The sequence below is a fragment of the Frateuria sp. Soil773 genome, from assembly GCF_001428405.1.
Lineage (GTDB): Bacteria > Pseudomonadota > Gammaproteobacteria > Xanthomonadales > Rhodanobacteraceae > LMSL01.
Genome location: NZ_LMSL01000034.1, coordinates 622 through 55805 on the forward strand (window position 1 = coordinate 622; position 55184 = coordinate 55805).

Genomic DNA, 55184 nt, shown 5'->3' on the forward strand with positions numbered 1-55184 from the left:
TGCTCTCTGCCTTGCTATCGCGTGGCACCTGCACGGCACCCAGCGTCCATTGCCGCTACTGCGTGAAGATGCCCGGAACCTTCCTAAGCTTTTGAGGAGATTGAGGTTCTTTCTTGCTGAATGTCCCTGCTCGGAGCTTGACGACGGGCATTTTTTGTGTCCGGGGAACGCCGCCCGGATGCGGCGCCGTTCCTTGCCGCGCAGGCCGCGCTGCGCCGATACTGCCGGCCTCCCTCCCGGCTGGAGCGCATCCATGCATTACCACGGCAGTTGTCATTGCGGACGCATCGCCTTCGACGTCGAAGGCGAATTCGATGAAGCGATGGAGTGCAACTGCTCGCACTGCAGCCGCAAGGGCTACCTGCTGTGGTTCGTGCCGCGCGACAGGCTGAGCCTGGTCACGCCGGAGGCGGACATGGCGACCTACCTGTTCAACAGGCACGTCATCCAGCACAAGTTTTGCCCGAACTGCGGCTGCGCCCCGTTCGGCTTCGGCACCGGGCCCGACGGCGCGGCAATGGCGGCGATCAACGTACGCTGCCTGGAAGGTATCGAGCTGGCCGGCCTCAAGCGCAAGCAGGTCGACGGCCGAAGCTACTGAGAGCCTGTTCACGATCTTTCCCGTGGAGTCATCCCGGCGAACCCCGAAAAAGGGGGGCAAGGGCTGGGATCCGGTGCTTATGGAGATGTGCGGTATCGGGTCATTGGATGACTCGCTGCGCTCGCTCCTTCGGGGCCAGTCTTCGACTGCTCGACGCTCGCAAGGCTCGCTTTGTCCCGTCCGACCGGCCCTGCAACCGTTGAGAGCCGCAGGAATCCAGTGACTTGATGCTCCAGAGCTCCGAAGGCGCTCGATCCCGGCTCTTGCCCCCTTTTTCGGGATTCGCCGGGATGACGCGGGATGGGGAGCCAGAGATCGTGAACGGGGTTCGGGCCCGTCGCCGGCGGCGGGCACGCGGGACTGTCGCGGCAGCGTCCGCCGCGCGCGGTGCGCAGACCATCCGGATCCAGCGGGCCCGCTAGCGAACCGGCTTGGCGAGCCGCAGCAGGTCGGTGGCGTAGCCGCTGGCCTCGTACAGGGCGCGCGCGCGTTCGTTGCCGGGGAACACCGACAGCGTCACCAGCGCGCAGCGATGCTCGCGCGCCCAGTCCTCGGCGTGCGCCAGCAGGGCCTTGCCGATGCCGCGCCCCTCGTGCGCCGGCGCCACCGCCAGGTCCGAGATGTGGCAGTTGGTGCGTCCGGTGAAATAGTCCTGGACCTTCTGCAGGTGTACGAAACCCACCGGCGCGCCGTCCTGCGCGTCCTCCGCCACGAACAGGAAGCTGTTCGCAGGCTGGTCGTCCAGGTGGTGCGCCAGGTCGCTGCGGATGCCTTCGATGCATTCGTGCCGCCGCCGCCAGGGCGGCAGGGCGAAATCGACGAAGCGGGGAACCAGGCCGAGGATGAACGCATCGTCGTCTTCGGCCAGCCGGATCAGGATCGCGTTGTCGCTCATGGAGTGGCGGATGGGGAGCGGAGTCAGTCGGAACGTTGGTTCTACACCCGGCGGGCGATGCCGCGGAAGTACCGCCGGTCTCCCTATTCATGCGGCCGTGTGCCTCGCGGCCGCGCGCAGGCGGGTCAGGGCCGGGCGTCGGCCGCGGGTGCGGCGGCGCCGGGAATGCCGACGCGTATCGCCGCGGAGAAGTCGCCGTCCGGCCCCACCTGGCGCGCCCGTTCGGTGATGCGGCCGCGCTGGCGCCATTGCTCGACGCTGAGGCTGCGGTCCAGCACGCCGGCCTTGTAGAGGTATTCCGGCAGGTAGCCGGTGAGCAGCAGGCGGATGTCGCGCGGCAGACCCGGCTGGATCAGCTTCGCCATGCGGTAGACCAGGGTGGTGCAGTTGGAGGTGATCGTGTTGTAGAACGCCGGCGTGTCCACCAGCCCGTTGGCGGCATGCACGTAGGAGAGGAACAGCGCGCGCATCGCCGGCTTATCCATGCGCAGCGGGTAGAGGTAGTCGTCCTCGCCGCGCACGTTGGTGCGCACGCGGATGATGTCGTCCTCGTCGGCGGCGACCAGGATGGTCTCGAACTGCTTGAAGAACCCGCCGATCGCCGAGAACTGCTCGCCGCGCTCCTTGCGGATCTCCACCGAGAACACCACGTGGCGGCCGTCGTCGAAGCCGAACGAGATCATCGCGTGCGCGATCGCCTTGCTGCCCCAGTAGGAGAGCACCGCATCCGCCGAGACCAGCCGGTCCAGGTCGTACTGGCGCGTTTCCCAGCGGACGTCGTAGTCGGTGTCGCTGCGCCAGGTGAAGTCGCGCACGTGGTTGAGGGTGACCCGGCTGCCGTCGACCGTGCCGCTGAGCAATTGCGACACGTCGTCCGCCCAGACACGCTGGTTGGACGGCGCGATGGTGGACCACCACAGCAGCAGCACGGCGTAGAGCAGCACGTAGGCGGCCAGCGGCAGCCAACTGCGCCGGCCGACGGCCAGCACGGCCAGGGCGACCACGGCCAGGCCCCACAGCACGCTGCCGAGCGTACGCCAGACGGCGCCGCCCGGCAGCTGATACCACAGCGCCAGCGCGCCCCAGGCGCCCGAGACGAAGGCGACGAGCCCGGCCAGCACGACGAGCGCCGCCCTGCCGATCATCCTGCGTGTCCTGGTCATCTCGCTCCTGCCATGGGCCCGGTCGTGCAAGCGTGCCGCGTCGGCGGCGGGATGACAACGCCGGAAACCGGCATCGTCGCGGCCGGCCGCCATGGCTACAATCCCTTCTATCGCCGCCCGGCCCGAGGGAACAAGCCGCCCATGCGAAACGGAACGCAGGTCTGGATCGTGCGATGCGCCGTCCTGGCCGCGCTCCTGTGCCTCAACGCGTGCGCGATGGTGGGGGTGAGCCGGGTCAAGTCGAACGAGGCGATCAACGAGCGCCGCGCCGACGTGATCGGCGGCGGGCGGTTGAGCGACAGCACGGTGCAGGCGCTCAACGTGGTGGCGCTGACCGCGTCGAGCTGCGAGAAGGCGTTCGCCGACTGCACGCAGACCGTGGCCGGTTCGCCGGGCCTCGACGACGAACAGCGGCTCTCGGCGCTCGCCGAGCTGTGGCTGGGAAGGGCGGCCAAGGCCGGGCGCCCGAAGGCCGGCGCGTCGATGGACGACGTCGCGCTCGACGCCTACCTGCAGGCCGCGCGCTACGCCTATGCCTATCTGTTCTACACCGCGCGCGCGCCGGCCGACCGCGCCTTCGAGCTGCGCCAGGTGCAGGTGATCGGCTTCTACAACTTCGCCGTGCAGCACACGGTGACCCGTTTCTTCGAGGAGCTGCCGCACCTGGACCCGCGCTGGACCCGGACCACGCTGGCCGGCTGGACCGTGCTGAGGCCGCAGTCCGACGTGCACCTGGCCGGCGGCGCGCAGGTGCCGTCGGAACTCATCCCCGCCGCGAGCCTGCGCTTCAACGGGCTGCGCAACGTCTACCGGCGCGACGGCTTCGGCTCGGACTTCGTCGCCGTGGCGCCGCCGGACACGCCGGCCAAGGACGTGCCCTGGCGCGATCCCGACTACATGTCGCTGACCGGCGCGCTGGTCTTCGGCGGCGACACGCTGGAGCAGGTGCTGGCGACGAAGGAAGTGCGCCTGCTGGCGAAGGATCCCTACCGCGACGATACGGTCACCGTCGGCGGCCGGGTGGTGCCGCTGGGCGCCAATTTCACCGCCGCCTACGGCGTGTGGCTGGCCCGCTCGGGCTTCGCCAGCCAGTCGATCCGTTCCCTGCTGGGCCGCGAAGGCGGCATCAAGACGCCGCGCGTGCTGCTGATGCAGCCGTACGATCCCGACCGCATGGTGGTGGTGATGCTGCACGGCCTCGCCAGCAGCCCGGAAGCCTGGATCAACGTGGCCAACGAGGTGATGGGCGACGAGGAACTGCGCCGCAACTACCAGGTGTGGGAGGTCTACTACCCGACCAACGCGCCGGTCGCGGTCAATCTCCTCAACATCCGCAAGGCGCTGGACGCGACCCTGAAGCACTTCGATCCCTCCGGCCAGGCCCGCGCGTCGCGGAACATGGTGCTGGTCGGGCACAGCATGGGCGGCGTCATCGCGCGCCTGCTGGTGTCGTCCAGCGGCGACAAGCTGTGGGACATCGTCCCGCTGCGCGCCGACCTGTCGCCCGCCAAGCGCGCCCGTGTGCGGCAGCGGCTGGCGCCCTACCTGCAATTCACCCCGATGCCGCAGGTGACCCGCGCCGTGTTCCTCGCCTCGCCGCATCGCGGCACGCCGTACGCGCAGCACCGGCTGGCGCGCTGGATCGGTGAACTGATCCGCCTGCCGGTCACCGTGCTGAAGGAAGTGGCGAGCCTGTCAGAACTGCTGAAGGACGACTCCGGCAAGCAAGGCCCCGCGCTGCACGTATCCAACAGCATCGGCAACCTCAGCGACACCGACCCCTTCATCACCGCGACGGCCAAGCTGCCGATCTCCCCGCGCGTGCACTACCACACCATCGTCGGCGTCTATAAACCCAAGGGCCCGCTACCGACCACCAGCGACGGCGTAGTCCCCTACAGCAGCGCCCACCTCGACGGCGCCGACTCCGAACTGGCGATCCCTTCCTGGCACAGCGTGCAGGAAACCCCCGCGGCGATCCTGGAGCTGCGGCGGATCCTGCGGGTGCAGTTGGAGGCGGTGAAGGGCGAAAATCCGTAGGCCGGGCTTGGGGGGTGTGCCGAAATCCAACCTGGGTTTAAGTGGATACGTTTAGGCACACGCGGAAAGCGAAGGGCCTTGCACGTTTATGGATTGGCTGCTTTCGGCGGCGGATTCAATGCCTTGAGTTAAGCTGCGCCGCGTGGCGGCGTCGGCTTGAATTGTTAGGCCTTAGTCTCGCGACGACAACTTCAAAATCATAATAAGATCCGAGGAACGTCTTGTTCCAATATACCGACCTTTCTACCTGCGAGACCGGGCTTCGTTTTTACGTCAACGCGCTCTAATGTTGCTAGTTGCAATGGGGCGGGTGCGTACGGAACCTCAATACTTTGAAGTCCAACTTTGGTATCAAACGTAACGTCGTCGGCGCGCTTGTAAAGAAGAATCAAAAGACCATCTTCGCGTGATCCAATAACGTCGACGTGCAGGTTATTTGCGCCAACACGCAGAAAGCACGAGCGCTCCAGATTGTGGGCTTGTTCAACTGAAAGATATGAGTTCGTCTTCTTTGACTTTCCGCTCTCTGTGATCGAGACGCGTGATATTGCGTGGGGATAGCAAGCGGGCAGGAAGATTCCAGGTCCGTAGTAATTGTGAGGAGCGTGTTGGGCAATCGGTGCAGCTGCGCCATTTGCCGAGAGTAACGGAATGTCCACCGTCCTAACAAGATGCGTATCTTTGTGCTCAGAGTCAAAGCGAAGCGCGACAATACAGAACTCAACCTTGGACTCCAGCAGAAGGTCAATGTCGGCCAAGATAATGTCAAGTTTGTCACGCTTCTGAGGGTTTACGTACTTGAGCTCTATCTTTCTTCCAAAGATTCGAATGTCGCCGGAGCCTGACCTGGTTGACGGTATTTCTGTGTTATTTGGGGAGATATCGGCATAGAGGTGAGAGCAGATCACCTGCCTGTAATTGTCTTCGTCACGAGTTGATCGAGTCCATTTGGAACGTTCAAGTGCTTGGACTAGTATTTCGTGAAGCTCTGATCGATACATGCGAATGTGCCCTGAGACTTAACTACTGAATATACGGACAAGCCCGTCCAGTTATTCACCCTTGGTCGCTGAAAAGGATTCACGCGCAAACCATTGTTCTTGTCGGAGTTTATCTTTGCTGCGTCCGGCTAACAATCGAACGCAAAGCCGGGCAGATGGAGCCGCCCTTTGAGCGGCGGCTTCGGGTCGGAAACGGATAATCAGGAAGGTGGTCAGTTGGACGGTGTGGCGCTCGCCGGCCCCATCCTGGGCGCGCAAGCGTGATACGGCTTCGCAGAGGCGTCGCGTCTTTTTTGATGCCTCATTGCCTACGGGGAGTCGCCGTGGTGTAGCTCGCCCGCGCGGGCTGGTGGGCCGTCGGCCAGGCGCGCGGCACCACGCACGACAACGCTCCGGCGGGTTTGCGGCAACCCTCGGCGACCAACCTCGCGCATCTGTGCCGCATCCTGGAACGGATCGGCCGCGGCGAAGGTTGAGCGCCAGCTCACACATACACCGTCCCGGCAAGCGCGGCATTGACGCCGGCGAAACCGCGTTCCATCACGTCCGCGAAAGCCGCCGCGGGTTTCCGCTTCTCGCGGAAGGCGCGTAGCGCTTCGCCGTAGGCGATCACCAGGGTGTCCATCAGCATGGCGGCGGCGAGGCGGGCGTGGGGGTCGTGGGGCGGCTTGCCTGCGGCGTCGGCGAGCATGCCGGCCAGGTCGTCGGCGAGCGTGCCTTGCAGCTTGCGCGCATGCGTGACGAGGGCCGGGCTGTCGGCGACGGTGCGCCAGAACCGGATGGGGCGCTGGTTGATCCGGAAGATGGGGTGCCGGTCTTCCAGCAGGGCGCGCATCAGGGTCTGGAAGGCGCGGATGGGTGGCTGCCCGCCGCGTGCGGCGAGCGCCTGGCGGACCAGTTCGCGGCTTTCTTCCTCGCGGTCGAAGACCAGGTCTTCCTTGCGCGGGAAGTAGTTGAACACGGTCTTGCGGGCGACGCCCGTCTCGCGCGCGATCTCGTCGATCGAGACATTCTCGAAGCCGCGTTCGACGAACAGGCGCGTGGCGACGTCCGAGATCACCTGGCGTGTCGCTGCCTTCTTGCGGTCGCGGTGCCCGGGCTGGTTTGACATGTCGCGATCCATCCTGCAAAACTTGCACTGAGTGTAACAATTTTCCTTAACGTTCGGTGTGGCCCACTTCCTGCGCACCTGAGGACACTGCCTTGATGCATGACGTCGTGATCGCCGGCGCGGGGCCGGTCGGCCTGTTCCTGGCCTGCGAGCTGCGCCTCGCGGGTCTCTCGGTGCTGGTGCTGGAACGGGCCGGGGATCCGCATTCTCCGCTGAAGCGGCTTCCCTTCGGGCGGCGCGGCCTGTGGGCGCCCAGCACCGATGCCTTCTACCGCCGCGGCATGCTGGACGATATCGCGCTGCCGCAACCGTCGAGCATCGGCTTCGGCAGCGGTGCGTCGCCGACCGCGCAGGGTGCGCAGCGGCCGCGCCATCCGGCCGGGCACTTCGCCGGCATCCAGTTCGACTACGAGAACATCGACACTGCGAAGTGGCCGTACCGCCTGCCGGGCTCGCCGATCGCCAACGTGTCGACCGACATGGAGCGCATCGAATCCGCGCTGGCCGCACGCGCGGGCGCGATGGGCGTCGAGGTGCGGCGTGGCCTCGATGTCGAGGGCTTCGATGCGTCGGACGAGGACGTGACCGTCCGCGCCGGTGGCGGGAGTTTCCACGCGCGCTGGCTGGTCGGTTGCGACGGCGCCCGCAGCACCGTGCGCAAGGCCGGCGGCTTCGGGTTCGCCGGCACCGATCCGGAGTTCACCGGCTATTCCGTGCTGGTCAACATCGCCGATCCGGAGAAGCTTCGGCCGGGCCGCAACTACACGCCGGCGGGCATGTACATGCAGGGTCAGCCGGGCTACCTCGCGATGGCCGATTTCGACGGCGGCGCGTGCCATCGAACGCCGCTCACGCGCGAGCACGTGCAGGCGGTGTTGCGGCGTATCGCCGGCGTCGACGTCACGGTGACGGCGCTCAAGGCCGGCACCACCTGGACGGATCGCGCCTACCAGGCCACGACGTACCGCAAGGGCCGCGTGCTGCTCGCCGGCGATGCCGCGCACATCCATTCGCCGCTGGGCGGACAGGGGCTCAACCTCGGTTTCGGCGACGCGATGAACCTGGGCTGGAAGCTCGCCGCGACGATCCGCGGCGACGCGCCGGCCGGCCTGCTCGACAGCTACGAGAGCGAACGTCACCCGGTGGGCGCGCAGGTGCTCGACTGGTCGCGCGCCCAGGTGGCGCTGATGCGGCCGAGCAGGCATGCACGCGCGCTCGAAGCCATCGTCCGCGACCTCATCGACACACGCGATGGCGCGACTTATTTCGCCGAGCGCGTATGGGGCGTTTCCGTGCGCTACGACCTGGGCAGCGAGCATCCGCTGGTGGGCCGCAGCGCACCCGACTTCGAACTGGCCGACGGGACGAAGCTCGGTGAATTCCTCAGGACGGGCCAAGGCCTGCTGCTGGATTTCGATGCCCGTGCACCGCTGCGGGCGGTGGCGAGGCGCTGGGGCGGCCGGGTTGCCTATGTCGCAAGCGGGGCGAAGGACACGCTGGGCCTGGGCGCCGTGCTGGTGCGGCCCGATGGCGTGGTTGCCTGGGTCGCCGAGGCCGCTCCCGATCCCGACGAAGCGGCCCGGGCCATGACGCGATGGTTCGGAGAGCCTGCGGAGACACGCCAGTAACCAGGCCGCGTCATGCGCGCGATCTTTCGTGTCCGCGATATCCGCTGCCAAGCGGTCGTTGCGCTCGCGACGACGGACGGCCTCCAGGATCGAAAGCCGGCATCGAATGGATCAAGCCGGCCGAACGGCAAGGGCGGCACTGCGCAAACGCGTGCGCCGTGGGCAAGGGTGGCTGCTTCAGCCACCGATCACCGGCAGCGCGATGAAGCTCGCCTTGTCCGGCGCGTGATAGACCCGCTGCGTCGCCTTCGCGTAATCCGCCGGCCTGGCCCAGAAGATGTTGGGCACGAAGGTCTGCGGGTTGCGGTCGTAGAGGGGGAACCAGCTCGATTGCACCTGCACCATGATGCGGTGGCCGGGCAGGAAGACGTGGTTGGCGGCGGGCAGGGCGAAGCGGTAGGCGAGGGGCTGGTTGGCGGCGATCGGTTTCGCTTCGGCGAAGCCTTCGCGGTAGCGGCCGCGCAGGATGTCCATCGACACGGCGAGCTGGTAGCCGCCCATCTCGGGCTGTTCGGCGACCTGGTCGGGGTAGACGTCGATCAGCTTGACCACCCAGTCGCTGTCGGTGCCGCTGGTGGAGGCGACCAGGTTCACCTCGGGCGCGCCGGCGATGGTCAGCGGTGCGGTAAGCGGCTCGGAGACGTAGCTGAGCACGTCGGTGCGGCCGGAGGCTTCGCGCTGGTCGTCGACCAGCCATTGCGACCAGGTCTGGCCGGCGTCGTAGCCGATCGGCTGGATCGGGCGGGCGCGGAACGGCACCGGGTGGGCGGGGTCGGAGACGTATTCGTCGTATGCCGCGCCAGTGGCAGGCGCGGCGAAACCGAGCTTCTGGCCGGGCTCCAGGTAGAGCTTGCGGCTCCCCGCGGCGCAGCCGCTGTCGCAGGCGAGCGGCCAGCGGTCGAGCCGCTGCCACTGGTTGCTGCCGGTCTGGAACGCGGTGACCGGGGCGAGGCCGGCGTCCGGCGCGCCGTCCTTGAGGTATTGCGCAAGGTAGGGGCGCAGGATCTTCTCGCGGAAATACTTCGCGGTGTCGCTGCCGAAGCGGATCGCGCCGAGCGAGCTGCCTTCGCCGATCTGCTGGCCGTGATGCCACGGGCCCATCACCAGCTTCACCATGCCGCCGCCGGTGTCCTTGGGCTTGATCGCACGGTACACGGCGAGCGCGCCGTAGATGTCTTCCTGGTCCCACAGGCTGTGCACCAGCATCACCGGCACCTTCAGCGGCTGCGCGGCGAGCAGCCTGTCCACCGCCTGGCCGCTCCAGAAGCTGTCGTAGGCCGGATGGGCGAGCACCTTGTTCCAGAAGCCGAGCTGCTCCATACCGTACTGCCGGCCCAGCTCGCCGGCGGAGCCGAAGTGCATGAAAAGGTCGTACTCGTCGTGGAAGCTGGTCCACCACTTGATGCCGTTGTCGCGGCTGGCGGTCTGCTCGTAGATGTAGCTCATGTTCTGCTGGCGGAAGGCACCGTGGTGGAACCAGTCGTCGCCCATCCAGCCGTCGACCATCGGGTTCATCGGCACCGACACCTTCAGCGCCGGGTGCGGGTTCACCAACGCCATCAGCGGCTCGAAGCCGTCGTAGGAGATGCCCAGCGTGCCGACCTTGCCGTTCGACTCTGGGATGTTCTTCACCAGCCAGTCGATGGTGTCGTAGGTGTCGGTGGCGTCGTCCACCGGGGTGGGATTGAGCGGCCCATGCACCGGGCGGTTCATCACGTAGTCGCCCTCGGAACCGTACTTGCCGCGCACGTCCTGCACCACGCGGATATAGCCGTCCTCGACGATCACGTCGGCGGGGTTGTCGTAGCCCTGCAGCATCGGGCCGAGGTGGCCGCTCATCGTGTGCGCGGTCAACGCCTTGGCGTCGTAGGGGGTGCGGGTGAGCAGGATGCCGGCGTGCCTGGCGCCCTTCGGCACCAGGATGACGGTGTGCAGCTTCACGCCGTCGCGCATCGGGATCATCACGTCGCGCTGCACGTAGTCGAAGCTGGCGGTGGCCGGCACGAACTTCGCCGGGGTTTCGCTGGGGTAGTCCGGATACTTCGCCTGCGGCGTGTCCGCGGCCTGCCCGGCGGCGGAGAAGGCGAACAGCAAGGCGAACCAGGCAGGCTTCCATCCTGCCGCAAGGCGGTATGGCGACATGGCGATCCCCAGGTGGACTAGGCCCGCCCAGCCTACCCGAATCGTGCCGGGTCGCGCGCGGGCGAGGCCGCCGCGCGGACCGGGGTGCGCCAGCCGGGCGTGCCATGCCTCTCCCGTGCGGCGTGGCCGGCGCGGAGGCAGCCGGCCACGCGCCGGGGATGGATCAGGAAGCGGTGCTGGCGGCGGTGCCGGCGTAGTCCACCGTCAGCGAAGCGCGGCGGTTGTCGTTGCCGCGGTCATGGCTGGCACCCTTGACGACCTGGCGGTTGCTGTCCTCGCCGTAGCTGACGGCGCGCACCTTGTCCTCGGGCAGGCCGCTGCTCACCAGGAAGTCGCGCACGGCCTTGGCCCGTTCCGCGCCCAGCCTGCGGTTGTAGCCGCGCGAGCCGGCCGGGTCGGTGAAGCCTTCCACCGTCACCAGCACGTCGGGGTGGTACTTGCCGATCGTCTCGGCGAAGTCCTGCAGCGCAGGCTTGTCCTGCTCGTTCAGGGTGGCGCTGTTGAAGGCGAAATGCGCCACGGTGTCGACGCTGACGCGGCCCTGCATGCTGGTGATCTGCGCGTCGTACTTGGAGAACTGCGACTGCATCTGCTGCTTGATCGCGTCGATCTGCTGCTGCTGGTCCTGCTGCTTCTGCTGAAGATCCTGGATGGCGGCGGTGAAGTCGGTTTTCTTCACGTACTGCGAACAGCCGGCCAGGCCCAGCGCCATGATGCCCGCCGTCAGTACGGCAACCCGAGTGGCTCGAATTCTCATCGCAATCTCCGATGTTCTTGCTCGCGTTCGCGGTGACAGCAGGTGCAAGCATGGTGGGAAGGGGATCGTCCATGTGCTGTCCCTTGAAACCTAACCCATGCGGATGGCCGAGCGGGCGCGATGCGGGTCCGGCCGTGAGGCTATGTTCAGTTTGTTGCTGCTAATGCGCGCGCAAGTGAAAGAGTGTGAGGGGCGTTTAGATCGACGCTGGCGCGAAACCCGTGCCGGGCTGCGGCAACGCGGAATCCGGCCGGTCGGGTTACTCGATCCTGAATGCGCGAACGACGATGCCATCGCGACCGAACACGATCCGATGTTCGTCCAGCCGGAATACCGGTGTGCAGTTGTCGCTGTCGAGAAGCGCGGTGTGCATGGGAAGGCCGACATCGGCAGGGCTGACGCCGTAGTACTTGTCGAGGAGGAGAGCAGTTTCGACTTCGGTGACCTTGAAGCCTCGATGGGGCGTACAGGATTCCTTGCCGAAGGCGATGCGGTCTGTCGTGATGGTCATGACTTTGCCGATCAGGTTCTTGGCCTCGGGTAGGCCGCCTGAGATGTCGCCGTAGCCGACGATGTCGGTGATTTGCCAGCGCCCCCGGAAGTCGGCCGACGTAGGCGGCGTTTGTGCGCCGCATGCGAACGAGATCGATAATGCCAGCACGGCGATGCCCGGAATTCGCATCATGGCGATCCTTGCAGGAAGGGGCGGTCGTTGTAATAGTGCATGACGACACCTTCATTGACGTGCAGAGCACGATAACCCGCAGCACTCAGGCGCATGTTTTCGTTTGCCATGACTGTCCTTGTCTCGAATCGTGGGCGAATGCCAAATCTAGCTGCGAGGTCGAGCCAGGAAAATGTCGCCCGTCACATGGCCTCGTAAGCCTGGGTTCGATAGGGGCATGGTCGTGCCGGACGAGCCTGGAACAAGAAAAAAGCCCGGCATCGCCGGGCTTTTGCTTGTTGCTGCCGCTGGAACCGGAAAGCTCAGCCAATCTCCGGCAGGCTGGCCACGCCGGACTCGATGCCGGCCTGGTGCACCAGGCAGCGCGGCAGGATGCGCGCGAAGTAGAACTTCGCGGTGTCGCGCTTGGCCTTCTTGAAATCGCCCGACTGCGTGCCGGCGTTGGCGGCGGCCACGCTGCGCGCCCACAGGTAGGCGAGCGTGACGTAGCCGGAGTAGTAGAGGTAGTCGGTGGCGGCGGCGCCGAGTTCGTCGGCGTTCTCCTTGACCCGCGCGGCGAGCGCAAGGGTGAGTTCGCCCCAGTTCTTGGTGGCGATCACCAGCGGCGCGATGAACTCGCGAAGCGCCTCGTCGTTGGCGTGCTGCTGGCAGAACGCGCCGATCTCCTCCAGGAAGTGCTTGAAGCCCACGCCCTGCAACTGGAGGATCTTGCGGCCGAGCAGGTCGGCGGCCTGGATGCCGGTGGTGCCTTCGTAGAGGGTGATGATGCGCGCGTCGCGGACGAACTGCTCCATGCCGTTCTCGGCGATGTAGCCGTGGCCGCCGTAGACCTGCAAGGCTTCCTTGGTGCATTCCTGCGCCCACTCGGTGACCATGCCCTTGGCGATCGGGATCAGGAACGCGACCAGCTCGCCGGCCTTCCTGCGCGCCGCCTCGTCGGTGGCGCGGGCCTCGATGTCGGTCTGCAACGCGGCGTACAGCAGCAGCGCGCGCGAGCCTTCGACGAAGGCGCGCTGGGTCAGCAGCATGCGGCGCACGTCCGGGTGCACTTCCAGCGGGTCGGCCGGGCTGTTCGGGAATTTCGGGCCGGTGAGCGCGCGCCCCTGGAGGCGCTCGCGCGCGTAGTTGAGGCTGTTCTGCAGCGCGCGCTCGGACAGCGCCAGGCCCTGCACGCCGACGGAGAGGCGCGCGGCATTCATCATGGTGAACATCGCCGCCAGGCCCTTGTGCGGCTGGCCGATCAGCACGCCCTCGGCGCCGTCGAAGTTCATCACGCAGGTGGCCGAGCCGCGGATGCCCATCTTGTGCTCGATGGCGCCGGCGGCGACGCTGTTGCGCTCGCCGGGCGAGCCGTCCGCGTTCACCTTGAACTTGGGCACGATGAACATCGAGATGCCGCGGCTGCCGGGCGGCGCGTCGGGCAGGCGGGCCAGCACCAGGTGCACGATGTTCTCGGTGAGGTCGTGCTCGCCGGCGCTGATGAAGATCTTGGTGCCGGTGATCCGGTAGCTGCCGTCGGCGCCCGGCTCGGCGCGGGTCTTCAGCAGGCCGAGGTCGGAGCCGGCCTGCGGCTCGGTGAGGCACATGGTGCCGGTCCAGCGGCCTTCGACGATGGGCTTGAGGTAGGTGTCCTTCTGCGCGTCGGTGCCGTGGATCTCCAGCGCGTGGCAGGCGCCCTCGGACAGCAGCGGGTACAGGCTCCAGGCCAGGTTGCCGCTCTGGAACAGCTCGGTGGTGGCGGTGCCCAGCACGCCCGGCAGGGCCTGGCCGCCGAAGTGCTCGGCGGCGGTGAGGCCGGCCCAGCCGCCCTCGGAGAACTGCCTGAAGGCTTCCTTGAAGCCTTTCGGCGTGGTCACCGCCTGGGTGGCCTTGTCGTAGTGGCAGCCTTCCTCGTCGCCGGCGGCGTTGGTCGGCGCCAGCACCTGCTCGCTGAGCTTGCCGGCTTCTTCCAGCACGGCGTCCAGCAGGTCGCGGGTATGGCCCTCGCCGCCTTCGAGCGCGGTGAGGATCGCCTCGGCGCCGAACAGGTCGAAGAGAACGAAGCGCTGGTCGTCGAGCGGGGCCTTGTACAGGGTCATGACGGGTCCTTGGTGCGGGAAAGGGGCGGAAACGGCGCGTTCAGCGCCAGGTATGGGCGATGCCGGGCACCGGCGAGAGCCAGTCGTTGCCGTGGAAGGCGAAGTCGCGCGGTGCGTCTTCCTGCTCGGGCTTGGCGCTGGCGGTGCCGCCGATGCTGTAGGCGACCGCGCCGGCGCTGCCCTTGGCGGCCGCGGCCTTGAGCGTCCCGGCCATGGCCGCGGTGGGCAGCACGGACAGGTCGACCACGTCGCCGGCGAACGCCGGGATGTCGCGCTCGAACTTGCCGTGCAGGCGCACCGGGACGCCGTCGGCGAACTTCAGCTCGCCCTCGATGGCGTGGAAATCCATCTCGCCGTAGCTGTTGTTCTGGATGCGCAGGGTGAGCTTCCAGGTGCCGTCCGGCTGCACCACCAGTTGCTGGATGCTGACGGCCGGCGGGAACACGCTCTTGCGCGGCGGGCCGCAGGCCACCAGGCCCAGCAGCAGCGACAGCGGGACGATCCAGCGCAGGAAACGCATCATCGTGCATGCTCCAAACGATCGTTCGAATCTCAGATTCTAACCATGTTTGGAGGCCGTGGTGGGCCGGCCGCGGGCCACCGCGGACCGCCCGGCCCCGGGGCCGGTTGAAACGCCACCCCGGAGCTCTCAACGGCCGCAGGAACGACGGTGGATCGCGAACGGGCTTTCAGGGCGAGGCGGTGTCCTTGCCCAATGCGCCGGTGGCCTTCGCCAGCGCGAGCACGCGGTCGGTGAAGTCCTCGTAGCCTTCGCCGTCGGCTTCCTGGTCGCCGCCGGCGTCGATCTGGCGCACGGCCACCAGGCCGGCCTTGGGCACCACCACCACGAACTGGCCTCCGTCGCCGTTGCCTTCGTAGGCCGCGACGGGGCCCTGGTCGAGCTTGAACAGGCGGTAGGGGCCGATGCCTCGCCTGATCAACTGGTCGGCCATGATCGAACGCGCGTCGGGGCCGAGCGCCCTGGCGATGCCGGCCTGCATCGCCGCGGTGCCGTCGAAGTGGGCTCCCGCCAGGCCGGCCTGCAGCTTCTGCACCGTGGCTTCGGGGACGCCGCGCTTGCGCAGCAGGGCGAAGCTGGCCGGGTCGGTGTCGAAGTGCAGCCATTGCCGCTGCCGCCACCACAGCAGGCCGCATTCGCCTTCCATGCTGCTCGGCGCCAGCATCGCATCGACGAAGCCGGGCGACAGCAACTGGCGGCCGTGCCAGCGGCCGCGGTCGGCGACCAGTTGGCCCAGCCTGGCGAGGTCGGCGGCGGTGAGCGGCAGGCCGGACATGGCGTACGGGTGCCCGGCCTTGTCCTTCTCCCACGGGCCGGGATGGATGCCCATCGCCTTGAACAGGCCGTCGCGGAAGAACGCGTCCATCGGCTGGCCGGAAGCCTTTTCGACGATGCCGGCCAGCAGGTTCACCGCCTTGTTGTTGTAGGCGGGAGCGGTGCCCGGCTGGCTGCTCAGCTCGGCGGCCAGCGCGAGCTGGATGGCGTCGGGCGCGGGGTAGATCTCCACGTCGGTGCGCATCGCGTTCTGCAGCCCGGACGTATGGTCGAGCAGCATGCGGAGGGTGATGTCCTTCTTCCGGCCCTGGCGCCATTCCGGGTAGAAGTCGGCCACCGGCTGGTCGATCGACTTGATCCTGCCCTGGTCCAGCAACTGGCCGATGCCCAGCGCCACCACCGACTTGGTCACCGACATCAGCTCGATCGGGCCGGGCGCCTTGCCGTTCTTGTAGTAGTGGCCGAGCTCGCGGCCGTCGCGCACCACCAGCACGGCATCGCTGTGGGTCTCCCGGCCGCGGTCCAGCAGTTGCTGCAAGGCCGCCTGGGCGGCACGCGGCAGTTCGGCGCCGCGGGCGGGCAGCACGGCCAGCAGGGACAGCGCGAGGATGGCGGCGGCAGGCAGTGGCTTCATGGACGGTATCCGGGCGGCAGGAGTTGCATCGACTGTCGCGCGGCATCCGGCGTGCGGCATGTGCCATTCGTTCCCGCGGCCGCGGCTTGGTGGGCCGGGTATCGCGCCGGTGTCCGGATGTGCGATCCAGCGCAGGAAAAGCCATGCGCCCGCGGATATAGTGGCGGGCGATCCGGGTTCGATTCGGTAGCCCGGGCAGGGAGGGACGAGCTGCATGGGCGGTCATGCCAGAAAGAGCAGGCGGATGGTCTGGGCCGCGGTGTCCATGGCCTGCGGGGCGTGGGGCCTCTTTCTCTATGAGCCGCCGATTTCCTATCTCGGCTTCTGCTCGATGACGTGCTTTGCCTGGTACTGGGCCTATGCGGCGCTTCCCGTGCTGCCGGACCGCGCCCGCATCGGCGACGTCTACGAGGGTTTTCGCGCCATGCCGCCGGGCAGGCCTTCGCATGCGAGCCTCGTGGGCCTGCTTGGCATCGTGCTGATGATCGCCGCGGTGGCGTTCCGCTTCCGCTAGGTGCGGGGGAAACGGGCGTCCCGTCCGCGGCCCCGGCGGGCGAGGTTTCGCGGTGTCGCCCAAACGGGCATGATCGGTCTTTTCCGCCCAGGGTTTTCACCGCATGCCACGACGCTACGTTGCGCGCCGCTCGCCGATCCACGGCAACGGCGTGTTCGCCACCGCCACGATCAGGAAGGGCGAGGAGATCATCGAGTACAAGGGCACCTTGATGACCGACGCCGAGGCCGACGAGATGTACGGCGACGGCGGCGAGACCGGCCATACCTTCCTGTTCACGCTCAACGACGAGTACATTATCGACGCCAACCGCAAGGGCAACACCGCGCGCTGGATCAACCACAGTTGCGAGCCGAACTGCCGCGCGGTGGTCGAGGAGAGCGCCAGCGGCGACCCGCGCAAGGACAAGGTGCTGATCGAGGCGATCCGCAGCATCAAGCCGGGCGAGGAGCTGACCTACGACTACGGCATCGTGCTGGAGGTGCCGCACACCGCGCGGCTGAAAAAGCTGTGGAAGTGCCTGTGCGGCTCGCCCAGGTGCACCGGCACCTTGCTCAAGCCCAAGCGCTGAGCCGGTCTCACGGGGGTCTCACGGGGCGGATACGCCGCGTGTATGCCGACGGCATCATGCTTCGATCCTCACCCCGGAGGACGCCATGCCAAGCGATAGACTCCTCGGCCGCGCGGTGGCGGTGCTCGCCACCGACGGCTTCGAACATGCCGAACTGACCGAACCCTGCCGCCTGCTGAAGGAGGCGGGCGCCGACGTGCAGGTGATCGCGCCGGGCGAGGCGGAACGGATCAAGGGCTGGAAGAACGGCGACTGGGCCGCTGCGGTGCCGGTCGACATGCAACTGGCCGACGCCGACGAAGCCGATTTCGACGCCCTGCTGTTGCCGGGCGGCGTGATGAATCCCGACAAGCTGCGCCTGCAACCGCAGGCGATCGAGCTGGTCGCCGCCTTCGGCCGGGCCGGCAAGCCGATCGCCGCGATCTGCCATGGACCGTGGACGCTGATCGACGCCGGCCAGGTCAAGGGGCGCCGGCTCACCTCGTGGCCCTCGCTGCGCAAGGACCTGGAGAACGCCGGCGCCCGCTGGGAAGACCGCGAGGTGGTACGTGACGGCAACCTGATCACCAGCCGCAAGCCCGACGACATCCCGGCATTCTCCCAGGCCCTGATCGACGCGCTCGCGGCGTGATGCTGTTCGTCATCCCAGTGGAGGCTGGGACCCAGTGCTTTCTTGAGCCAAGGCCGCCTTCTTATGGCCGAATCCCGCTCGTCATCCCAGCGGAAGCTGGGATCCAGCGCCTTCTCGAGCAAAGGCGCTGGATTCCTACCTACGCAGGAATGATGGGCGGATAGCGCCCGCCTTTAGCCGAATCTTGCTCGTCATCCCAGCGAAGGCTGGGATCCAGTGCCTCTCGAGCAAAGGCGCTGGATGACCAGCCCTTCGGCTGTTGAAAGCGCCTCCTGCTTGCGCAGGAATGACGGACAACCCAGGTGACGGACAACCCGAATGGCGAAGAAACAGCGGATCGTCCAGGCCATCCCCGGCCGATGGATTCAGCGCTGCACGGAAACGGGGCTGGCGGAGCCCTGGCCGATCCAGCGCGCCGTATCCAGTTGCTGGTCGATCGTGCGGGCCAGTTCCTCGATGCGCGGGCGCACCGCGTCCGCCTCCTGGCCGCTGCAGCCGAGATAGAAGTACACCGATTTGGTCCGGGCGCCGGCCAGGGCGATCCGGATGCTCGGCATGTCGGTCGCCACCTGGTCGCAGCCGTTGCCGTGCGCGACGTAGTTGTCGCGCATCGACTCCAGGCCGGCCTGCCGCACGGCGGCGAGGATGGCGGCGTAGCGGCCGGCGTCGACCCGCGCGCTGGCCGACTTCGCCTGCACGTGCATCTGCCCTTCGAAGCTCACCCGGCCATCGGGCGACACCGTCACCGCATAGGCCGGGCAACTGCCGAAGCAGGTCGTGCGCTGCAGGGTGACGCTCGGCTGCGCGGCGTCGCCGGCGCGGGTGGCGGTGCAGGCCGCCATCGGCAGCGCGCAGCACAGGATCAGTCGGCGCATCGGGGACATGGGCGGTTCTCCTTCGCGGAAACGGGTCCAGCATAGCGGGCGGCGGCGGACGCGGCGGTCAATCGTCTTCCGCGTGCGGCTTCCACGCCTCGCTCAACTGCTTCTGGGTGGGCGCGGGCACCGGCTCGTAATGGCTGAGGTCGAGGCTGTAGCGACCGCGGCCGCCGGTCATCGCCTTCAGCTCGGTGGGGTAGTCGGTGAGTTCGGCCAGCGGCGCCTGCGCACGGATCAGCAGCTCGCCGCCGCGCTGGCTGTCGGTGCCCATGATGCGCGCGCGCTTGCCGGCCAGGCCGCCGGTGACGTCACCCACGTTGCTCTCGGGAATCGATACCTCGACGTCCACGATGGGTTCGAGCACGATCGGCCGCGCCTTGCCGACCGCATCCAGGAACGCCTTCCTGCCGGCGCTGACGAAGGCCACCTCCTTCGAATCGACCGGATGGTACTTGCCGTCGTAGACGGTGACGCGCAGGTCCTGCAGCGGGTAGCCGGCGATCGCGCCGCGCTCCATCGCCTGGCGCACCCCTTTCTCGATCGCCGGCAGGAAGGTGCCGGGAATCACGCCGCCCTTCACCGCATCGACGAACTCGAAGCCGGCGCCGCGCTCCAGCGGCTCCACCCGCAGGAACACCTCGCCGAACTGGCCGGCGCCGCCGGTCTGCTTCTTGTGCCGGTGGTGGCCCTCGGCCTTGCCGGCGATCGTCTCGCGGTAGGCGATGCGCGGCGGGTGGGTGACCACCTCCACGCCGTAGCGTTCCTTCATCCGCTCCAGCATCACCTTCAGGTGCAGCTCGGACAGGCCGCGCACCACCGTCTCGTTGAGCTCCTTGTGGTGCTCCACGCGGAAGCACGGGTCTTCCTCGGCCAGGCGGGCGAGGGCCTGCGACAGCTTCTGTTCCTGGCCCTTGTGCATCGGTTCCAGCGCCAGGCCGAACATCGGCTGCGGGAACGCCAGCGGCGCGAGGTGGATGCGATCCTCCTCGTGGGCATCGTGCAGCACCGCGTCGAAGTGGATCTCCTCCACCTTCGCCACCGCGGCGATGTCGCCGGGGACCGCCGCGTCGATCTCCACGTGCGCCTTGCCGTTGAGGCGGAACAGGTGGCCGACCTTGAACGGCTTGCGGCCGTCGTCGATCAACAACTGCGTGTCGCGGCGCACGGTGCCCTGCCACACGCGGAACACGCCGAGCTTGCCGACGAACGGGTCGTTGACGATCTTGAACACGTCGGCGATCACGTGGCGCGCAGGATCGGCGCCGACCGCCACCGGCTCGCCGTCGTCGCCGAGGAACGGCGGCGGGTTGCCCTCGGCGGGGTTGGGCAGCAGGCGCGCGGCCAGGTCGAGCAGTTCGCGCACGCCGGCGCCGGTGCGCGCGCTGACGAAGCAGACCGGCACCAGGTGGCCTTCGCGCAGGCATTGCTCGAAGGCGTCGTGCAATTGCCGCGGGGTGAGCGAGCCTTCGCCCGCGTCGAGGTAGGTATCCATGACGGATTCGTTCACCTCCACCACCTGGTCGAGGATGCGCTGGTGCGCCTCGGCCAGCGAGGAGAAATCGGTGGCGCCGTCGTCGTGGAAGAAGCAGTCCAGCACCCGGCTGCCGCCGTCGGCCGGCAGGTTCACCGGCAGGCATTCGCTGCCGAACTCCTCGCGCAGGGCCTCGACCAGGGCGGGTAGCCCGGCCGGATCGGCGTCGATCCGGTTGACCACCAGCAGGCGCGCCAGCCCGCGCCTGCGCGCGTGTTCCATCAGGCGCCGGGTGCCGTGCTCGATGCCGTTGGCGGCGTTGACCACCACGGCGACGGTTTCCACCGCGGCCAGCGCGGACAGGGTCGGGCCGCGGAAGTCGGCGTAGCCGGCGGTGTCGATCAGGTTGATGCGGCAGCCGTCGTGGTCGAGCGCGGCGATGCAGGTGTCGATGGAGTGGCCGCGCGCCTTCTCCTGCGCGTCGGTGTCCGATTGCGTGGTGCCGCGTTCCACCGAGCCCTGCGTCTGGATGGCGCCGGCGGCGTGCAGCAGGGCTTCGAACAGCGTGGTCTTGCCGGCGCCGGCGTGGCCGGCGAGCGCGATGTTGCGGATGCTTTCCGTGTTGTACGACACGATGCGACCCTCCCAGGCAGGGCGCGGATCGTGCCGGCATGGACCACGGCGCCGCACGAAGCCGCGCATGGCGACCGATGGCGGGCCGTCATGGTCGTCCTTCGCGTCGGGACGCGCGGGCGGTCATGGCGGGGTGCGGCGGGTGCCGCCCGCATAGCCTTGAGCCATCGGGCGGCACGGTCAAGCTGCAGTGCGAGGGAACCTGGGCGGGGCGCGCGGGTCTGCATGCACAGGTTCAAGCGGCGGGCGTCATGCTGGCGGCCGGCTCCATGTACCGCCTTCCACGCAGCGGCCGAGGTATCCCCATCGTTTCCCCCGTGCAGGTCGAACACCATCGCTGGGACCGGTCCGGCGCCGACGCCCACGCGCAACGCGGGCTGGCGCCGCTGGACCCGGCCACCCGCGCGCTGCTGCACGAGCTGCGCTGGCGCCGGCCGGCGCGCGATCCGTGGCGCATGCGCTGGGCAACGGTGCTCGTGCTGCTGCTGCACGGCCTGTTCGTCGCCGTGCTGTGGCTGGCGATGCGCCCGTCGCCGCCGCGCGAGGCGGCCACGCGCCAGGGCGCCGCGCTGCAGGTACGGCTGATCGAGGCGCCCAGACGCACTGCGGCCCCAGCGCCGCCCGTGCCGGAGCCATCGGCGCCGCCGGCGAACCCCCGTCCGCGCCCGGCACCTTCGCGCGAGCCGGTATCCGCGCAGGCGATGGTCGCCAGCGTGCCGGGACCGGCGCCTGCGCCGGAAGCGGCGCCGCGCCCGCGCCTGTACGACCGCGACGGCCAGCCGCTGCTGCCGGCGGCCGCGGCGAGCGCGCCCGGCGTGCCCGGCTACGTGCAGCGCCGGCCGCAGGGCGACATGCAGGTGATGCGGCACGACCATCCGGTCACCTATACCGCGACCCGCTTCGAGCAGTACTTCCCGCCGCCCAACGAGACCGCCGGCCAGGCGGTGGTGCGCCACGTGGTGGAGAAGGTATCCAAGCCGTTCGCGGTGCGCCTGCCGCGCGGCGTGCACCTGCGCTGCACCCTGCTCACGGGATGCGCGGACCCGCCGGCCGCGCCGCCGAAGAAGGACGGCGACGAGCGCCTGAGCATGGCGCCCGCCGCGCCGCTGGCGAAGGAACTGGCACCCGCCGGCGGGCCGGACCTGGCCGAGTGCATCGCGATCTACCGCGAGGGCAAGCCCCTGCCGCACGGCTGCCCGGTGGACACGCCGAACCGCGCGGTGGACGCCGAATGCACCGAGCGCACCGCCAAGTCGGCCGCAGCGCATTGCGCCGGCCGCGCCACGCCCGGGCCGTCCGCCGTGCCGGCCGGCGGCGGCTGACGGCACGGCGCCGCCGCGGCCAGCTACACTCGCGCGCATGCCCATGCCTCCCGTGGACAAATCCCCCGGATCCCGCGCCAATGCGCCTGCCGTGGTCGTGCTGCCGTCGCCGCGCGAGGCCGCGCAGCGCGCGCTGGTCTACCGCCGGCGCCGGCGCGAGCAGCCGCGCGAGCGGCTGCTGCGCGTGGGCGCCATCGCCGGCGCGCTGCTGGTGCACCTGGTGTTCCTGTTCGGGGCCGTGCTGGGCTCGGCCTACGAGCTGGAGCAGCCGCCGGAGCGGCCGGCCGAGGCGCTGCAGGTGCGCCTGATCGACAAGCCCGAGCCGCCGCCCCCGCCGCCGGTGCGCGGCACGCCGCCGAAGCGGGTCGGACCGACCCATCGCGGCAGCGTGGCGTCGGCGCCGCGGCGCGCGGTGGCGCGGGCCGCCGCCAGCGTCGGCGCCGAACTGGCGCCGGTGCCCACGCCGGACAAGCCGGTGATCGCCCCGACCCTGCAGCCGGCCACCATCAAGGTTGCCGCGGTGGCCGCCCCGCCGCCCCCGGTAAGCCTGCCGAAGCCGAAACCGACGCCGGAGATGGCGCCGATCCCGCTCGCCGGCGAACCGCCGCAGATCGTGCTGGAGACCCCGCCGGCGGCCAAGCCGGTGCCGCCGCGCTTCCAGCCGGAACCGGCGCGCAAGCCGCAGCTCGAAGGCACCCGGCCGCTGCCCACGCCGCCCTCGCTGGCGATGCCCGCGGTGCCGGCGCAGGCGGTTCCCGCGATCGCGCCGCCCAGCATCGCGCTGGACACCACGCCGCCGGTGTCCGCTGCGCCGCCCAGCGCGACCCCGTTGGCGCGGCCGGAACCGCCCACGGTGCCGGCGCCCGCGCAGATGGAGGCGATCCCGCTGCCGGCCCAGCCGGCGCCGCAGGTCGACCTGCAACCGCAGCCGAGCGTGCCGGCGCCCAGCGTGCCGCGCGTGCAGCCGCAGGTGCAGGCGCCGGTGATCCAGGTGGCCGAACCGCAACTGGCGGCGGTGCCGCTGGCGCCCCGGGACGAGGCGCCGCGCCAGGCCGCGCCGCAGGCGCCGTCGTTCGACACCAGCGCGATCAAGGCGCCGGCGCCCAGCCGGCCGGAACTGGCGCGCCCGCAACTGAGCGAAGCGGCCCGGCCGTCGGCCGCCGCCGCGGAGCCGTCCGCCAGCGAGGCGGCCGAAGCCGCGGCCACGCCCGACGAGTCGAATGCCGCCCAGCCGCGCGACAGCGGCCGCGCCGACGACGTCAGCCGCGCGCCGGACGCCACGCCGCAGGGCAGCGACACGGCGACGCCCGGCCAGGCCGAGGGCAGCGTCGCCAGCACCGAGGCCGCCAACGGCAAGCCGTCCCAGACCGCGCCCGGCAAGGGCAAAGACAGGGGCGCGCAGGGCGAGGGCCGGCAGGGCACGCCGCAGCCGGGCGCCGCGCGGGGCGAGACGCAGGGGCGGCTGGGCAGCTACGTGCAGCTCAAGCCGCGCGGCGACGCCGAGATCATGGAGCACCGCGCGCCGAACATCGGCTACAAGCCCACCCGTTTCGAGGGCGACTGGACGCCGGAAGGCGAGAGCACGATCGACACCGCCCTGCGCCGCGCGGTGGAGAAGACCACGGTTTCGCATACCTTCCACCTGCCGCGCGGCGTGCGCCTGAAGTGCAAGGTGACACCGCTGTTCCCGCTGGCCCTGCTCGGCTGCGGCAACGGCGATCCGCCGCCCAAGCCGGTCGACGACAAGGTGTACGAGCGCATGTACATGGCGCCGGCCAACCCGCTGGCACCGCCGGCGCCCGCCGCCACGGCCAGCGCGCCGGCACCCGCCGCGCCGATCCGGCTCGACAACAGCGCCGAATGCGCCGCGGCGCGCGTCAGCGGCGGCCCGCTGCCGCCCGGCTGCGAGGCACCGCCCGGCGCGGCGCCAGTACCGGCCCGGCCGGCGCGCGCGCCCAGCCCCTCGTCCAGTTCCTGGGTGCCGGCCAGCGACCAGTTCCACTGAGAGCCTGTTCAAAGGCTCCCTGTCGAACTGGAATCCCCTCGCGCTCCCCGCTCGTCATTCCTGCGAAAGCAGGAATCCAGCGACTTTTCCCTTCCCCAAAACCTAGAGGCACTGGATCCCAGCCTTCGCTGGGATGACGCCCTGTAGGGGGATACCTGGGAGACTGGAATCCCCCACGCTCCCCGCTCGTCATTCCTGCGAAAGCAGGAATCCAGCGACTTTCCCCCTCCCCAAAACTTAGAGGCATTGGATCCCAGCTTGACCGGCCCTTCGGCCGTTAAAAGCCGCTGGGATGACGCTTCGTAGGGGTACCTGGGAGACTTTGAACAGGGTCTGAGAGTCTCGAAGCCCCTCCATCGCTTGTGCTGGGGGCTGTTCACAAAAGAGTGAAAGAGTGGAGCGTCCAGTCCACGACTGGCGATGACGCCGGCCCGCGGGCTGGCGGCTCTGGCTCCAAGCGGTGCCTCGCCCGGATTGTCGGGCGTAGTCGCGGGGCCTTCGCCGGCCGGCTGCCTGCGCTGCGCGCCAGCACGGGCGGCCCGGTCGGTGCATGCGGGCCGCCGGAGACGTCGGGCGGGCCTTGGAGGAACGGCGGCGGGTCAGCCGCCGATGCCGGCCAGCAGTTCCTCGACCTGCTCGTGGGTGTAGGCGCGCAGCAGGCGCGGCGCGTGCCGGCGCAGCTCGGCGCGGTCGAGCGCGGCGAGGCGGTCGCGCACGTGCAGGATCTGGCTGGGATGCATGCTGAACTCGCACAGGCCCAGCGCGAGCAGCAGGGCGGTGAAGTTGACGTCGCCGCCGATCTCGCCGCACAGGCTGACCGGCTTGCCGGCGCGGCGGCCGGCGGCGATCACGTAGGCGATCAGCCGCAGCAGCGCCGGCTGCAGCGGGTTGTAGATGTTCTCCAGGCCGTCGTTGCCGCGGTCGGCGGCGAGCACGTACTGCGCCAGGTCGTTGGTGCCGATGGCGAGGAAGTCGGAGTGCTCCAGCAGGGCGCGCACGTTCAGCGCGGCCGCGGGCACCTCGATCATCGCGCCCAGCGGCAGCTTTTCCGGCAGGTCGACGTTCTCGCGCTTGAGTTCCTGCCGCGCCAGCTTGAACAGCGTGCGCACCGCGATCAGCTCGTCCGGCTGGGTCACCATCGGCACCAGCACGCGCACCGGGCCGTAGCAGGCGGCGCGCAGGATCGCGCGGATCTGCGTGGTGAACACCGCCGGGTAGCGCAGCGACAGCCGCACCCCGCGCACGCCGAGCGCGGGGTTGTCCTCGCCGCGCAGCGCCAGGCCGGCGGCGTCGGCCTTGTCGGCGCCAAGGTCGAGCGTGCGGATGGTCACCGGCAGGCCGCCCATGCCCAGCACCAGGTCGCGGTAGGCGATGAACTGCTCGTCTTCCGACGGCAGCCCCTTGTGCTTGAGGAACAGGAACTCGGTGCGGTACAGGCCGACGCCGTCGGCGCCGCGCGCGCGCGCCATGGCGAGGTCGGCCGGCATCTCGGCGTTGGCGAACAGGTGGATGTCCAGGCCGTCGCGGGTGCGCGTGGGCGCGTTCGCCAGGGTGGCGAGCCGGCGGCCTTCCTGCGCGGCCTCGCGCTGCCATGCGCGGTAGCGGGCCAGGTCCTGCGCGGTCGGATGCACGATGGTCTCGGCGCGCTCGGCGTCGAGCAGGATCAGGTCGTCGTCGTGGATGGTCGACAGCGCGTCGCGCGTGCCCACCAGCATCGGCAGGTCGAGGCTGCGCGCGAGGATCGCGCTGTGCGAATACGCGCTGCCCGAGCTGGTGACCACGCCGAGCAGGCCGTTGCCGGCCAGGTGAGCCATGTCGGCCGGCGCGATGGTGTCGGCGATCAGGATCTCGCCCACGCGCGCGGCCAGCTTGCGTTCCTCGCGGCTGGTCTGCCGCTGCAGCGCCGAGATGACCCGGCCGATGACCTGGTCGACGTCCTCCTTGCGGCTGCGCAGGTAGGGGTCGTCCATCGCCTCGAACACCTTGGCCAGCCGGTCGCGCTGCTTCTTCAGCGCGGCGCCGGCGCGGTAGTGGCCGATCCGCACCAGGTCGTCGAGCCCGCGCAGCAGTTCCTGGTCGTCCAGCAGCAGGCTGTGCGCGTCGATGAACTCGTTGACCTCGCGCGCCAGCGCGCCGTGCAGCTTGCCGCGCAGCTCGTGCAGCTCCTGCCGCGCGGTGGCCAGGGCGCGGTGCAGCTTCTCGATCTCGGCGTCGACCTCGTCCTCGCCCAGCGGCCGCGTGTCGACCAGGTAGCGGCTGGGCTGCACCAGCCGCGCACGGCCCAGGGCCATGCCCCGGGAAGCCGAGGTGCCGGGCAGGAGCTCTCTCATGGGGTGGCTCCTTTGGAGCCGGGATTCGGGAATAGGGAATAGGGAATGGGAAAAGCGTTGGGCTGCCGGTCCGCGCGGAGCGGCTCTGCGATTCCCGATTCCCTATTCCCGATTCCCGGCATACCTCATGCCCCCTCGTCGAACTTGCGCTCGAACAGCGCCACGACGGCGCCGAGGGCCTCGGCTTCGTCGGCGCCGTCGGCGCGCACGGTCAGCGGCGTGCCGATGCCGGCGGCCAGCATCATCACGCCCATGATGCTCTGCGCGTTCACCTCGCGGCCCTTGCTGACCAGCCACACGGTGGACTTGAAGCCCTGCACGAGCTGCACCAGCTTGGCCGAGGCGCGCGCGTGCAGGCCGAGCTTGTTGGATACGACGATTTCTTGTTCAAGCATGGCGAGGGTCAGGCATGGTCGATGAAGATTCCGCCGCGGCCGCCGCTGGCGGCGATCTGGGCCAGTTCGTCCAGCGGCTGCTCGGCATAGTTGAGCACGCGCAGCAGCATCGGCAGGTTGAGTCCCGACACGCAGCGCAGGCGCACGCCCAGCGAGCCGAGCGAGAGGCCGATGTTGCACGGCGTGGCGCCGTACAGGTCGGCCAGCACCAGCACTCCGTCGCCCTGGTCCAGGTCGCGGGCGTGGTGCACGGTGAGGGCGCGCATCACGTCCGGGTCGGCCTGCGCCGGCACCTCCACCGCGTCCACCCGCAGCGGCAGCTTCGGCATCACGTGGTGCGCGGCCGAGATCAGCGCCTTGCCGACCGCCTCGTGGGTCATCAGCAGCACGCCGACGCTCACGGTCGCGCTCCGCGGCGGGCAACGGGCGGGCATGTCATCGCCATCACTCCAGCTCCCGGTGGAAGGTGAGCACGCCCTCGCGCTGCGCGCGGTAGTGGGCGGCGAGTTTCTCGACCAGGTAGACCGAGCGGTGCCGCCCGCCGGTGCAGCCGACCGAGATGGTCACGTAGCTGCGGTCGTCCTGCTCGAAGCGCGGCAGCCACGCGTCGAGCCAGCGCGCGGTATCGGCGAAGTATTCGGCGACCAGCGGCTCGGCGTCGAGGAAGTCGCGCACCGGCGCGTCCTTGCCCGACAGCGGGCGCAGCCGCGGATGCCAGTGCGGGTTGGGCAGGCAGCGCGCGTCGAACACGAAGTCCGCGTCCAGCGGCAGGCCGCGGCGGAACGCGAACGACTGGAACATCAGGGTCAGCCCCTCGATGGCCTGGGCGTAGCCGGTGGCGACCAGCCGGCGCAACTGGTGCACGTTCAGCTCGCTCGAATCGATCACCTTCTCGGCGATCGCCATCAGCGGGCGCAGCAGCCGGCGCTCGGTGGCGATCGCGTCGGCCAGCGAGGTGCCGCGCACCGCCAGCGGATGGCGGCGGCGCGTTTCCGAATAGCGCTTGATCAGCACTTCGTCGCGGCAGTCCAGGAAGATCAGGTGCACCTGCACGCCGGCCTCGGCGAGGTCGGAGATCACCTGGGGCAGGTGGCGGAAGTCGTCGCCGCGGTTGCGCACGTCGGTGCCGACCGCGATGCGCCGGCGCGCGCTGCCGGGGTCCTGCAGCACGGCCTGCACCAGTTGCGGCAGCAGCGCGGTGGGCAGGTTGTCGACGCAGTAGAACTCCAGGTCCTCCAGTGCGCGCAGCGCCACCGTCTTGCCGCCGCCGGACATGCCGGTGAGCACGATCAGGTGGATCGCTTCCGGATCGTTGAGGGTGGCCAGGATCGGGGTCTCGTTATCGCTCATGGGTCACCATGGGGGCAGCCGGCGCATCTGGTGCGCCTGGCGGTCGATGAAGGTCTGCGCCGGATCGATGCCCTTGCTCTTGAGCATATGGTTGCGCACCGCCGCCTCCACAAGCACGGCCAGGTTGCGGCCCGGCGCCACCGGGATGGTGATGCGCGGCACCGGCACCTCGAACACCTCGTGGTGGCCGACGTCGCCGGTGAGGCGGGTGAGTGCGTCGGTGTCCTCGCCCTCGCGCAGCGGCTTCAGGTGCACCACCAGGCGCAGGTACTTCGATTGCTTGACGGCGGTGTGGCCGAACATCTCGCGCACGTTGAGCACGCCCAGGCCGCGCACTTCCAGCAGGTCCTGCAGCAGGTCGGGGCAGGTGCCGTCGATCACGTCCGGCGCGATCAGGGTGAATTCGGTGGCGTCGTCGGCGACCAGCCGGTGGCCGCGGCTGATCAGTTCCAGCGCCAGCTCGCTCTTGCCCGAGCCGGACTCGCCGGTGATCAGCACGCCGATCGAGAACACCTCGAGGAACACGCCGTGCAGGGTGATCCGCGGCGCCAGCATGCGCGCCAGGTGGTACTGCATCCAGGTCAGCAGCTCGTGGCCGCGCTTGGCGCTGATCCACAGCGGCGTGTTGGTTTCCTCGGCCACCTCGCGCAGGTCGGAGGGGATCGCCTGGTCCTTGGTCACGATCAGCGCCACCGGCTGGTAGGCGGCGATCTTGTGGATCGCTTCCCAGCGCTGGCGCGAGTCCAGCCCGTCGAGGTAGTTCAGCTCCTCGGTGCCGACGATCTGCACCTTGTTCGGGTAGATCACGTTGAGGTAGCCGATCAGCGAGGGACGGCGGGTGGTGGTGGCGCCGCGCTCGAGCACGCGGCCTTCGCCGCGCATGCCGGACACCCAGCGCAGGGCCATGCGCTCGTGGACGCCATCGAAGAGTTGTCGTGCGGTGAGCCGGTCCAAGCGTCCGTTCCTCTGCCGTGGATGGGGCGGGGAGGCGCCATTGTGCCAGCTTGGGCGGATGAAGTCGGCGCCGCCCGGTGGACAGGGGGAGCGGCGGCGCCGGCCGGAAACGAAGCGACCCGCCGGAGGGCGGGTCGCTGCGGTACGCGGGTTCCAGGGCGGGCTAGCCGTACTGGCGGGCCTCGCGCGCTTCCTGCTGGTGCTTGTCGCTGATCTTCTCGCGGTGCTTGCGCAACTGGGTCACCAGCTTGTCGAACAGCACATCGATGGAGGCGTACATGTCCGCTTCGGCGGCCTCGGCATGCAGCTTGGTGCCGCTCACCGCCAGGGTGCCTTCGGCGCGCTGCTGCAGCTTGTCGACCGAAAGCACGATGGACAGGCCGATACACTTCTCGTCGAGGCGGGTGAGGCGTTCTAGCTTGGCGGTGGCGTGGTCACGCAGGGCCGGGGTGACTTCGATCTGCTGGCCGCTGAGTTGGAATTGCATGGTGCGCCTCCTCTGGTACGTGCCGCCCGCGGGCGGCGGGGTGTCGATGCGCCGCTGCGTGCGGCGACATCCTCAATCGTCTCTGTCTAAGGTGGGAGCGCCGGCGACGGTTGCAAGTTCCCGCCGCGCGCTCAGCCTGCGCGCTGGCGTTCGCTGGAGCTGGGTATGCGCATGGCCTCCCGGTACTTGGCGACGGTGCGGCGGGCCACCTGGATGCCCTTGCGGTGCAGTTCCTCGGCGATCGCCTGGTCGGACAGCGGCTTGCGGGCATCCTCTGCGTCGATGAGCTTGCGCAGCATGGCCTGGATCGCGGTGGCCGAGGCGCCGCCGCCGTCCTCGGTGGACACGCCGCTGGAAAAGAAGTGCTTCAGTTCGAAGGTGCCGCGCGGCGTGTGCACGTACTTGCGGGTGGTGACGCGGGAGATGGTCGATTCGTGCATGCCCACCTCCTCGGCCACCTCGCGCAGCACCAGCGGGTGCATCGCCTCCGGGCCGTAGTCGAGGAACGCACTCTGCCGCCGCACGATCGCCTCGGCGACCTTCAGCAAAGTCTCGGCCCGCGATTCCAGGCTCTTGATAAGCCAGCGCGCCTCCTGCAACTGCGCGCGCATCCAGCTTGCGTCCTCGCCGCGGGCCTTGGCGATCAGGTTGCAGTAATGCTGGTTAAGACCGAGTCGAGGCTGGCAGTCCGGGTTCAGGCTGACCCGCCAGCGGCTGCCGTCCTTGAAGGCGTACACGTCGGGGGCGACGTACTCCACCGGCGTCGCGTCCAGCGCCGCGCCGGGGCGCGGGTCCAGGCTGCGGATCAGCACGGTGGCGGCGACGATGTCGTCCTCGCCGGCGCGCAGCCGGCGCGCCAGCCGCGCGATGTCGTTGCGCGCCAGCAGTTCCAGCTCGCCCTGGACGATCTGCAAGGCCAGCGCGCGGTGCGGCGTCTGCGGCTCGAACTGTTCCAGTTGCGAGCGCAGGCAGTCGCGCAGGTCGAGGCTGGCCACGCCGGTCGGGTCGAAGCGCTGCAGCATCTGGCGCACCGCCTCCACCTCGTCGGCGTCGGCCTTGAGGCTGGCGGGCAGGGCGGCGAGGACGGCGTCGATGCCTTCGGCGAGATAGCCGTCGGCGTTCAGCGCGTCGATGATGACGGTGGCGATGGCCCGCTGGCGCGGCGTGAACGGCGACAGGTTGAGCTGCCACAGCAGGTGTTCCTGCAAGGTCTCGGGCGCGGCGTTCTGCGGCTCGAAATCCTCGTCGCCGCGCGATCCGCTGCCGGCGGCGGTGCCGCTGGAAAAATCGATCGGCGCCTCGGGCGGGCCGGCGTCGTCCGACCAGTCGGGCGCGTCGTCGGCGTCGTGCTCGGCGACGGGCGCCTCGCTGCCGGCGGCGTAGACCTCGGCCTCGTCGCCGCGGGCCTCGTCGCCGTCGGCCGGCGCGGCTTCCTCCTCGAACTCCAGCAGCGGATTGCCTTCGGCGATCTGGCGAAGCTCCGCTTCCAGCTCCAACTGGGACAGTTGCAGGAGGCGGATCGCCTGTTGCAACTGCGGAGTCAGGGTGAGCTGTTGGTTGAGGCGAAACTGCAGTCCGGGTTTCATGCCAATCGGTCGGATGAACGTGGGGTCATCCTAACCCCTGGCCCGCGAGGCGACCATAGCCGCGCGGCTAGGCCGTGTGGCCGATTCGCGGATCAGAGACGGAATTCGCGTCCCAGGTAGACCTCGCGCACCTTTTCGTCGGCGAGGATGTGCGCCGGGGTGCCGCGCGAGAGCACCTCGCCGTCGTTCAGGATGTAGGCGCGGTCGCAGATGCCCAGCGTCTCGCGCACGTTGTGGTCGGTGATCAGCACGCCGATGCCGCGTTCCTTCAGGTGCCGCACGATGCGCTGGATCTCGCCCACCGAGATGGGATCGACGCCGGCGAACGGCTCGTCCAGCAGCATGTAGCGCGGCTGCGCGGCCAGCGCGCGGGCGATCTCCACGCGGCGGCGCTCGCCGCCGGATAGGCTGATGCCCTTCTGGTCGGCGATGTGCTCGATCTTCAGCTCGTCGAGCAGGCTTTCCAGCTCGGCGGTGCGCTGCTTCGCGTCCAGGCCGTCGCGCAGCTCCAGCACCGCCATGATGTTGTCGGCCACGCTGAGCCGGCGGAACACCGACGGCTCCTGCGGCAGGTAGCCGATGCCGAGCTTGGCGCGCGCGTGCATCGGCAGGTCGGTGATGTCCTGCCGGTCCAGCTTGATGCTGCCGCCGTCGGCCTCGACCAGGCCCACCACCATGTAGAAGCAGGTGGTCTTGCCGGCGCCGTTGGGGCCGAGCAGGCCCACCACCTCGCCCTGGCGGATCGAGAAGCCGAAATCGCGCACGACCTGGCGCGACCGGTAACGTTTTTGCAGGCCTTCGGCGGAGAGCATGTCAGGGCTGGTTTCCGGTCGGGGCGGCGGGTTTCTTCTTGGGCAGGAAGGTGCCGTGCACCAGGCCGTCGCCGTTCGATTCGCCGGTGATCTGGCTGGTCTGCGTGTTGTAGGTGAGCTTGTCGCCGTGGAACTCGCCGCGGCCCTGCTGCTTGACCACCGCGTTGCCGGTGAGCACGGCGATGCCCTTGAGGTTGTCGTAGTCCAGCGTGGCGGCATCGCCCTGCATGAGGTTGTTGCTGTCGTCCATCTGCTGGATGTGCGCCGGCGCGCCGGTGACCACGACGCGGGCGATCTCGGAATCGCCGTTCAGGTGGATCTTGGCCTCGCCGCCGGTCAGCAGCAGGGTGCCCTGGGTGATCCTGACGTTGCCCTTGAGCGTGCTGACCGTGTTCGGCGCGTTGAACGCCTCGGTGTACTTGGAGGTGTAGTTCATCGGCTGGTCGCGGTCGCTCTGCTTGGCCGGGGCGGCCAGTGGCAGCGAGGCGGCCAGCAGGACGGCCAGCAGGGCGCCGGCGGGCCTAAGGCCTGCGTTTGCGTGGCGGGAACGAGCCGTGGCTGTCATCGAGCAACTCCAGGTGTTTGTCGTTGAGGTTGGCGCGCATGCCGACCCCGCTCATTGTAAGGGCACCCTGCACCATCTGCGCCGGCGCCGCGGTTTCCATGCGGTTGTCCTTGGGCCAGGCGGTGACGTCGGAGGTATGGATGTCGGCCGCCGCGGTGCCGGGGTAGGCGTCGCGGTGCATGTGCACCGGCCCCTGCAGCTTGAGCAGGGTGCCGGCCTTGTCGACCCAGCCGTACAGCGACTGGCCGCGCCAGTCGGGGACGCCGGGCTGCTTCGAGGGCAGCTCGAACGACGGGCTGTTGATGTACAGCGACTCGTCGCCCTCGCGCCGCTCCACGTGCGGCGCGGTGATGCGGAAGCCGGGCAGGCCCTCGGTGCCGTACTTGGTGACCTTGGCGTTGCTCAGCGTGTAGCCGGAACGGGGCGGGCCGACGAAGTCGTTGGTCTTCGGCGGCGGGCCCATCCACCACAGCAGCAACTGGGCCGTGCCGGCGGCGAGCGCGACCAGCACGATCGCGACCGGCAGGCGCCGGTCGCGCAGCCAGGTGCGCAGGCTCATCGCCAGCGCTCCTGCTCGGCGACGCTGCGGCCCTGCGCCAGCAGGATCAGGTCGCAGGCCTCGCGGGCGGCACCCTGGCCGCCGCCCAGCCGGGTCTGCCAGTGCGCCTGCGCGGCGACCCAGGGGTGGGCGTTCGCCACCGCCACCGCCAGCCCGGCGATGCGCATGGGCGGCAGGTCGGGCAGGTCGTCGCCGACGAAGGCCGCCTGCGCGGGCGCGAGCTGCAGCGCGTCGAGCAGTTCGAGCAGGCAGGAGCGCTTGTCGCCCTGGCCCTGGTAGACGTGGGCGATCTCCAGTTCCTCGGCGCGCAGGGCCACCGGGTGGCTGATCCGCGCGCTGATGATCGCCACCTGGACGCCGTTCGCCTGCAGCCGCTTCAGGCCGAGGCCGTCGTGGACGTGGAACACCTTGGCCTCGCGGCCGTCCTCGCCGTACCACAGGCGGCCGTCGGTGAGGGTGCCGTCCACGTCGAACACCGCCAGGCGGATGCCGGCGGCGCGGGCGAGGACGTCGGCGGGGACGTCGGCGAGGTAGGAGGCGTTGGGCAAGGTCAGGGAGCGCCGATGGTGTGAAGTGGGGAAAGGTCGGGAGCCGGCTTGCCCGGTCTGTCCGATCCGCCGGGGCGGAATCAGACCACGCGGGCGCGGAGCAGATCGTGAATGTTCAGCGCGCCGACCACCTTGTGCTGCTCGTCGACCACCAGCAGGGCGTGGATCTGGTGCTTCTCCATCAGTTGCGCCGCCTCGATCGCCAGCTTGTCCGAGCCGATCGTCTTCGGCCCGCGGGTCATCAGGTCGGCCACGCGGGCGCCGCGCAGGTCCACCTCGTCGTCGTCCAGCGCGCGGCGCAGGTCGCCGTCGGTGAACACGCCGAGCAGGCGGCGGTCGGCGTCGACCACGGCGGTCATGCCCAGGTGCTTGCGGGTCATCTCCATCAGCGCCTCGGTGAGGCTGGCGTCCGGCGCCACGCTGGGGATGCCCTCGCCGGTGTGCATCACGTCGCCGATGTGCAGCAGCAGGCGGCGGCCGAGGCTGCCGGCCGGGTGCGAGCGGGCGAAATCCTCGGCGGTGAAGCCGCGCGCCTCCAGCAGGGCGATCGCCAGCGCGTCGCCCATCGCCAGCGCCGCGGTGGTGCTGGCGGTGGGGGCGAGGCCGAGCGGGCAGGCCTCGCTGGAGATGCTGGCGTCCAGGTGCACGTCGGCCTGGTGGGCCAGCGAGGATTTCGGGTTGCCGGTGATCGCGATCAGCGGGATGCCCTGGCGCTTGATTACCGGCAGGATGAACAGCAGCTCGTCGGTCTCGCCGGAGTTGGACAGCGCCAGCACCACGTCGTCGGGCTGGATCATGCCCAGGTCGCCGTGGCTGGCCTCGCCCGGGTGCACGAAGAACGCCGGCGTGCCGGTGGAGGCGAGGGTGGCGGCGATCTTGCGCCCGATGTGGCCGGACTTGCCCATCCCGCTCACCACCAGGCGCCCGCGGCAGGCCAGGATCAGCCGGCAGGCCTCGACGAAGCTGCCGTCGATGCGCGGCTCCAGCGCGCGGATCGCGGCGGCCTCGGTGGCGATCACCGTGCGCGCGCTGTGCGCGATGGCGTCCGGGTCCAGGGCGGTCGCGGCTTGGGGCGGGGCGATGTGTGCGTTCATCGGGGTCTCGTCGGGGCGGATCCGGGTCGGCCGGTGCGGGCCGACATTTCTGTGCCTGCGGATTTCCATTACCATGGCATATTCGCATTTTACCGTCATATGACGACGCGTTGGATTCATCGGCGGTTCTGAATCCCGCCATTTCGTCGCTCAACTCCCGTGGAAAACCGATGGACGCTGCCCGTATCCAGGCATTGATCGAAGCCGGCCTGCCCGGCGCGCAGGCACAGGTCAGCGGCGAGGACGGGGTGCATTTCGAGGCGACCGTGGTCGCCAGCCAGTTCGCCGGCAAGCTGCCCCTGGCGCGGCACCGGCTGGTCTACGCCACCCTGGGCGAGCTGATGGGCGGCGCGATCCACGCCCTGGCGCTGAAGACGCTGACTCCCGAGGAAGCCGCGCGCGCCTGAGCGCAGCCGCCTTCCGACCCATTTCCGAAGGACATCCGATGGCCAAGATCCTGATCAGCGGCGGCGAGCCGCTCCATGGCGAAGTCGCCATTTCCGGCGCCAAGAACGCCGTGTTGCCTATCCTCGCCGCCTGCCTGCTGGCCGACGGCCCGGTGACGATCAGCAACGTGCCGCACCTGCACGACGTCACCACCTTCATCGAGCTGCTCGGCCGCATGGGCGTGCAGCTGGTGCTGGACGACCGCATGAAGATGCACGTCGACCCGCGCACCATCAACAGCTTCGTGGCGCCGTACGACCTGGTGCGCACGATGCGCGCCTCGATCCTGGTGCTCGGCCCGCTGGTGGCGCGCTTCGGCGAGGCCGAGGTGTCGCTGCCCGGCGGCTGCGCGATCGGTTCGCGCCCGGTCGACCAGCACATCCGCGGCCTGCAACTGATGGGCGCCGAGGTGGCGGTGACCAACGGCTACATCCGCGCCACCGCGAAGCGGCTCAAGGGCGCGCGCATCGCGATGGACATGGTCACCGTCACCGGCACCGAGAACATCCTGATGGCCGCGGTGCTCGCCGAGGGCACCACCGTCATCGAGAACGCCGCGCAGGAGCCGGAGGTGGTCGACCTCGCGCACTGCCTGGTCGCCATGGGCGCGCAGATCGAGGGCATCGGCTCGGCCACCCTCACCGTCCACGGCGTCGAGCGCCTGCACGGCGCCGAGTACGAAGTGCTGCCCGACCGCATCGAGACCGGCACCTTCCTGGTCGGCGCGGCGATGACCGGCGGCAAGGTGCGCGCGCGCGGCGCGCGCGCGAACACCCTGGACGCGGTGCTGGCCAAGCTGGAGGAGGCCGGCGCGCACCTGTCCACCGGCGACGACTGGATCGAGCTGGACATGCGCGGGCGCCGGCCGAAGGCGGTCAACATCGTCACCGCGCCGTACCCGGCATTCCCCACCGACATGCAGGCGCAGTTCACCGCGCTCAACTGCGTCGCCGAAGGGGTGGGCGTGATCACCGAGACGGTGTTCGAGAACCGCTTCATGCACGCGCACGAGCTGCAGCGGCTCGGCGCCGACATCCGCCTGGAAGGCAACACCGCGATCATCCAGGGCGTGGAGCGGATGAGCGGCGCGCCGATCATGGCGACCGACCTGCGCGCCTCGGCCTGCCTGGTGCTGGCCGGCCTGGTCGCGCAGGGCGACACCATCGTCGACCGCGTGTACCACATCGACCGCGGCTACGAGAACATCGAGGAAAAGCTGGGCGTGCTGGGTGCGAAGATCCGCCGGCTGCCGAACTGAGGCGTTCGTCAGGGTTTGCAGAGGCTTCCCGATGCTAGGGTCTCTGTTCGTCGATCAGGCAAAGGGAGTTGCTTTATGCCGTGGACTTATCACCAGCGCACGGGCGTCATCGAGCGCGCAAAATCGAAATTCACGGGTGCCTATGCCGGCCATGGAGTAGGCAAGAACAACCCCGATATGCAGATGGTCAGGGGCGTGGGTCCCTTGCCGCAGGGCTCCTATCGCATCCAGTCCCCGAGGGACAGTCATCGCGTTGGCCATTACGCTATGCCGTTGTCGCCGTTGGCGGGAACGCAGACTTATGGCCGTACCGCTTTTTATATCCATGGCGACAATCCGTCCCATGCAGGCGACTCTTCCACTGGCTGCATTGTGATCGGGCGGCAGCAGCGGCAACGGATCTGGACAAGCGGGGACCATCAAGTGGATGTCGTCCCATGAGGTGGCACGCGGTGTTCGCAATGATGCTTGCCGCCGCCAGTGGATGCGTTGCTGCGGGTGACCTGCCCAGGCGGGCTGAAGAAGTAGGCGCCCGGATCACCCAGGTGGGAGCCAAGGCATTCCTTGACGGCCTTAGCGAGGATCAGCTCGACGAGTTGTATGGGAGGATCGAATCCGGCGCTTCTGCGTGGGTCGCGCTGGCACCCAGGATTGCGCAAGGTGCGGATGCGGCCAACGCCGAAGGATTGACGATCGAGTTGGCCTTTGCGCTGCCCAAAAACCCCGAAGCAGTGCTTTCCGTAGCCACCTTGCATGACGATGTCATGCTGGGCGTGGATCGCGTGTGCGGCATGCCCTTCATCGAAGATACCGTCAAAGACCGACCAGCCTACAAGCGCAAGGCGACCACGGCCGTGCGGGCGGTATCCGATCCCGATCTGCAGACGATCAAACAGGCTTGCTTGTCGGCCCTTGGCAAGGCGGACTGATCGCGAGACGCTCGCTCGGGACGAGCCGGCTATTTCGATCAGCCGGCCTTGTAGCTCACCAGTTGCATGGTGATGTCGCCGCCGTCCTTCTGTTGCAGTTTCACCGGCAGCGGGTACTTGTCCGGCACGTACCAGGCGCTGAAGCCCTGGTCGGCGTCGCTGCGGTCCACCCGGGTGGCCTGGAACGAACCGGCGGGCACGGTGACCGCTTCCTTGCCGCCGGCGCGGAAGTTCTGCGTTTCCACCCGTTGCTTGACGCCCACCGGCAGGGCGATCTGCCGGTGCCCGTCGCGCAGGGCCAGCCCGATCGCCAGGGCGAGCGTGTTGCGCTCCACCATGCCCGGCTGGGCCGGATAGGTGGTTGTGCCCTTGCCTTCGTCGACGGTGACCTGTTTCGCCGACCAGTCCACCGTCATGTGGCGCTTCTTGGCCTTGATCGCCGCGTCGAGGCGGTAGTCGTAGCCGACCGCCTCGGGCACGTCGCCCTTCCAGCGGAAGCGCGAGCTTTCCTCCAGGCGCGCGCCGAGCAGGGCGGCCATGCCGCCGGTGCCTTGCATCTGCTTGCGGTAGACCCACTCGCCGTCGCCCGAGGGTGCCAGCGTCACCGTGGCCCGTCCGAGCGGCGAGCCCCCCTGGAGTACGTCGTAGGTGGCGGTGAAGGCGGCGGGCGTTGCCGCCAGGGCGAGGCCGGAGGCGGCCAGCAGGCCGCAGGCAAGCAGGGGACGCAGGAATCGGATAGTCATGCGGCGAGTTTGGCCGCCCCTCGCTGAACGCCAGGTTCAGGCGGGGCGCCGCAGGCCGGCGGCTTCGTCCCATAGCAGCGGGGCGGGCAGGCGGCTGCCGTCGAGGATCACGCCATGGCCTTCGAGCCGCAGGCGGCCGTCCGCGATCAGCCCGACCACCGCGGGCAGCAGCCGGTGTTCCAGCGGCAGCAACCGCTGGGCGAGCAGGTGCTCGTCCTCGGCGGGATCGACCGCCAGCCGTGCCTGCGCGATCACCGGGCCGCCGTCCAGCTCGGCGGTGACGTAGTGCACGCTGGCGCCGTGCTCGGCGTCGCCGGCCTGCAGCGCGCGGCGGTGCGTGTGCAGGCCGCGGTACTTCGGCAGCAGCGAGGGGTGGATGTTGATCATCCGGCCGGCCCACGGCGCCAGCGCCTCGCCGTCCAGGATGCGCATGAAACCGGCCAGCACCAGCAGGTCGGCGCCGCTGGCAGCGATGCGGGCGAACAGGTCCAGGTCGAACGCACGCCGGTCCGGGTAGCCGCGCGGGTCCAGCGCCAGGGTGGGGATGCCGGTCGCCTCGGCCAGCCGCAGCGCGCCGGCATCGGCCTTGTCGCTGCCGACCAGCACGAATTCGACCGGCAGCGCGCCGCGGCTGCGCGCGTCGATCAGCGCGGCGAGGTTGCTGCCGCGGCCGGAGGCGAGGACGGCGACGCGGAGGGGGGCGGTCATGGACTTGGGCTCGCCATTCCGGCGAAGGCCGGAATCCAGCCAGGAAACGTGTGCGAAGCACATAAAATCGGTTTCGCGTGCTTCGCGCGATTCATTTCACTGGATTCCGGCCTTCGCCGGAATGACGGTGCGACGGGGACGCAAGCGGCCGGGTTGGCAAGCATCAATCGATCCGTACCCGCTCGTCGCCCGTTGCCTTCACCACTTCGCCGATCACCCGGCTGGCCAGCCCGTGCTTCGCCAGCAGCGCCGAGGCGGCGTCCACCGCATCCTGCGGCAGGATCACGGTGAAGCCGACGCCGCAGTTGAAGGTGCGCCACATCTCCTCGCGCGCCACCTTGCCTTCGCGCATCAGCCAGTCGAAGACCGGCGGCAGCACCAGGGCCGAGGCGTCCAGCGCGATGCCGAGGCCGTCCGGCACCACGCGGATGATGTTTTCCTTGAGGCCGCCGCCGGTGATGTGCGCCATGCCGTGCACCGGGCTTTCCTTCAGCAGCGCCAGCATCGGCTTCACGTAGATCGTGGTCGGCGCCATCAGCGCATCGGCCAGCTTCACGCCGCCGAGATCGAGGTCGAGAGGGCTGCCGGCGCGCTCGAGGATCCTGCGCACCAGCGAATAGCCGTTCGAATGCGGGCCGGACGAGGCCACGCCGAGGATCGCGTCGCCGGCGACGATCGCCTCGCCGGTCAGCATCTGCGATTTCTCCACCGCGCCGACGGTGAAGCCGGCCAGGTCGTATTCGCCGGGCGGGTACATGTCGGGCATCTCGGCGGTCTCGCCGCCGATCAGGGCGCAGCCGGCGAGTTCGCAGCCCTTGGCGATGCCGCCCACCACCGTCGCGGCGGTGTCCACGTCCAGCTTGCCGGTGGCGAAGTAGTCGAGGAAGAACAGCGGCTCGGCGCCCTGCACCAGGATGTCGTTCACGCACATGCCGACCAGGTCGATGCCGATGCTGTCGTGGCGGTTCAGGATCTGCGCCAGCTTCAGCTTGGTGCCGACGCCGTCGGTGCCGGATACCAGCACCGGCTCCCTGTAGCGGCCGGACAGGTCGAACAGGCCGCCGAAGCCGCCCAGCCCGCCCATCACCTCCGGGCGGAAGGTGCGCTTGACCAGGGGCTTGATGCGTTCGACCAGCGCATTGCCGGCGTCGATGTCGACGCCGGCGGCGCGGTAGGTGAGGGCGTCGTCGGACATGGCTGCAACCGGCGTGGGAGAACGCGCAAGTTTAGCAGCTTGCGCAACCGAAACCTCAGCCCGCGCGGGCCCGGCCGCGCTCCGGCGCCGGCCCGGAGGGGCCGGTGCCCGGCCCGTTCGATGGACGCTGCTGGCCGGATTGGGCAGACTTCCGGCTGATCCCCCTCAGGATGAGTCCTTTGTCCATGCGCCTGTCCCGCCTGCTGCTTGCTTCCCTCGCGCTGGGCCTTGCCGCGCTGTCGCCGGTCCGGGCGCAGGTGCCGGCGGCGCCGGCTTCGCCCTATACGGTGGTGGTGCCGGTGGAAGACACCAGCGAAGCGCAGCGCGACGCGGCCTTCGCCGATGCGCTGGGCCAGGTGCTGGTGCGCGTCGCCGGCGGCCAGGACCTGCGCGGCAAGGCCGGCTATGCGGACGCCCTGAAGGGCGCGCCGGGGATGGTGCAGCAGTACCAGTACCAGCGTGCAGGCGCGGGGCTGGCGGTGCAGGCGACCTTCGATCAGGGCGCGGTGCGCCGCCTGATCCAGAAGCTGGGCGTGCCGGCGGCCGGCGAGAAACCGCCGCTGCTGGCCGTGGTGCACGGCAGCGACGGCAGCCTGCTGGGCAAGGATTCGCTGGACGCGCTGGCCCAGGCGGCCGCGGCGCGCGGGCTGGAAGTGATCTACGCCGCCCCGGACCAGGCTCCGGACCTGCAGGCGCTGGCGTCGGCCGATCCGGCCGCGCTGGCGGCCGTGGCCCGGCAGTACCACACCGGACTGATCCTGCTGGGCGACCTCAAGGGCGGCCGGTCGGAGTGGACGCTGGTTTCCGGCGGTCGGGCGCAGCACTGGACCGGCAGCGGCACCAGCGAGGACGCCATGCTGGCGGAGGCGGGCGGGGCGGCGGTCGACCGCATCGGCAAGCAGCTCAACGTGATCGGCGGCGCCGTCAGCGACGGCAAGCTGTGGGTGACCGGCCTGCAGTCGGCGATGGACTACGCCAACCTGCTGGCGACCCTGCGCGCCGAGCCGGCGGTGCGCCAGGTCGACCTGCTGGGCGCGCAGGACGGCGGCCTGATGCTGGGCGTCAAGGCGAGCATGCCGTCGGCCGCGCTGGCCGCCAGCCTGGCCGCGGAAGGCCGGATGATGCAGGCCGAGGCCCATCCGGGCGCCGACGCCAGCCTGCGCTGGCTGCATTGAGCATGCCCGCCGCCAGCCTGCGCTGGACGCGCCCCACGCCGCCGAGACGACGCCATGAGCCCTGACAACTCCCGCCGCTGGCAACTGCTGGCCATCGCCGCGGTCATCGCCTACCTGTTCTGGCTGCTGGCGCCGGTGATGATGCCGTTCGCGATCGCCGCGATGCTGGCCTACCTGGGCGATCCGCTGGCCGACCGCCTCGAACGGTTCGGCATGGGGCGCACGCTGGCGGTGAGCATCGTGTTCATCGTGCTGCTGCTGGCGGTGGCGGGGGCGCTGCTGTTGCTGATACCGCTGGTCTCGCGGCAGGTCGAGAACCTGATCGCCAACCTGCCGCGCTACGGCGAGTGGGCGCAGGGCACCGCGCTGCCCTGGGTGCAGGCCAAGCTGCACCTGGACCCCAATACCTTCGACACCGACCGCCTGGTGGCGGCGGTCAAGGCGCACCTGGGCTCGATCGGCGGCGTGGCCGGCGCCGTGCTGGGCAAGCTTTCGCGCTCCAGCGTCGGCGTGGCGATGTGGCTGACCAACCTGGTGCTGATCCCGGTGGTGGCGTTCTACCTGCTGCGCGACTGGGACCGGCTGGTGGCGTACATCGACGGCGTGCTGCCGCGCTCGATCGAGCCCACCGTGGCACACCTGGCGCGCGAGTCGGACACCGTGCTCGGCGCGTTCGTGCGCGGCCAGTTGCTGGTGATGCTGGCGCTGGGCATCTTCTACGGCGCCGGGCTGGGCCTGGTCGGGCTGTCGGTGGGACCGCTGATCGGCATGGTCGCCGGCCTGCTCAGCTTCGTGCCCTATCTCGGCTTCATCATCGGCTTCGTCGCTGCCATCGTCGCGGCGCTGGTGCAGTACGGCGACTGGACCCACGTGCTGCTGGTCTGCGGCGTGTTCGTGGTCGGCCAGTTGCTGGAAGGCTACGTGCTGGTGCCCAAGCTGGTCGGCGACAAGATCGGCCTGCATCCGGTCGCGGTGATCTTCGCGGTGCTCGCCGGCGGCTACCTGTTCGGCTTCCTCGGCGTGCTGCTGGCGCTGCCGGCGGCCTCGGTGATCATGGTGGTGCTGCGCTACCTGCTGGAGCGCTACCGGATGAGCGAGCTGTACACCGAGGAAGGGCCGGAGGACCCGGTGATCGCCGAGGTCGACGTCACCGTGCACACCGCCGACGGCACGGTCGAGGCCGACGTCGAGGTGGCGCCGAAGCCCGGCAAGGCCGACCGCGACGCGCCATGATCCCGCAGTTGCCGCTCGCCCTGCGCTGGCCGCGGCGCCAGCGCTTCGAACATTTCCACGCCGGCGCGAACGCCGCCGCGCTGGCCGCCGTGCAGGCGCTGGCGACGGCGCCAGACGCGCCGTGGGTATACCTGCACGGCCCGGCAGGCAGTGGCCGCAGCCACCTGCTGATGGCCGCCTGCCAGGCGGCCAGCGCGGCGGGCCGGCGCGTGCAGTACCTGCCGCTGGCGGCGGTCGCCGACCGCGCCGCGGCGATCCGCGGCGTGGCCGGCAGCGAGCTGCTGGCGCTGGACGACCTCGGCGCGATCGCCGGCCAGGCGGACGCCGAGCACGCGCTGTTCGACCTCTACAACCGCGCCCGCGCCGAAGGCAGCGAGCTGCTGTTCGCCGCCGAGGCGGCACCCGCGCAACTGGGCCTGGGCCTGCCCGACCTGCGCTCGCGCCTGGGCGCCTGCACCCAGTTCGCGCTGAAGCCGCTGGACGACGCCGAGCGCCGCGAGGTGCTCAAGGCGCAGGCGGCGTCGCGCGGCATCGAGCTGGACGACGGCGTGCTCGACTGGCTGTTCGCCCGCTACGCGCGCGACCTCGGCGCGCTGCTCGACCTGCTCGACCGGCTCGACCAGGCCTCGCTGGCGGCGCAGCGGCGGATCACCATACCGTTCCTGCGCGGGTTCCTGCGCGAGGCGGGCGAATCGGCGCCCTGAGCGCCTTGCCGGCAACCCTGTCATTCATCGGGAGGCAACGGCCATGCCGGACATCCAGTTCAGCAGCGACGAGAAAGAAGTCATCGTGCGCAGGATCAAGCTCTACTTCGCCGAGGAGCTGAACCAGGAAATCGGCCGCTTCGACGCCGAGTTCCTGCTGGATTTCTTCGCCGGCGAAATCGGCGCGTATTTCTACAACCGCGGGCTCTACGACGCGCAGGCCATCCTCACGGCCCGGCTAGACGAGCTGGGCGAGGCGATCTACCAGTTGGAACGCCCTACCGAATTCCGCAGATAATCCGCAGCGAAGCGGCGAGGGCGCCTTCGCTCCCGGCTGCCGATTCCGGAACCTGGCAGCCGCCATGCCTCTCCAGTATGGTGGCGTCTCGGCACGGTGCAGGAGGCGCCATGCGCAATACGGCAGCCGAAAGGCTCTTTGACGATCTTATCGAGCGCTGCTATGCCTGCGTATTGGACAGCAGCGCCTGGTACGCGCTTTTGCAGCGCCTGCTTTCCGCGAGCGGCAGGCAGTCTGTCGGGCTCTTGTTCTGGGATCAGCGTCAAGGCGGCCCGCGCGTCGGCTCGATCTCGATGTTTTCCCCCGCCACGATCCAGGCTTACAACGAGCATTTCCACGCTTTCGATCCCTCCCGGCAGTTCATGCTTGGCCGCAAGCCGGGAGATTGGTATCACGACGTGGAGGAATTGGGCGAGGAACGCATGCGCCGCGATCCGTTCTATGCCGAATTTCGCCAGCTCGAAGGCTTGCAACGCATTTCCTGTTTGAAGCTGTACGAAACGGACAGGGCGGGAGCCTATCTTTCCCTGCTTGCCCTGACCGGGGCCGCGGCGCCCCGGAAGGAGCACCAGCAACTGCTGGTGCGCATGGCGCCTCACCTGGAGCGTGCCGGACGGCTTTCCCAACACATCCACGAATTGGAGCTGGATGTGGCCCGGCGCGACCTACTGCTGGACCGCCATGATTCGCCGATCTGGCTGGTCGATGCCGATGGCCGCGTGCGCTATGCCAACCATGCGGCTGAAAGGTGGCTGGGCAGCAGCCATTGCCCGCTCTGCCTGCGCGAAGGGCGGTTGCTGGGACGCGACCAGCCTGCACGGCTGGCCGCGTTGATTCGCATCGCCGCAGGCCCCGCGCCAGCGCGTGCGGGATGGTTGCAGGCGGCGCAGCCAAGCGCATACGAACTGCTGATTACGCCATTTTCGGCGGAGAATACCGCGCTGCCCGAAGCCGGGCGTCGCCTGGCACTGGTGGTCTCGCCGCGCCGCGTCTTTCATAGCGCGCTGCTGGCCGACCTGTTCCATCTCACCCATGCCGAATGTCGCGTGGCCGGACAACTGGCAGGTGGCGCCACGCCCGAGCAGTGCGCGCTCGCGCTGGGCGTCACCATTCATACGGTGCGCACCCAGTTGCGAGCGTTGTTTCGCAAGACAGGTACCGAGCGCCAGGCTGAACTCGTAGTGCTGCTGTCGCGCCTTGGCGCGTGCTGATGTTACGCAGGGCGGCTATTCGACATCATCCATTTGGGCGATGAACGGGTATCTGCGACTGCCCTATGTTTCCGGAGAGGCGGGAGGCTTTCTCTCGCCATATCAGGGGAACGTTATGGAAAACAGCATCGTTGCGCGTTTCGCTCGTTTGCGCCGGAAAGACCGGCGGCAGGCCGAATATGGGTCCGTTATTTCGCATGAGGCCGGGCAGTTCTGGAATTCTCCCTGGCGCATGACCGGATTGCTCGTTGTCGCAGGGGGCTGTTTGGCCATGCATGGGTGCGTGAATTTCACTGCCCCGGCGCGTAAGCATTCGCTGGAAAACGGCGTGGTATGGATCGATTACGATTCCAGCCGCCGTGGCGCGTTTCTCGTGCCGGCCGGCGCCGAAGGCAAGTTCAAGTTCTGTTCGGAACCTGTCCCCGACGTGGCGCTGACATTGGCGACAAAGATATCCGGCAAGCTGAAAAACTCCGGCGGGGAGGGCGGGGCGGACGGAAGCGCGACGGCGACGGCGATAGCCTTGTCTGGCAGAACCCAGACCGTTCTCATTGCCCGGGAGGCGCTATACCGGATATGCGAGGCATCGCTCAATAGGAAAATCAGTGATGCCGACCTTTTAAGTTACTTCAAGGAAGTCATGAACAGCATCAATACGATCGCCAATGCGGATGTGGCGCGTGCCAGTGCGGATGCCAGCAAGGCGGCAGCAAAATTGAAGGTCGTGGATGGATTGAATTCAAAAGCGATAAAGAACGATGAGGCGGTCGAGATGCTCAAAGCCATCGACAAGTAGCCGTAAAAAATCCAGCGAACGGTGTTGCGGCGGTGGTTTTGCGTGAAGCTGCAGCGGCTCCGAAAGAAAAGCCCGGATGGGTTGTTGGTTGATAACTGGAGAGAGTGGAGCGCTTCTCTTCCAGTGATTGGGCGAAGTTCCTGGCTTGATCCGCAGGCCTCGGCAAGGCGAAGGCGCGGTGAGCGCCTTTGCCTTTTTGGGGCCGCTCAGGCCTTCAGCAGCGCCGGCGTCGCCTGCTGCCCGATCGCGTCGACCATCGCCTTGGCCACGTGCAGGTTGCCGGCGATGAGGTTGCCGCTGGCCGGGATGCCGTCGCGGCCGGCGAAATCGCAGTAGCGCCCGCCCGCCTCGCGCACCAGCAGCACGCCGGCGGCCATGTCCCAGGGCTTCAGGCCGATCTCGAAGTAACCGTCGTAGCGGCCGGCGGCGGTGTAGGCCAGGTCCAGCGCGGCGGAGCCGGAACGGCGGATGTCCTCGGCCTGGCCGAGGATCGCGCGGGTCATGTCCAACTGCGGGCCAAGGTGCTCGCGCTGGCGGTACGGAAAGCCGGTGGCGATCATCGCGCCGCCGAGGTTCTCGCGACGTGAGACGCGGATGCGGCGGTCGTTGAGATAGGCGCCGTCGCCCTTGCTGGCGGTGTACAGCTCGTCGCGCAGCGGGTCGAACACCACGCCGTAGACCGGTACGCCCTTTTCCAGCAGCGCGATCGACACGCTGAAGTGCGGGATGCCGCGCAGGTAGTTGTGGGTGCCGTCGAGCGGGTCGATCACCCAGGTCAGCGGGCCCTTGCCGATGGCGCCGCTTTCCTCGGCGAGGATGGCGTGGTCGGGGTAGGCGCGGCGCAGTTCCTTGACGATCTCGGCTTCGGCCAGCCGGTCGACCTCGGAGGCGAAGTCCATGCGCTGCTTCTCGACGACGTTGAGGCCGTCGATGCGGTTCATGTAGCGCAGGATCACGTTGCCTGCAGAGCGCGCGGCGCGCGCCGCGATGGTGACGGCGGGTCTTGGCATGGCTTCGGCTTTGGAAAAAGAGCGGGGATTGCGGCCGGCGATTCTAGCAGAGGCGCGGCTTCCCGGGCAGGCGGGGCAGGGGCGGCGGGCCGGCGAGGCCGCCATCGACTATCCTTGCCGACCGTCCCGCCACCCGATCCGACCGCATGACCGCTGCCGCCGACCTCGCCGCCCGCCTCCGCTTCGTGCTGGTGCGCACCTCGCACCCGGGCAATATCGGCAGCGCGGCGCGGGCCATCCGGACCATGGGCTTCACCCGCATGGAACTGGTCGCGCCGCACCGCTTTCCCGACCCGGAAGCCTCGGCGCTGGCCGCCGGCGCCGACGACGTGCTGGGCGGGGCGGGCATCCACGGCGAACTGGTCGAGGGGCTGGTCGGCGCCAGCTTCGCGCTGGGCCTGTCGGCGCGCCGGCGCGGCGTGAACCTGCCGGAGCTGGCCCCGCGCGAGGCCGCCGCCCGGGCGCTGGCCGCCGCCGCGCGCGGCGAACAGGTGGCACTGGTGTTCGGCAACGAGCGCACCGGGCTGGAAAACGAGGAACTGGCGCGCTGCCACGCGATGGTGCGCATCCCCAGCGTGGACGACTTCAGCTCGCTCAACCTGTCGCAGGCGGTGCAGGTGATGGCCTACGAGCTGCGCCTGGCCCTGCTCGGCGACCAGGCGCCGCCTCCGCCGCCGGAGCACGACGAGCCGCCGGCCGATGCGGCGAAGATGGAGCGCTTCTACGCGCACCTGGCGCAGACCCTGGACGACATCGAGTTCCACAAGGGCCGCGAGCCGACCACGATCATGCTGCGCCTGCGCAAGCTGTTCCAGCGCGCGCAGCCGGACGAGCGCGAGCTGCGCGTGCTGCACGGCATCCTTGCCGACGCCCAGCGGATGGCGACCCTGGCGGCCGCCCGCAAGCCGGACTGAGCCGTTCCGTAGGGCAGGTGCTTGCGCCGATGGGCGTTCGACGGAGCGGGATACTGCGGTCCGCCCACCCCTGCCGAACAGCCGCAGGGCCGGCTGTCCGGCGACTTCGAAGGGCGCTGGATTCCAGCTTCCGCGGGAATGGCGGCGTCATCGTCCGCGCGAACGGCCGCCTGATCGTCAGAACAGGTCGCGGAACAGCTTGAGCAAGGCGTGGCTGAAAGTGGCCGACAGCAGCACGCTGGCGGCGGTGGCCAGCCATACCAGCACCAGCAAAGCGCCGTCGCGCTCGATCAGGGCGAACGCGAACGCCAGCAGCATCGCGCCGAACAGGTAGTTGGTGAACGGGATCGGCAGGGCCAGCAGCAGGCCGAGCAGGATCATCACCAACCCGGAGGCGATCGTCAGCGGGCGCATCGTCAGCCGTTCCAGCCGCGGCCGGCAGATCCGCTCCAGCCGGCGGGTGACCGGCGCGATGCGCGCGAGGAAGCGGCGCAGGGCCGTGCGCGACAGCGTGCGCCGCGCCAGCCAGCGGGGCAGCCAGGGATGTTCCAGCCCGGCCAGCATCTGCAGGCCCAGCGCGATCACCAGCACCCCCATCACCCCGCCGATGCCGAGCGGCACCGGGATGAAGTTGGGCACCGCGAGCAGCAGCAGGAGAAAGCCGAAGGCGCGCCGTCGCAGCGGCTCCATCAGGTCGCCGAGGGCGATGCGGTCGCCGTCGTGGCGGTCGAGCGCGGCGGCGAGCAGCTCGGTGGTGCGCAGGTCGTGGATGGGGGCGGTCATTCCCCCGATCATGCAGGGCCAGCTTGAATCGGCGATGACGCTACTGCTCGTCGTCCGATGTCTCCAACGGCGGCGCGGGGGTGACCAGCAGCTTGTCGATGCGCGCGCCGTCCAGGTCCACCACCTCGAAGCGGATGCCGCGCCAGGCGAACACCTCGCCGGTCTGCGGGATGTGGCCGAGCGCCGCCATCACCATGCCGGCGGCGGTGCGGAAGTCGTGCTCCCGCTCGCCGGGCAGGCGTTCCAGGTGCAGCAGCTCGCGCAGGTCGTCGGAGGACAGCGAGCCGTCGACCAGCCAACTGCCGTCCGCGCGGGCCACGATCGGCGATGTCTCCTCGCGGCTGCCGTGGCCGAGCTGGCTCGCGCCGACCACCGCCGCCAGCAGGTCGTTGAGCGTGACCAGGCCCTCGATGTCGCCGTATTCGTCCACCACCAGCGCCATCGGCGTCTCGGCGTCGCGGAACTCCTCCAGCAGGTCCATCGCCCGCGCCGTGGCCGGCACGTACAACGGCTTGCCCAGGCGGCGGAACAGGTCCGGGGCGCCGTCGGCGATGCCGCCGAGCAGGCTCTTCACCTCCAGCACGCCGACCACGTCGCTCTCGTCGCCGCGGTAGACCGGGTAACGCGAGTAGGGGGTGCTGCGCATCACCTCGATGCTTTCGCTGCGCGGCGCGGACAGGTCCAGCCAGGCGATCCGCATGCGCGGGGTCATCACGCTGTCCACCGTGCGGTCGCCCAGGCGCAGCACGCGGTTGACCATGTTGTGCTCGTCCTGGTCGAGCACGCCCTGCTCGGCGCTCTCGGCCACCAGCAGGCGGATTTCCTCCTCGGTGGCGGCGCCGCGGCCCTTGTCGTCCACCCGCAGCAGCTTCAGCAGCACGCCGCTGGAACGGTTGAGCAGCCACACGAACGGCGCGGTGAGCCGCGACAGCACCAGCATCGGCATCGCCACCAGGCCGGACAGCGTCTCCGGCGCGGACAGCGCCAGCCGCTTGGGCACCAGTTCGCCGATCACGATCTGGATGAACGAGATCAGCACGAAGCCGATCACGATGCCGAGGCCGTGCGCGTAGGGCTCCAGCCAGGCCGCCCGGCCCCTGTGCAGCGCCTCGGCGATATGCGCGCCCAGGGCGTCGCCGGCCAGCGCGCCGGTGATCAGCATCACCAGGGTAATGCCGACCTGCACGGTGGACAGGAAGCGCTCCGGCGCCTCGGCGTGGCGCAGGGCGACGCGGGCGCGCCGGCTGGTTTTCGCCATCTGCTTGAGGCGGCTGCGGCGCGAGGCCACCAGCGCCATTTCCGACAGCGCGAAGAAGCCGTTGAACAGGGCGAGCACGAAGACGAGCGCGATTTCGGTCAGCATCGCGGGCGCTGGCGGTGAGGTGACATGGGCCGGAGTGTAAGGCCTGCGCGGCCCGCCTTCACGCGGGCCGGGCGGTGCGGGAAGCGCCGGCTGTCCTGTAACATGCCTGCCATATCACCCATTTCCGGCTCCAGGCGCTGCCCGCATGTTTTCACTGCAGACGATTTTCGGTAAAGGCGACAAGTTCTACGGCCTGCTCGAACAGAGCGCCGAGGCGGCCAGGGAGAGCGCCAAGGCGCTGCACGAGCTGGTCGCCCGCAGCGACCGGGCGCCGGTGATGGCCGCGTTCGCCGAGATGCGCACGCGCGAGAAGGCGCTGGCCGCGCAGATCAGCGAGGAGCTGGTGAACACCTTCGTCACCGCGCTGGACCGCGAGGACATCGACGCGCTCAATTCCGCGCTGTACAAGATCCCCAAGACGGTGGAGAAGTTCGCCGAGCGCTACATCATCGTCGGCGAACGGGTGGCCGGCGTGGACTTCGCCCAGCGCGCCCAGGTGCTCGAGCAATCCGCCACGGTGGTGGCCGAGATGATCGGCGAGCTGCGCCGCGGCCTGCGCATCGACCCGGTGAAGAAACTGCAGGACCGCCTGCAGGCGCTGGAGTCCGAGGGCGACCGCATGCTGCTGGCGCCGTACCGCACGCTGTACGTCGAGGGCAACGACGCCATGAAGGCGATGCTGGCCAAGGACCTGTTCGAGCTGATCGAGAAGGCGATCGACAAGTGCCGCGACGTCGGCAACGTCGTCTATTCGATCGTGCTGAAGAACTCCTGAGGCCCGCCGCATGACACTCGGCCTGGTCGTCGCGGTGGTGCTGATCGCACTCGTCTTCACCTACATCAACGGCTTCCACGACACCGCCAATTCGATCGCCACGGTGGTGTCGACCAAGGTGCTCAGCCCCGGCCAGGCGGTGCTGCTGGCGGCGGTGACCAACCTGATCGGCGCGTTATGGGGCACCGCGGTGGCCAAGACCATCGCCGCCGGGCTGATCGACACCGACGTGATCGCGGCCGGGCCGCAACTGCTGATCTGCGCCCTGCTGGCGGCGACGGTATGGAACCTGATCACCTGGTGGTGGGGGCTGCCCTCCAGCTCCAGCCACGCCCTGGTCGGCGCCCTGGTCGGCGCGGCCATCGCCGCCTCCGGCGACAACTTCGCTTCGGTGATCTGGTCGCAGGGCGGCGCCCACTGGTGGGAAGGCAAGGGCGTGGTCCCGAAGGTGATCGTGCCGATGGTGGTCTCGCCCTTGATGGGCTTCGTGATCGGCTTCCTGCTGATGGGGGCGCTGTACGCGCTGCTGTCGTGGTGTTCCAACCGCACCGGCTTCCTGCGACGGTTCGGCCGTACGCCGTTCGTCAACGCGTTCTTCGGCAAGGCGCAGATCGTCTCGGCCAGCGCGATGGGCCTGGCCCACGGCATGAACGACGCGCAGAAGAGCATGGGCATCATCGCGCTGGCGCTGGCTGGCGCCACCGCGGCGGGGCAGTTCGACCAGCTTCCGGGTTGGCTGGGCTTCCTGCGCATCGCCGGTTCCGCCGACGGCGGCTTCGCGGTGCCGTCCTGGGTGGCGGTGGTGTGCGCGCTGACCATGGCCGGCGGCACCGCCGGCGGCGGCTGGCGGATCATCAAGACGCTCGGCCACAAGATGGTCAAGCTGCACCCGATCAACGGCTTCGCCGCGGAAGGCAGCTCGGCGGCGGTGATCCTCACCGCGTCGGCGTTCGGCATCCCGGTCTCGACCACCCACAACGTGTCCGCCTCGATCATGGGCGTGGGCGCGGCCAAGCGCTTCAACGCGATCCGCTGGTCGGTGGTGGAGCGGATGGTATGGGCGTGGATCCTTACCCTGCCGATCACCGCGCTGCTGGCCTACGGCTTCGTGCGGCTGTCGGCGCGGTTCTTCTGAGCCTCGGAGCCTATCCGTGGAGTCAAGTCCGACCGCCCGCTCGTCCTTCCTTGTCGTCATTCCTGCGAAGGCAGGAATCCAGTGACTCGATGCTCCAGAGCTTGAAGACGCTGGAAGACCGGCCCTTCGGCTGTTGAAAAGCACCTCCAGCCCGACCAGCCCTTCGGCCGTTGAAAGCCGCCGGGATGACGTTTCGTGGGGGGACAGGAGATCGGGAGCGGACTCTCAGAAGCTGTCGCCCTCGCTGGCGATCGCCTGTTCGAGCTGGTCGCCCAGCGCACCCAGCTCGGCGATCAGGCGGTTGAGCTCGGCCGCGTCGAGGAATTCGTAGGGGCGGTTCTCGCACAGGTGCAGGTAGGGCGAGCCGTCCAGGTCGGTGACGGCGAGAAAGCCGGTGCGCTGCTCCCAGTTGAAGCGCAGGCAGCGGCGTGGATCGGCGCCGGCGAGCGGGCCGATCGGGGTGGAGATGCGCAGGTAGCGCCGGCCGCCCTCGTCCTCCAGTTCCGCCAGGTAGATGCCCTGGTGCCGGCCCTGCGGCAGGGCGAGGTCGAAGCTGACCAGGTAGGGATCGTTCTGGCGCAGCCGGTGCTGGCTGCCGACATGGGAACGCACGGCTTCGAAGTGACGCATGGCGCGGCTTCCTTTCTTTGGCGGACGCCCGTTGGCGGGTACTGCGGCAAGCGGCCCGATGGTAACCTGCCGCTTCATTGCCCCCAAGTGACGGCCATGCAGGAAGCCCATGCCCGCGTCTATGCCGCGATCGCCGCGATCCCGCGCGGCCGCGTCGCCAGTTACGGCGCCATCGCCGCGCGCGCGGGCCTGCCGGGGAGGGCGCGGCTGGTCGGCCGCCTGCTCGGCGAGGTGCCCGACGGCATGGAACTGCCGTGGTACCGGGTGCTGCGCTCCGACGGGCACATCGCCATGCCGCCGGGCAGCCGCGGCTTCCGCGAGCAGAGCCGGTTGCTGCGCGCCGAGGGCGTCGAGGTGAAGAACGGCCGCGTGCCGCTGTCGCGCTTCGGCCTGGACGCCGACATCGACCGCCTGCTGTGGGGCATGCCCGGCGGCTAGGCCGCGCGATCGCCGGACCGTTGCAGGAGCGGCTTCAGCCGCGGTTTCCCGCCCTCGTCCCTCGACGAAAAGACCGCCGCATCCGAAGCCGCTCCCACGGGAGGGAGAGAAGCAATCCGGCAGGCACGGGCGTGACTCCCCCGCCCCTCGAATCGGCCGTCGCCGACAACCCGGCAACCTCCGTCGCCGGGCCGGTTTGCTAGCATGTAGCGGATGCCTGCCACTTCCTCCGACATTCTCCAGAGCGTTTTCGGTTACGCCAGTTTTCGCGGCCAGCAGCAAGCCATCGTCGAGCACCTGATCGACGGCGGCGACGCGCTGGTGCTGATGCCCACCGGCGGCGGCAAATCGCTGTGCTACCAGATTCCCGCCCTGGTGCGGCAAGGCACCGGCATCGTGGTGTCGCCGCTGATCGCGCTGATGCAGGACCAGGTGGACGCGCTGCGCGAGGCCGGCGTGGCGGCGGCCTACCTCAATTCCAGCCTGGACGCGGAAGCGCAGCGCGAGGTGGAGCGGCAACTGCTGGCCGGCGAGCTGAACCTGCTGTACGTGGCGCCGGAGCGGCTGCTCACCTCGCGTTTCCTCGGCCTGCTCGAACGCACCGAGGTCGCGCTGTTCGCGATCGACGAGGCGCACTGCGTATCGCAGTGGGGCCACGACTTCCGCCCCGAATACCGCGAGCTGACCCTGCTGCACGAGCGCTTTCCCGACGTGCCGCGGATCGCGCTCACCGCCACCGCCGACCCGCGCACGCGCGAGGAGATCGTCGAGCGGCTGGCGCTGCAGCAGGCGCGCCAGTTCGTTTCCAGCTTCGACCGCCCGAACATCGGTTACCGGGTGGCGCTGAAGCACAACCCGCGCACCCAGCTTATGCAGTTCCTCGACGGCCATCGCGGCGAGGCCGGCATTGTCTACGCGCTGAGCCGCAAGAAGGTGGACGAGACGGCCGCGTGGCTGGCCGAGGCCGGCATCGAGGCGCTGCCGTACCACGCCGGCCTCGACGCGGCCACGCGCGCGAAGAACCAGCAGCGCTTCCTGCGCGAGGACGGCGTGGTGATGGTGGCCACGGTCGCCTTCGGCATGGGCATCGACAAGCCCGACGTGCGCTTCGTGGCGCACCTGGACCTGCCGCGCAGCATGGAAGGCTATTACCAGGAGACCGGCCGCGCCGGCCGCGACGGCCTGCCGGCCGAGGCGTGGATGATCTACGGCCTGGCCGACGTGGTGACGATGAGCCAGATGATCGCCCAGTCCGAGTCGGCCGACGAGCGCAAGCGGATCGAGCGGCAGAAGCTGGAGGCGCTGCTGGCCTACGCCGAGGCCACGCGCTGCCGGCGCGAGCTGCTGCTGGGCGCGTTCGGCGAGGATTACCGCGGCCCCTGCGGCCACTGCGACAACTGCATCGAGCCGCCCCGCACCTGGGACGCCACCGTGCCCGCGCAGAAGGCGCTGTCGGCGGTGTACCGCAGCGGCCAGCGCTTCGGGTCCGGCCATGTCATCGACATCCTGCGCGGCATCGACGGCGAGCGCGTGAGCCAGCTCGGCCACGACAAGCTGACCACCTTCGGCATCGGTGCCGACATGGACGAGAAGGCGTGGCGCTCGGTGTTCCGCCAGTTGCTCGCCGCGGGCCTGCTGGAGGCCGATGCGGAGGGCTACGGCACCCTGCGGCTGACGAAGACCAGCCGCGAGGTGCTGGTCGGCAACCGGCAGGTGCATCTGCGCGAGGACGCGCGCCCGCAGCGCAGCGCGCGGCGCCGCCGCGACAGCCAGTTGGTGACCGGCGCCAGCATCGGCATCGAGGCCTACGAGCAGCCGCTGTGGGACGCGCTGCGCGCCCTGCGCACGCAGTTGGCGCGCCAGCAGGGCGTGCCGCCGTACGTGGTGTTCCACGACGCGACCCTGCTGGCGATGCTGCGCGCGATGCCGGCGAACGAGGCCGAGCTGGCCGAGGTCAGCGGCGTGGGCGAGGCCAAGCTCAAGCGCTACGGCCGGGATTTCCTCGCCGTGATCAACGCCCCGGGATAGATAAAAAGCCTTGCCGGGATCTTGCGCCGGAGTGCGCGAGCCCTTAGATAGGAAAACCTGGCCAGCGTCGGACGACGGCGGTCCGCGCCGTCGCCGACCCGTCGCACGGCATACCTCACGCCACAAGGACCGCGCCATGCACGACGCCCCGCTCATTGCCACCCTCGTCAGCGGCATTGTGCTGGCCTTCCTGTTCGCCGCGCTCGCCCACCGGCTCAAGCTGCCGGCGCTGGCCGGCTACCTGCTGGCCGGCGTGGTGGTCGGGCCGTTCACGCCGGGCTACGTGGCCGACGGCCATCTCGCCCACCAGCTCGCCGAGCTCGGCGTGGTGCTGCTGATGTTCGGCGTCGGCCTGCATTTCTCGCTGAAGGACCTGCTCTCGGTGAAGAGCATCGCGATCCCCGGCGCGGTCGGGCAGATGGCGGTGGCGACCGTGCTCGGCGTGCTGCTCGGCTGGGCCCTGGGCTGGCCGTTCGCGCAGAGCTTCGTGTTCGGCCTGGCGCTGTCGGTGGCGAGTACGGTGGTGCTGCTGCGCGCGATGGAGGAGCGCCGGCTGATGGAGACCGAGCGCGGCCGCATCGCGGTGGGCTGGCTGATCGTCGAGGACCTGGCGATGGTGCTGGCGCTGGTGCTGCTGCCGGCGATCGGCAACGCCCTGGCGGGCGGCAACGGGCTCA

At 69.3% G+C, this 55184-nt stretch carries 55 protein-coding genes (1 of these 55 running past the window's edge); 24 read left to right on the forward strand and 31 right to left on the reverse strand.

Annotated features, from left to right (window positions below; all coding sequences use genetic code 11):
- The first annotated feature begins 253 nt into the window (after positions 1-253).
- Positions 254-601, forward strand: a complete 348-nt coding sequence (locus tag ASG87_RS09905; protein WP_056004511.1) for a GFA family protein — start codon at positions 254-256, stop codon at positions 599-601.
- A 418-nt stretch (positions 602-1019) separates the two neighbouring features.
- Here ASG87_RS09905 and ASG87_RS09910 read toward each other — a convergent pair whose 3' ends face one another.
- Both ASG87_RS09910 and ASG87_RS09915 read right to left on the reverse strand, forming a co-directional pair.
- The gene (locus tag ASG87_RS09910) at positions 1020-1496 is read right to left on the reverse strand and encodes a GNAT family N-acetyltransferase (protein ID WP_056004513.1); all 477 of its coding nucleotides are present in this window, start codon (positions 1494-1496) and stop codon (positions 1020-1022) included.
- Between the two features lie 125 nt (positions 1497-1621).
- A complete protein-coding gene (locus ASG87_RS09915) occupies positions 1622-2659 on the reverse strand; it encodes a DUF4105 domain-containing protein (protein WP_200949058.1) in 1038 nt (345 codons plus the stop codon).
- Positions 2660-2800: 141 nt separating this feature from the next.
- Between ASG87_RS09915 and ASG87_RS09920 the strand changes: the two genes are divergently transcribed.
- A complete protein-coding gene (locus ASG87_RS09920) occupies positions 2801-4699 on the forward strand; it encodes an alpha/beta fold hydrolase (protein WP_056004848.1) in 1899 nt (632 codons plus the stop codon).
- A 197-nt stretch (positions 4700-4896) separates the two neighbouring features.
- Here the strand turns inward: ASG87_RS09920 and ASG87_RS20035 are convergent, their stop codons facing one another.
- On the reverse strand, positions 4897-5457 hold the full coding sequence (locus ASG87_RS20035; protein ID WP_157511008.1) for a hypothetical protein: 561 nt from the start codon (positions 5455-5457) through the stop codon (positions 4897-4899).
- Between the two features lie 727 nt (positions 5458-6184).
- Positions 6185-6823: a TetR family transcriptional regulator gene (locus ASG87_RS09925; RefSeq protein WP_235499617.1), complete on the reverse strand. Its 639-nt coding sequence runs from the start codon at positions 6821-6823 to the stop codon at positions 6185-6187.
- An 83-nt stretch (positions 6824-6906) separates the two neighbouring features.
- Here ASG87_RS09925 and ASG87_RS09930 point away from each other — a divergent pair, with 83 nt between their 5' ends.
- Complete coding sequence (locus ASG87_RS09930; protein WP_056004517.1) at positions 6907-8439, forward strand: FAD-dependent monooxygenase; 1533 nt, start codon at positions 6907-6909, stop codon at positions 8437-8439.
- A 177-nt stretch (positions 8440-8616) separates the two neighbouring features.
- On the opposite strand, the gene ASG87_RS09935 is transcribed toward ASG87_RS09930, so the two are convergent.
- From ASG87_RS09935 to ASG87_RS09960, 6 genes are all read right to left on the reverse strand, one after another.
- Positions 8617-10581, reverse strand: a complete 1965-nt coding sequence (locus ASG87_RS09935; RefSeq protein ID WP_056004520.1) for a CocE/NonD family hydrolase — start codon at positions 10579-10581, stop codon at positions 8617-8619.
- 163 nt (positions 10582-10744) lie between these two features.
- Positions 10745-11338, reverse strand: coding sequence for an OmpA family protein (locus ASG87_RS09940; RefSeq protein ID WP_056004522.1), 594 nt, complete (start codon positions 11336-11338; stop codon positions 10745-10747).
- Between the two features lie 259 nt (positions 11339-11597).
- Positions 11598-12023 carry a hypothetical protein gene (locus ASG87_RS09945; RefSeq protein WP_056004524.1) on the reverse strand — a complete coding sequence of 142 codons (426 nt, stop codon included), beginning with the start codon at positions 12021-12023 and terminating at the stop codon, positions 11598-11600.
- Between the two features lie 302 nt (positions 12024-12325).
- Complete coding sequence (locus ASG87_RS09950) at positions 12326-14101, reverse strand: acyl-CoA dehydrogenase C-terminal domain-containing protein (RefSeq protein ID WP_056004526.1); 1776 nt, start codon at positions 14099-14101, stop codon at positions 12326-12328.
- A 40-nt stretch (positions 14102-14141) separates the two neighbouring features.
- Positions 14142-14621 carry a hypothetical protein gene (locus ASG87_RS09955; protein ID WP_056004851.1) on the reverse strand — a complete coding sequence of 160 codons (480 nt, stop codon included), beginning with the start codon at positions 14619-14621 and terminating at the stop codon, positions 14142-14144.
- A 169-nt stretch (positions 14622-14790) separates the two neighbouring features.
- A complete protein-coding gene (locus ASG87_RS09960) occupies positions 14791-16029 on the reverse strand; it encodes a serine hydrolase (RefSeq protein WP_056004528.1) in 1239 nt (412 codons plus the stop codon).
- 214 nt (positions 16030-16243) lie between these two features.
- Between ASG87_RS09960 and ASG87_RS09965 the strand changes: the two genes are divergently transcribed.
- The 3 genes from ASG87_RS09965 (at position 16244) to ASG87_RS09975 (ending at position 17745) form a co-directional block, all read left to right on the forward strand.
- Positions 16244-16543, forward strand: coding sequence for a hypothetical protein (locus ASG87_RS09965; RefSeq protein WP_157511009.1), 300 nt, complete (start codon positions 16244-16246; stop codon positions 16541-16543).
- A 103-nt stretch (positions 16544-16646) separates the two neighbouring features.
- Positions 16647-17114: an SET domain-containing protein-lysine N-methyltransferase gene (locus tag ASG87_RS09970; RefSeq protein WP_056004532.1), complete on the forward strand. Its 468-nt coding sequence runs from the start codon at positions 16647-16649 to the stop codon at positions 17112-17114.
- Between the two features lie 85 nt (positions 17115-17199).
- Entirely contained in the window at positions 17200-17745 is a 546-nt protein-coding gene (locus ASG87_RS09975) for a type 1 glutamine amidotransferase domain-containing protein (protein WP_056004534.1), read from the forward strand.
- A 365-nt stretch (positions 17746-18110) separates the two neighbouring features.
- Here ASG87_RS09975 and ASG87_RS09980 read toward each other — a convergent pair whose 3' ends face one another.
- Complete coding sequence (locus ASG87_RS09980) at positions 18111-18629, reverse strand: DUF6438 domain-containing protein (protein WP_157511010.1); 519 nt, start codon at positions 18627-18629, stop codon at positions 18111-18113.
- A gap of 58 nt (positions 18630-18687) precedes the next feature.
- On the reverse strand, positions 18688-20727 hold the full coding sequence (fusA, locus tag ASG87_RS09985) for an elongation factor G (protein WP_056004538.1): 2040 nt from the start codon (positions 20725-20727) through the stop codon (positions 18688-18690).
- A 317-nt stretch (positions 20728-21044) separates the two neighbouring features.
- Between fusA and ASG87_RS09990 the strand changes: the two genes are divergently transcribed.
- Positions 21045-22049: a hypothetical protein gene (locus ASG87_RS09990; RefSeq protein WP_056004540.1), complete on the forward strand. Its 1005-nt coding sequence runs from the start codon at positions 21045-21047 to the stop codon at positions 22047-22049.
- A 37-nt stretch (positions 22050-22086) separates the two neighbouring features.
- Positions 22087-24054: a hypothetical protein gene (locus ASG87_RS09995; protein WP_235499618.1), complete on the forward strand. Its 1968-nt coding sequence runs from the start codon at positions 22087-22089 to the stop codon at positions 24052-24054.
- Between the two features lie 599 nt (positions 24055-24653).
- On the opposite strand, the gene ptsP is transcribed toward ASG87_RS09995, so the two are convergent.
- From ptsP to ASG87_RS10055, 12 genes are all read right to left on the reverse strand, one after another.
- The gene (gene ptsP, locus ASG87_RS10000; RefSeq protein ID WP_056004544.1) at positions 24654-26384 is read right to left on the reverse strand and encodes a phosphoenolpyruvate--protein phosphotransferase; all 1731 of its coding nucleotides are present in this window, start codon (positions 26382-26384) and stop codon (positions 24654-24656) included.
- A 125-nt stretch (positions 26385-26509) separates the two neighbouring features.
- Positions 26510-26779 carry an HPr family phosphocarrier protein gene (locus tag ASG87_RS10005; protein WP_056004546.1) on the reverse strand — a complete coding sequence of 90 codons (270 nt, stop codon included), beginning with the start codon at positions 26777-26779 and terminating at the stop codon, positions 26510-26512.
- An 8-nt stretch (positions 26780-26787) separates the two neighbouring features.
- Positions 26788-27180 (reverse strand): PTS fructose IIA subunit family protein, encoded by a 393-nt coding sequence (locus ASG87_RS10010; RefSeq protein WP_056004548.1) that lies wholly within the window; start codon positions 27178-27180, stop codon positions 26788-26790.
- A 43-nt stretch (positions 27181-27223) separates the two neighbouring features.
- Positions 27224-28129 carry an RNase adapter RapZ gene (rapZ, locus tag ASG87_RS10015; RefSeq protein ID WP_056004550.1) on the reverse strand — a complete coding sequence of 302 codons (906 nt, stop codon included), beginning with the start codon at positions 28127-28129 and terminating at the stop codon, positions 27224-27226.
- A 3-nt stretch (positions 28130-28132) separates the two neighbouring features.
- Complete coding sequence (hprK, locus tag ASG87_RS10020) at positions 28133-29083, reverse strand: HPr(Ser) kinase/phosphatase (RefSeq protein WP_082582893.1); 951 nt, start codon at positions 29081-29083, stop codon at positions 28133-28135.
- A gap of 163 nt (positions 29084-29246) precedes the next feature.
- On the reverse strand, positions 29247-29570 hold the full coding sequence (raiA, locus tag ASG87_RS10025; protein WP_056004552.1) for a ribosome-associated translation inhibitor RaiA: 324 nt from the start codon (positions 29568-29570) through the stop codon (positions 29247-29249).
- Between the two features lie 131 nt (positions 29571-29701).
- Positions 29702-31156 (reverse strand): RNA polymerase factor sigma-54, encoded by a 1455-nt coding sequence (locus tag ASG87_RS10030; RefSeq protein ID WP_056004554.1) that lies wholly within the window; start codon positions 31154-31156, stop codon positions 29702-29704.
- 92 nt (positions 31157-31248) lie between these two features.
- Positions 31249-31968 carry an LPS export ABC transporter ATP-binding protein gene (gene lptB, locus ASG87_RS10035; RefSeq protein ID WP_056004556.1) on the reverse strand — a complete coding sequence of 240 codons (720 nt, stop codon included), beginning with the start codon at positions 31966-31968 and terminating at the stop codon, positions 31249-31251.
- Between the two features lies 1 nt (position 31969).
- Positions 31970-32533: a lipopolysaccharide transport periplasmic protein LptA gene (gene lptA, locus ASG87_RS10040; RefSeq protein ID WP_056004558.1), complete on the reverse strand. Its 564-nt coding sequence runs from the start codon at positions 32531-32533 to the stop codon at positions 31970-31972.
- Complete coding sequence (gene lptC, locus ASG87_RS10045; RefSeq protein WP_056004560.1) at positions 32490-33092, reverse strand: LPS export ABC transporter periplasmic protein LptC; 603 nt, start codon at positions 33090-33092, stop codon at positions 32490-32492. The genes lptA and lptC overlap by 44 nt, the downstream gene beginning before the upstream one ends.
- Complete coding sequence (locus ASG87_RS10050) at positions 33089-33640, reverse strand: HAD hydrolase family protein (protein WP_056004562.1); 552 nt, start codon at positions 33638-33640, stop codon at positions 33089-33091. Before ASG87_RS10050 ends, lptC begins: the two co-directional genes overlap by 4 nt.
- A gap of 80 nt (positions 33641-33720) precedes the next feature.
- The gene (locus tag ASG87_RS10055) at positions 33721-34734 is read right to left on the reverse strand and encodes a KpsF/GutQ family sugar-phosphate isomerase (RefSeq protein ID WP_056004564.1); all 1014 of its coding nucleotides are present in this window, start codon (positions 34732-34734) and stop codon (positions 33721-33723) included.
- Between the two features lie 170 nt (positions 34735-34904).
- On the opposite strand from ASG87_RS10055, the gene ASG87_RS10060 reads away from it, so the two are divergent.
- From ASG87_RS10060 to ASG87_RS10070, 4 genes are all read left to right on the forward strand, one after another.
- Positions 34905-35141, forward strand: coding sequence for a BolA/IbaG family iron-sulfur metabolism protein (locus tag ASG87_RS10060; protein ID WP_056004566.1), 237 nt, complete (start codon positions 34905-34907; stop codon positions 35139-35141).
- A 38-nt stretch (positions 35142-35179) separates the two neighbouring features.
- Positions 35180-36439 carry a UDP-N-acetylglucosamine 1-carboxyvinyltransferase gene (gene murA / locus ASG87_RS10065; protein ID WP_056004569.1) on the forward strand — a complete coding sequence of 420 codons (1260 nt, stop codon included), beginning with the start codon at positions 35180-35182 and terminating at the stop codon, positions 36437-36439.
- A gap of 75 nt (positions 36440-36514) precedes the next feature.
- On the forward strand, positions 36515-36880 hold the full coding sequence (locus ASG87_RS19395; RefSeq protein WP_082582894.1) for a tlde1 domain-containing protein: 366 nt from the start codon (positions 36515-36517) through the stop codon (positions 36878-36880).
- Positions 36877-37368 carry a hypothetical protein gene (locus ASG87_RS10070; protein WP_056004571.1) on the forward strand — a complete coding sequence of 164 codons (492 nt, stop codon included), beginning with the start codon at positions 36877-36879 and terminating at the stop codon, positions 37366-37368. The genes ASG87_RS19395 and ASG87_RS10070 overlap by 4 nt, the downstream gene beginning before the upstream one ends.
- A 38-nt stretch (positions 37369-37406) precedes the next feature.
- On the opposite strand, the gene ASG87_RS10075 is transcribed toward ASG87_RS10070, so the two are convergent.
- From ASG87_RS10075 to purM, 3 genes are all read right to left on the reverse strand, one after another.
- The gene (locus ASG87_RS10075; RefSeq protein ID WP_056004573.1) at positions 37407-38111 is read right to left on the reverse strand and encodes a DUF6134 family protein; all 705 of its coding nucleotides are present in this window, start codon (positions 38109-38111) and stop codon (positions 37407-37409) included.
- Positions 38112-38147: 36 nt separating this feature from the next.
- Positions 38148-38819 (reverse strand): phosphoribosylglycinamide formyltransferase, encoded by a 672-nt coding sequence (gene purN, locus ASG87_RS10080; RefSeq protein WP_056004575.1) that lies wholly within the window; start codon positions 38817-38819, stop codon positions 38148-38150.
- 163 nt (positions 38820-38982) lie between these two features.
- Positions 38983-40014 (reverse strand): phosphoribosylformylglycinamidine cyclo-ligase, encoded by a 1032-nt coding sequence (gene purM, locus ASG87_RS10085; protein ID WP_056004577.1) that lies wholly within the window; start codon positions 40012-40014, stop codon positions 38983-38985.
- 185 nt (positions 40015-40199) lie between these two features.
- Here purM and ASG87_RS10090 point away from each other — a divergent pair, with 185 nt between their 5' ends.
- The 6 genes from ASG87_RS10090 (at position 40200) to ASG87_RS10115 (ending at position 45431) form a co-directional block, all read left to right on the forward strand.
- Positions 40200-41189 carry a DUF2066 domain-containing protein gene (locus tag ASG87_RS10090; RefSeq protein WP_056004579.1) on the forward strand — a complete coding sequence of 330 codons (990 nt, stop codon included), beginning with the start codon at positions 40200-40202 and terminating at the stop codon, positions 41187-41189.
- A 54-nt stretch (positions 41190-41243) separates the two neighbouring features.
- On the forward strand, positions 41244-42422 hold the full coding sequence (locus tag ASG87_RS10095; protein WP_056004581.1) for an AI-2E family transporter: 1179 nt from the start codon (positions 41244-41246) through the stop codon (positions 42420-42422).
- Complete coding sequence (gene hda / locus ASG87_RS10100) at positions 42419-43126, forward strand: DnaA regulatory inactivator Hda (RefSeq protein ID WP_056004582.1); 708 nt, start codon at positions 42419-42421, stop codon at positions 43124-43126. Before ASG87_RS10095 ends, hda begins: the two co-directional genes overlap by 4 nt.
- A gap of 43 nt (positions 43127-43169) precedes the next feature.
- Positions 43170-43424: a DUF2164 domain-containing protein gene (locus tag ASG87_RS10105; RefSeq protein WP_056004584.1), complete on the forward strand. Its 255-nt coding sequence runs from the start codon at positions 43170-43172 to the stop codon at positions 43422-43424.
- Between the two features lie 110 nt (positions 43425-43534).
- The gene (locus tag ASG87_RS10110; protein ID WP_056004586.1) at positions 43535-44635 is read left to right on the forward strand and encodes a PAS domain-containing protein; all 1101 of its coding nucleotides are present in this window, start codon (positions 43535-43537) and stop codon (positions 44633-44635) included.
- A 115-nt stretch (positions 44636-44750) separates the two neighbouring features.
- A complete protein-coding gene (locus ASG87_RS10115; RefSeq protein WP_157511011.1) occupies positions 44751-45431 on the forward strand; it encodes a hypothetical protein in 681 nt (226 codons plus the stop codon).
- A 206-nt stretch (positions 45432-45637) separates the two neighbouring features.
- Here the strand turns inward: ASG87_RS10115 and ASG87_RS10120 are convergent, their stop codons facing one another.
- The gene (locus ASG87_RS10120; protein WP_056004590.1) at positions 45638-46441 is read right to left on the reverse strand and encodes an inositol monophosphatase family protein; all 804 of its coding nucleotides are present in this window, start codon (positions 46439-46441) and stop codon (positions 45638-45640) included.
- A gap of 146 nt (positions 46442-46587) precedes the next feature.
- Here ASG87_RS10120 and ASG87_RS10125 point away from each other — a divergent pair, with 146 nt between their 5' ends.
- Positions 46588-47355, forward strand: a complete 768-nt coding sequence (locus ASG87_RS10125) for an RNA methyltransferase (protein ID WP_056004591.1) — start codon at positions 46588-46590, stop codon at positions 47353-47355.
- 177 nt (positions 47356-47532) lie between these two features.
- Here the strand turns inward: ASG87_RS10125 and ASG87_RS10130 are convergent, their stop codons facing one another.
- The gene (locus ASG87_RS10130) at positions 47533-48138 is read right to left on the reverse strand and encodes an exopolysaccharide biosynthesis protein (protein WP_056004593.1); all 606 of its coding nucleotides are present in this window, start codon (positions 48136-48138) and stop codon (positions 47533-47535) included.
- 40 nt (positions 48139-48178) lie between these two features.
- Positions 48179-49501, reverse strand: a complete 1323-nt coding sequence (locus tag ASG87_RS10135; protein ID WP_056004595.1) for a hemolysin family protein — start codon at positions 49499-49501, stop codon at positions 48179-48181.
- 145 nt (positions 49502-49646) lie between these two features.
- On the opposite strand from ASG87_RS10135, the gene ASG87_RS10140 reads away from it, so the two are divergent.
- Together ASG87_RS10140 and ASG87_RS10145 are read left to right on the forward strand one after the other, a co-directional pair.
- Positions 49647-50276 carry a hypothetical protein gene (locus ASG87_RS10140; protein WP_056004597.1) on the forward strand — a complete coding sequence of 210 codons (630 nt, stop codon included), beginning with the start codon at positions 49647-49649 and terminating at the stop codon, positions 50274-50276.
- A gap of 10 nt (positions 50277-50286) precedes the next feature.
- A complete protein-coding gene (locus ASG87_RS10145; RefSeq protein ID WP_056004600.1) occupies positions 50287-51411 on the forward strand; it encodes an inorganic phosphate transporter in 1125 nt (374 codons plus the stop codon).
- 225 nt (positions 51412-51636) lie between these two features.
- Here ASG87_RS10145 and ASG87_RS10150 read toward each other — a convergent pair whose 3' ends face one another.
- A complete protein-coding gene (locus tag ASG87_RS10150; protein ID WP_056004602.1) occupies positions 51637-52041 on the reverse strand; it encodes a hypothetical protein in 405 nt (134 codons plus the stop codon).
- Between the two features lie 96 nt (positions 52042-52137).
- Between ASG87_RS10150 and ASG87_RS10155 the strand changes: the two genes are divergently transcribed.
- The 3 genes from ASG87_RS10155 to ybaL form a co-directional block, all read left to right on the forward strand.
- Entirely contained in the window at positions 52138-52479 is a 342-nt protein-coding gene (locus ASG87_RS10155; protein ID WP_056004603.1) for an MGMT family protein, read from the forward strand.
- Between the two features lie 213 nt (positions 52480-52692).
- Complete coding sequence (recQ, locus tag ASG87_RS10160; protein ID WP_056004605.1) at positions 52693-54507, forward strand: DNA helicase RecQ; 1815 nt, start codon at positions 52693-52695, stop codon at positions 54505-54507.
- A gap of 136 nt (positions 54508-54643) precedes the next feature.
- Positions 54644-55184, forward strand: partial view of a YbaL family putative K(+) efflux transporter gene (gene ybaL, locus ASG87_RS10165; RefSeq protein WP_056004607.1) — the 5' portion only. 1169 nt of this gene lie beyond the right edge of the window; the window shows 541 of its 1710 coding nt (coding positions 1-541); it begins with the start codon at positions 54644-54646; the stop codon falls past the right edge of the window.

Bases quoted from the DNA above. Each gene is read 5' to 3' on its own strand.
- ASG87_RS09945 (WP_056004524.1), bottom strand. From the start codon at position 12,023: ATGATGCGAATTCCGGGCATCGCCGTGCTGGCATTATCGATCTCGTTC.
- ASG87_RS09925 (WP_235499617.1), bottom strand. From the start codon at position 6,823: ATGGATCGCGACATGTCAAACCAGCCCGGGCACCGCGACCGCAAGAAG.
- ASG87_RS09950 (WP_056004526.1), bottom strand. From the start codon at position 14,101: ATGACCCTGTACAAGGCCCCGCTCGACGACCAGCGCTTCGTTCTCTTC.
- ASG87_RS10150 (WP_056004602.1), bottom strand. From the start codon at position 52,041: ATGCGTCACTTCGAAGCCGTGCGTTCCCATGTCGGCAGCCAGCACCGG.
- ASG87_RS10110 (WP_056004586.1), top strand. From the start codon at position 43,535: ATGCGCAATACGGCAGCCGAAAGGCTCTTTGACGATCTTATCGAGCGC.
- ASG87_RS10105 (WP_056004584.1), top strand. From the start codon at position 43,170: ATGCCGGACATCCAGTTCAGCAGCGACGAGAAAGAAGTCATCGTGCGC.
- lptC (WP_056004560.1), bottom strand. From the start codon at position 33,092: ATGAGCCTGCGCACCTGGCTGCGCGACCGGCGCCTGCCGGTCGCGATC.
- ASG87_RS10095 (WP_056004581.1), top strand. From the start codon at position 41,244: ATGAGCCCTGACAACTCCCGCCGCTGGCAACTGCTGGCCATCGCCGCG.
- ASG87_RS09940 (WP_056004522.1), bottom strand. From the start codon at position 11,338: ATGAGAATTCGAGCCACTCGGGTTGCCGTACTGACGGCGGGCATCATG.
- ASG87_RS10145 (WP_056004600.1), top strand. From the start codon at position 50,287: ATGACACTCGGCCTGGTCGTCGCGGTGGTGCTGATCGCACTCGTCTTC.
- ASG87_RS09930 (WP_056004517.1), top strand. From the start codon at position 6,907: ATGCATGACGTCGTGATCGCCGGCGCGGGGCCGGTCGGCCTGTTCCTG.
- ASG87_RS09910 (WP_056004513.1), bottom strand. From the start codon at position 1,496: ATGAGCGACAACGCGATCCTGATCCGGCTGGCCGAAGACGACGATGCG.
- ASG87_RS10125 (WP_056004591.1), top strand. From the start codon at position 46,588: ATGACCGCTGCCGCCGACCTCGCCGCCCGCCTCCGCTTCGTGCTGGTG.
- murA (WP_056004569.1), top strand. From the start codon at position 35,180: ATGGCCAAGATCCTGATCAGCGGCGGCGAGCCGCTCCATGGCGAAGTC.
- ASG87_RS10030 (WP_056004554.1), bottom strand. From the start codon at position 31,156: ATGAAACCCGGACTGCAGTTTCGCCTCAACCAACAGCTCACCCTGACT.
- ASG87_RS19395 (WP_082582894.1), top strand. From the start codon at position 36,515: ATGCCGTGGACTTATCACCAGCGCACGGGCGTCATCGAGCGCGCAAAA.
- ASG87_RS10130 (WP_056004593.1), bottom strand. From the start codon at position 48,138: ATGACCGCCCCCATCCACGACCTGCGCACCACCGAGCTGCTCGCCGCC.
- lptB (WP_056004556.1), bottom strand. From the start codon at position 31,968: ATGCTCTCCGCCGAAGGCCTGCAAAAACGTTACCGGTCGCGCCAGGTC.
- ASG87_RS10055 (WP_056004564.1), bottom strand. From the start codon at position 34,734: ATGAACGCACACATCGCCCCGCCCCAAGCCGCGACCGCCCTGGACCCG.
- ASG87_RS10070 (WP_056004571.1), top strand. From the start codon at position 36,877: ATGAGGTGGCACGCGGTGTTCGCAATGATGCTTGCCGCCGCCAGTGGA.
- ASG87_RS10155 (WP_056004603.1), top strand. From the start codon at position 52,138: ATGCAGGAAGCCCATGCCCGCGTCTATGCCGCGATCGCCGCGATCCCG.
- ASG87_RS09995 (WP_235499618.1), top strand. From the start codon at position 22,087: ATGCCCATGCCTCCCGTGGACAAATCCCCCGGATCCCGCGCCAATGCG.
- ASG87_RS10135 (WP_056004595.1), bottom strand. From the start codon at position 49,501: ATGCTGACCGAAATCGCGCTCGTCTTCGTGCTCGCCCTGTTCAACGGC.
- ASG87_RS10005 (WP_056004546.1), bottom strand. From the start codon at position 26,779: ATGCTTGAACAAGAAATCGTCGTATCCAACAAGCTCGGCCTGCACGCG.
- ASG87_RS10120 (WP_056004590.1), bottom strand. From the start codon at position 46,441: ATGCCAAGACCCGCCGTCACCATCGCGGCGCGCGCCGCGCGCTCTGCA.
- lptA (WP_056004558.1), bottom strand. From the start codon at position 32,533: ATGACAGCCACGGCTCGTTCCCGCCACGCAAACGCAGGCCTTAGGCCC.
- recQ (WP_056004605.1), top strand. From the start codon at position 52,693: ATGCCTGCCACTTCCTCCGACATTCTCCAGAGCGTTTTCGGTTACGCC.
- purM (WP_056004577.1), bottom strand. From the start codon at position 40,014: ATGTCCGACGACGCCCTCACCTACCGCGCCGCCGGCGTCGACATCGAC.
- ASG87_RS09980 (WP_157511010.1), bottom strand. From the start codon at position 18,629: ATGTCCCCGATGCGCCGACTGATCCTGTGCTGCGCGCTGCCGATGGCG.
- ASG87_RS10115 (WP_157511011.1), top strand. From the start codon at position 44,751: ATGGAAAACAGCATCGTTGCGCGTTTCGCTCGTTTGCGCCGGAAAGAC.
- ASG87_RS10090 (WP_056004579.1), top strand. From the start codon at position 40,200: ATGCGCCTGTCCCGCCTGCTGCTTGCTTCCCTCGCGCTGGGCCTTGCC.
- ASG87_RS09955 (WP_056004851.1), bottom strand. From the start codon at position 14,621: ATGCGTTTCCTGCGCTGGATCGTCCCGCTGTCGCTGCTGCTGGGCCTG.
- purN (WP_056004575.1), bottom strand. From the start codon at position 38,819: ATGACCGCCCCCCTCCGCGTCGCCGTCCTCGCCTCCGGCCGCGGCAGC.
- ptsP (WP_056004544.1), bottom strand. From the start codon at position 26,384: ATGAGAGAGCTCCTGCCCGGCACCTCGGCTTCCCGGGGCATGGCCCTG.
- ASG87_RS10075 (WP_056004573.1), bottom strand. From the start codon at position 38,111: ATGACTATCCGATTCCTGCGTCCCCTGCTTGCCTGCGGCCTGCTGGCC.
- ASG87_RS09960 (WP_056004528.1), bottom strand. From the start codon at position 16,029: ATGAAGCCACTGCCTGCCGCCGCCATCCTCGCGCTGTCCCTGCTGGCC.
- ASG87_RS09975 (WP_056004534.1), top strand. From the start codon at position 17,200: ATGCCAAGCGATAGACTCCTCGGCCGCGCGGTGGCGGTGCTCGCCACC.
- raiA (WP_056004552.1), bottom strand. From the start codon at position 29,570: ATGCAATTCCAACTCAGCGGCCAGCAGATCGAAGTCACCCCGGCCCTG.
- ASG87_RS09905 (WP_056004511.1), top strand. From the start codon at position 254: ATGCATTACCACGGCAGTTGTCATTGCGGACGCATCGCCTTCGACGTC.
- hda (WP_056004582.1), top strand. From the start codon at position 42,419: ATGATCCCGCAGTTGCCGCTCGCCCTGCGCTGGCCGCGGCGCCAGCGC.
- ASG87_RS09965 (WP_157511009.1), top strand. From the start codon at position 16,244: ATGGGCGGTCATGCCAGAAAGAGCAGGCGGATGGTCTGGGCCGCGGTG.
- ASG87_RS09970 (WP_056004532.1), top strand. From the start codon at position 16,647: ATGCCACGACGCTACGTTGCGCGCCGCTCGCCGATCCACGGCAACGGC.
- ASG87_RS10060 (WP_056004566.1), top strand. From the start codon at position 34,905: ATGGACGCTGCCCGTATCCAGGCATTGATCGAAGCCGGCCTGCCCGGC.
- ASG87_RS10140 (WP_056004597.1), top strand. From the start codon at position 49,647: ATGTTTTCACTGCAGACGATTTTCGGTAAAGGCGACAAGTTCTACGGC.
- ASG87_RS09935 (WP_056004520.1), bottom strand. From the start codon at position 10,581: ATGTCGCCATACCGCCTTGCGGCAGGATGGAAGCCTGCCTGGTTCGCC.
- rapZ (WP_056004550.1), bottom strand. From the start codon at position 28,129: ATGAGCGATAACGAGACCCCGATCCTGGCCACCCTCAACGATCCGGAA.
- ASG87_RS09920 (WP_056004848.1), top strand. From the start codon at position 2,801: ATGCGAAACGGAACGCAGGTCTGGATCGTGCGATGCGCCGTCCTGGCC.
- ASG87_RS09915 (WP_200949058.1), bottom strand. From the start codon at position 2,659: ATGACCAGGACACGCAGGATGATCGGCAGGGCGGCGCTCGTCGTGCTG.